39 protein-coding genes, 1 tRNA gene and 1 riboswitch (1 of these 41 running past the window's edge) are annotated in these 57,671 nt (G+C 42.7%); of the genes, 8 read left to right on the top strand and 32 right to left on the bottom strand.

Annotated features, from left to right (window positions below; translation table 11 throughout):
* The 3 genes from K1X84_02300 to K1X84_02290 all read right to left on the bottom strand — a co-directional run.
* Positions 1 to 434 carry the 5' end (the start) of a DNA translocase FtsK gene (locus K1X84_02300; GenBank protein ID MBX7150443.1) on the bottom strand. The gene continues 2,578 nt to the left of window position 1, outside the view, so 434 of the gene's 3,012 nt are visible here — the first part of the coding sequence; the start codon lies at positions 432 to 434; the stop codon falls past the left edge of the window.
* 72 nt (positions 435 to 506) lie between these two features.
* Entirely contained in the window at positions 507 to 1,619 is a 1,113-nt protein-coding gene (gene gcvT, locus K1X84_02295) for a glycine cleavage system aminomethyltransferase GcvT (protein ID MBX7150442.1), read from the bottom strand.
* Between the two features lie 53 nt (positions 1,620 to 1,672).
* Positions 1,673 to 2,851 carry a pyridoxal phosphate-dependent aminotransferase gene (locus K1X84_02290; protein ID MBX7150441.1) on the bottom strand — a complete coding sequence of 393 codons (1,179 nt, stop codon included), beginning with the start codon at positions 2,849 to 2,851 and terminating at the stop codon, positions 1,673 to 1,675.
* A 183-nt stretch (positions 2,852 to 3,034) separates the two neighbouring features.
* Here K1X84_02290 and K1X84_02285 point away from each other — a divergent pair, with 183 nt between their 5' ends.
* Positions 3,035 to 3,439 (top strand): response regulator, encoded by a 405-nt coding sequence (locus K1X84_02285; protein ID MBX7150440.1) that lies wholly within the window; start codon positions 3,035 to 3,037, stop codon positions 3,437 to 3,439.
* 70 nt (positions 3,440 to 3,509) lie between these two features.
* Here K1X84_02285 and thiC read toward each other — a convergent pair whose 3' ends face one another.
* Positions 3,510 to 5,396, bottom strand: a complete 1,887-nt coding sequence (gene thiC, locus K1X84_02280; protein MBX7150439.1) for a phosphomethylpyrimidine synthase ThiC — start codon at positions 5,394 to 5,396, stop codon at positions 3,510 to 3,512.
* An 87-nt stretch (positions 5,397 to 5,483) separates the two neighbouring features.
* A riboswitch (TPP riboswitch) is annotated at positions 5,484 to 5,581 on the bottom strand.
* A gap of 214 nt (positions 5,582 to 5,795) precedes the next feature.
* Here thiC and K1X84_02275 point away from each other — a divergent pair.
* Together K1X84_02275 and K1X84_02270 are read left to right on the top strand one after the other, a co-directional pair.
* The gene (locus K1X84_02275; GenBank protein ID MBX7150438.1) at positions 5,796 to 7,352 is read left to right on the top strand and encodes a DUF4139 domain-containing protein; all 1,557 of its coding nucleotides are present in this window, start codon (positions 5,796 to 5,798) and stop codon (positions 7,350 to 7,352) included.
* A 31-nt stretch (positions 7,353 to 7,383) separates the two neighbouring features.
* Positions 7,384 to 9,429: a hypothetical protein gene (locus K1X84_02270; GenBank protein MBX7150437.1), complete on the top strand. Its 2,046-nt coding sequence runs from the start codon at positions 7,384 to 7,386 to the stop codon at positions 9,427 to 9,429.
* Here the strand turns inward: K1X84_02270 and K1X84_02265 are convergent.
* Positions 9,417 to 10,892 (bottom strand): hypothetical protein, encoded by a 1,476-nt coding sequence (locus tag K1X84_02265; GenBank protein ID MBX7150436.1) that lies wholly within the window; start codon positions 10,890 to 10,892, stop codon positions 9,417 to 9,419. The two genes, K1X84_02270 and K1X84_02265, sit on opposite strands and share 13 nt — an antisense overlap.
* 109 nt (positions 10,893 to 11,001) lie before the next feature.
* Here K1X84_02265 and K1X84_02260 point away from each other — a divergent pair, with 109 nt between their 5' ends.
* A complete protein-coding gene (locus tag K1X84_02260) occupies positions 11,002 to 11,469 on the top strand; it encodes a hypothetical protein (protein ID MBX7150435.1) in 468 nt (155 codons plus the stop codon).
* 34 nt (positions 11,470 to 11,503) lie between these two features.
* Here the strand turns inward: K1X84_02260 and K1X84_02255 are convergent, their stop codons facing one another.
* From K1X84_02255 to rsfS, 17 genes are all read right to left on the bottom strand, one after another.
* Positions 11,504 to 14,908 (bottom strand): hypothetical protein, encoded by a 3,405-nt coding sequence (locus tag K1X84_02255; GenBank protein MBX7150434.1) that lies wholly within the window; start codon positions 14,906 to 14,908, stop codon positions 11,504 to 11,506.
* Between the two features lie 132 nt (positions 14,909 to 15,040).
* A complete protein-coding gene (locus tag K1X84_02250) occupies positions 15,041 to 16,075 on the bottom strand; it encodes a diguanylate cyclase (GenBank protein ID MBX7150433.1) in 1,035 nt (344 codons plus the stop codon).
* Positions 16,076 to 16,099: 24 nt separating this feature from the next.
* Positions 16,100 to 18,517: an IgGFc-binding protein gene (locus K1X84_02245; GenBank protein ID MBX7150432.1), complete on the bottom strand. Its 2,418-nt coding sequence runs from the start codon at positions 18,515 to 18,517 to the stop codon at positions 16,100 to 16,102.
* Positions 18,518 to 18,542: 25 nt separating this feature from the next.
* Positions 18,543 to 23,231, bottom strand: a complete 4,689-nt coding sequence (locus K1X84_02240) for a T9SS type A sorting domain-containing protein (GenBank protein ID MBX7150431.1) — start codon at positions 23,229 to 23,231, stop codon at positions 18,543 to 18,545.
* A gap of 33 nt (positions 23,232 to 23,264) precedes the next feature.
* On the bottom strand, positions 23,265 to 24,029 hold the full coding sequence (locus K1X84_02235) for a transporter (GenBank protein MBX7150430.1): 765 nt from the start codon (positions 24,027 to 24,029) through the stop codon (positions 23,265 to 23,267).
* Positions 24,030 to 24,068: 39 nt separating this feature from the next.
* Entirely contained in the window at positions 24,069 to 25,163 is a 1,095-nt protein-coding gene (locus K1X84_02230) for a chemotaxis response regulator protein-glutamate methylesterase (GenBank protein ID MBX7150429.1), read from the bottom strand.
* 15 nt (positions 25,164 to 25,178) lie between these two features.
* Positions 25,179 to 26,072, bottom strand: coding sequence for a protein-glutamate O-methyltransferase CheR (locus tag K1X84_02225; protein MBX7150428.1), 894 nt, complete (start codon positions 26,070 to 26,072; stop codon positions 25,179 to 25,181).
* A gap of 14 nt (positions 26,073 to 26,086) precedes the next feature.
* A complete protein-coding gene (locus tag K1X84_02220) occupies positions 26,087 to 26,968 on the bottom strand; it encodes a protein-glutamate O-methyltransferase CheR (GenBank protein MBX7150427.1) in 882 nt (293 codons plus the stop codon).
* A 30-nt stretch (positions 26,969 to 26,998) separates the two neighbouring features.
* Positions 26,999 to 29,212 (bottom strand): HAMP domain-containing protein, encoded by a 2,214-nt coding sequence (locus K1X84_02215; protein MBX7150426.1) that lies wholly within the window; start codon positions 29,210 to 29,212, stop codon positions 26,999 to 27,001.
* Between the two features lie 44 nt (positions 29,213 to 29,256).
* Positions 29,257 to 30,525: a chemotaxis protein CheW gene (locus tag K1X84_02210; protein MBX7150425.1), complete on the bottom strand. Its 1,269-nt coding sequence runs from the start codon at positions 30,523 to 30,525 to the stop codon at positions 29,257 to 29,259.
* Positions 30,526 to 30,542: 17 nt separating this feature from the next.
* On the bottom strand, positions 30,543 to 32,291 hold the full coding sequence (locus tag K1X84_02205; GenBank protein ID MBX7150424.1) for a chemotaxis protein CheA: 1,749 nt from the start codon (positions 32,289 to 32,291) through the stop codon (positions 30,543 to 30,545).
* Positions 32,292 to 32,301: 10 nt separating this feature from the next.
* Entirely contained in the window at positions 32,302 to 32,754 is a 453-nt protein-coding gene (locus K1X84_02200; protein ID MBX7150423.1) for a response regulator, read from the bottom strand.
* A 27-nt stretch (positions 32,755 to 32,781) separates the two neighbouring features.
* Entirely contained in the window at positions 32,782 to 34,386 is a 1,605-nt protein-coding gene (locus K1X84_02195) for a PAS domain S-box protein (GenBank protein MBX7150422.1), read from the bottom strand.
* Between the two features lie 271 nt (positions 34,387 to 34,657).
* On the bottom strand, positions 34,658 to 36,013 hold the full coding sequence (locus K1X84_02190; protein MBX7150421.1) for a sigma-54 dependent transcriptional regulator: 1,356 nt from the start codon (positions 36,011 to 36,013) through the stop codon (positions 34,658 to 34,660).
* Complete coding sequence (locus tag K1X84_02185) at positions 36,010 to 39,120, bottom strand: PAS domain S-box protein (protein ID MBX7150420.1); 3,111 nt, start codon at positions 39,118 to 39,120, stop codon at positions 36,010 to 36,012. Before K1X84_02185 ends, K1X84_02190 begins: the two co-directional genes overlap by 4 nt.
* Positions 39,121 to 39,585: 465 nt before the next feature.
* Positions 39,586 to 39,660, bottom strand: a tRNA-Val gene (locus K1X84_02180).
* 48 nt (positions 39,661 to 39,708) lie between these two features.
* Complete coding sequence (gene rsfS / locus K1X84_02175; GenBank protein ID MBX7150419.1) at positions 39,709 to 40,113, bottom strand: ribosome silencing factor; 405 nt, start codon at positions 40,111 to 40,113, stop codon at positions 39,709 to 39,711.
* Between the two features lie 428 nt (positions 40,114 to 40,541).
* Between rsfS and dprA the strand changes: the two genes are divergently transcribed.
* Positions 40,542 to 41,645: a DNA-processing protein DprA gene (gene dprA, locus K1X84_02170; protein ID MBX7150418.1), complete on the top strand. Its 1,104-nt coding sequence runs from the start codon at positions 40,542 to 40,544 to the stop codon at positions 41,643 to 41,645.
* Positions 41,646 to 41,662: 17 nt separating this feature from the next.
* Entirely contained in the window at positions 41,663 to 42,025 is a 363-nt protein-coding gene (locus K1X84_02165; protein MBX7150417.1) for a response regulator, read from the top strand.
* A gap of 74 nt (positions 42,026 to 42,099) precedes the next feature.
* Here the strand turns inward: K1X84_02165 and K1X84_02160 are convergent, their stop codons facing one another.
* The 8 genes from K1X84_02160 to K1X84_02125 form a co-directional block, all read right to left on the bottom strand.
* Entirely contained in the window at positions 42,100 to 43,410 is a 1,311-nt protein-coding gene (locus K1X84_02160) for a hypothetical protein (protein MBX7150416.1), read from the bottom strand.
* Positions 43,411 to 43,477: 67 nt separating this feature from the next.
* On the bottom strand, positions 43,478 to 44,356 hold the full coding sequence (locus tag K1X84_02155; protein MBX7150415.1) for an MBL fold metallo-hydrolase: 879 nt from the start codon (positions 44,354 to 44,356) through the stop codon (positions 43,478 to 43,480).
* Entirely contained in the window at positions 44,353 to 44,730 is a 378-nt protein-coding gene (locus K1X84_02150; GenBank protein ID MBX7150414.1) for a response regulator, read from the bottom strand. The genes K1X84_02155 and K1X84_02150 overlap by 4 nt, the downstream gene beginning before the upstream one ends.
* Before the next feature lie 18 nt (positions 44,731 to 44,748).
* Positions 44,749 to 45,117 carry a response regulator gene (locus K1X84_02145; GenBank protein ID MBX7150413.1) on the bottom strand — a complete coding sequence of 123 codons (369 nt, stop codon included), beginning with the start codon at positions 45,115 to 45,117 and terminating at the stop codon, positions 44,749 to 44,751.
* Between the two features lie 12 nt (positions 45,118 to 45,129).
* Positions 45,130 to 45,663: a gamma carbonic anhydrase family protein gene (locus K1X84_02140; protein ID MBX7150412.1), complete on the bottom strand. Its 534-nt coding sequence runs from the start codon at positions 45,661 to 45,663 to the stop codon at positions 45,130 to 45,132.
* Positions 45,664 to 45,739: 76 nt separating this feature from the next.
* On the bottom strand, positions 45,740 to 46,612 hold the full coding sequence (locus K1X84_02135) for an ABC transporter permease (GenBank protein MBX7150411.1): 873 nt from the start codon (positions 46,610 to 46,612) through the stop codon (positions 45,740 to 45,742).
* Between the two features lie 141 nt (positions 46,613 to 46,753).
* Positions 46,754 to 48,175, bottom strand: a complete 1,422-nt coding sequence (locus K1X84_02130; protein MBX7150410.1) for a sodium:alanine symporter family protein — start codon at positions 48,173 to 48,175, stop codon at positions 46,754 to 46,756.
* Between the two features lie 23 nt (positions 48,176 to 48,198).
* On the bottom strand, positions 48,199 to 49,569 hold the full coding sequence (locus tag K1X84_02125; protein ID MBX7150409.1) for a sodium-dependent transporter: 1,371 nt from the start codon (positions 49,567 to 49,569) through the stop codon (positions 48,199 to 48,201).
* 380 nt (positions 49,570 to 49,949) lie between these two features.
* Here K1X84_02125 and K1X84_02120 point away from each other — a divergent pair, with 380 nt between their 5' ends.
* Positions 49,950 to 51,758 (top strand): peptidase, encoded by a 1,809-nt coding sequence (locus tag K1X84_02120; GenBank protein ID MBX7150408.1) that lies wholly within the window; start codon positions 49,950 to 49,952, stop codon positions 51,756 to 51,758.
* 29 nt (positions 51,759 to 51,787) lie between these two features.
* On the top strand, positions 51,788 to 53,596 hold the full coding sequence (locus K1X84_02115) for a peptidase (protein MBX7150407.1): 1,809 nt from the start codon (positions 51,788 to 51,790) through the stop codon (positions 53,594 to 53,596).
* 25 nt (positions 53,597 to 53,621) lie between these two features.
* On the opposite strand, the gene K1X84_02110 is transcribed toward K1X84_02115, so the two are convergent.
* Positions 53,622 to 53,888 carry a hypothetical protein gene (locus tag K1X84_02110; GenBank protein ID MBX7150406.1) on the bottom strand — a complete coding sequence of 89 codons (267 nt, stop codon included), beginning with the start codon at positions 53,886 to 53,888 and terminating at the stop codon, positions 53,622 to 53,624.
* Positions 53,889 to 54,015: 127 nt separating this feature from the next.
* The gene (locus K1X84_02105; protein MBX7150405.1) at positions 54,016 to 57,651 is read right to left on the bottom strand and encodes a T9SS type A sorting domain-containing protein; all 3,636 of its coding nucleotides are present in this window, start codon (positions 57,649 to 57,651) and stop codon (positions 54,016 to 54,018) included.
* Between the last annotated feature and the right edge of the window lie 20 nt (positions 57,652 to 57,671).

Below are 57,671 nucleotides of genomic sequence, written 5' to 3'. Positions count from 1 at the left end.
CCCACCGCAAACGGCAAAGCCGTCCACACCGATACCAAAACCATCAGCGTCAAAATATAAAAGGCAAACCGATTGGCGTGAAGTATACTTTTGTGAGTTAAGATCAACCAGCCGTAAACAAAAAATAAAATCGGAAAAGCAATAAAAGCATATCCGAAAGAATACGTCACCACATAGTACGAGACGAACGCACCGACCAGTCCCAGCATGTTGGACAATCGATCCGTACGCCACAAGTCCATGATCGTATCCGGCTGCTCCAGCGGGCGATGCGTCACAACGGCCAGCATCATCAATACACACAACGCCATCGTTAAAATCCCAAGAATCTCTTCTTTGAGTTTCGTACTAAGATTCAGGCCTTTAGGCGGCGGCGGTTTTTGCGGTGTTTTAGCCGTAGTTTTTTTGGAAATATTTTTCTTCTTTGAATTCATGTACTTTTATTCAAAAAAATGGATGACAGCAGATTGATCTGCTGTCATCGGATCGTTTCGTTTTTTTGTATGTTAATCTTTGCTTGGATCGCCGTTGTAGAAAGGGGTCGGAATAACTTTGGCGGATAATTCACGGCCGCGCGCATTGACGGTAAGCGTTGTGCCGTTTTCAGCATACGGCGTTTCCACATAAGCCATCGCAATTGCCTTTTGTAACGATGGTGAAAAAGTTCCGCTGGTTACGTGCCCGATTTTCTTTCCGTCTTTCATGACATCATATCCGTGCCGCGCCGGTACTTTGCCTTCGACTTCAATGCCGATCAATTTCCGTTTAAGACCTGCGGCTTTGGCTTTGGCCATCACGTCTTTGCCAAGAAAATCGCCTTTATTTAATTTAGTAATCCAGCCTAATCCGGCTTCCAACGGGTGGGTCGTCTCATCAATGTCATTGCCATATAAACAATATTTCATTTCTAATCGCAAGGTATCGCGTGCGCCAAGCCCTGCAAGTCCGATATTAAATTTTTCACCTGCACGCATCACGGCCTTCCAGATCTGATCGGCATATTTTTCATTGAAATACAATTCGTATCCACGTTCGCCGGTGTAACCGGTTCTGGAAATGGTCATGGATACACCGTCGAGTTCGCCTTCGGCAAACCAATAAAATTTTATTGCCGGAACGTTCACTTTCGTCAAAGACTGAATCACAGCCTGGGCATTCGGGCCTTGAACGGCCAGTAAAGCAATGCGATCGCTGGCATTTTCCAGTTTGACGTCTTTTGGGCAATTTGATTTTAGCCAGTTAAAATCTTTTTCCATATTGGATGCATTCACCACAAGCATGAATTTATCGGGATAACGGTAGACAATCAGATCGTCGACAATTCCGCCATCCGGTTTACACATAGCGGAATATTGAGCCTGATATACGGCTAGTTTTGAAACGTCGTTGACCGTCACTTTTTGAAGGAAATCTAACGCGCCGTCGCCGGTCACATAAAATTCGCCCATATGTGACACGTCAAAAACGCCGACATTCGTACGCACGCGCTGATGTTCGACAATATCACCGTCGTATCGGATCGGCATCCAGTAGCCGGCAAACTCCGCCATCTTAGCTCCCGCCGCGACATGCTTATCATAAAACGGAGTTCTCTTGGTAGTTGTATTTGAGTCTGACACTGTAATCTCTCCTAGAATTTTTAGTACATAAGCTTTTAACGGTTCTGATCCTTTTACAGCTTATTAATAGCTTTATCAATTCGCTCAATTGCTTTCGCAATATTTTCAATCGAATTGGCATATGAGAATCTTAAATAACCTTGCCCGAAATCGCCAAACGCCGTGCCTGACAACGCCGCGACGCCTGCTTCGTTCAGCAAATAATCTCCCAATTTTCGTGAATCCATTCCTGTTTTCGTGATATTGGGAAATACATAAAAAGCGCCTAAAGGTTTTTTGCATGAGAAACCTTTGATCTTATTCAATCCGTCGACCATAAAATCACGCCGGCGTTGGAATTCGGCGAGCATTTTATCGACTGAATCCTGCGGACCTTTCAGGGCCTCAACGCATGCGCGTTGGACAAAACTGTTTGTACACGAATTGCTGTTCGTCATCAGTTTCGTTACCATCGCTGCCAATTCTTTATTCATCACGCCATAGCCTGCGCGCCAGCCCGTCATGGAATACGTTTTTGAAAAACCATCCAAAATGATTGTACGCTCCTTCATTCCCGGCAGTGATGCAATGCTGTGATGCTGATGGCCGTAAAGAATCCGGCTGTAAATTTCATCCGACATCACATAACAGTTATACTGTTTGACCAAATCTGCAATTTCACGAATATCCTGCTCACTCAAAACACCGCCTGTCGGATTAGCCGGGGAATTGATAATTACCATTTTGGTTTTTGAATTGATTTTCGATTTCAGCTCATTGATATCGAAACGAAAATCTTTGTCTTCGCTGATTTTCAACGGCACCGCTTTGGCGCCGACAAAATTGATCATCGATTCGTAAATCGGAAATCCAGGATTGGGATAAATCACTTCATCGCCTTCCTGTGCGAGCGCGAGAATCGGAAAGAAAATAATCGGTTTACCGCCGGGCGTCACCACGACTTCATCCGGCGATACGTCGATATGGCGCATGGAGCCGATATACTGGGCAATGGCTTGCCGAAGTTCCGGTAATCCGGCCGCCGGGCCGTAATGCGTCCATCCTTCACGCAATGCTTTAATCGCCGCTTCAGTAATATTCGACGGTGTATCGAAATCCGGTTCCCCGATTTCCAAATGAATAATTTCTTTACCCTGCGCTTCGAGAGCCTTTGCTTTGACCAAAACTTCAAATGCCGTTTCCGTACCCAACCGGCTCATCGCTTTGGCAGGTGCAACTGAAAATGGTGTCATGAATTTTCTCCCAATCGTGAGTGTTGCCGTATCATTTTAAGCGCCTAAGTTTAAGTTTTTTTTGAAAGACAATCAAGTAAAAAGGCCTTGCGGGCGGTGAAAATACAGCACTTGGCAGCTTGTATTTGGCAAAATTTCGAAGTAAATTTATCCGCCATCTTGGGGCAGAAAGGAGACCCGCCCATGACCCCAAAAATCCTCGTACTTGATGATGACCCTGAAATGTTGTCCTTGATAAACCTATACCTGAAAGGTGGCCGTTTTCAAGTTCTGTTGTCCGGCGATCCGCACGACGCTTTCTCCGTCATACAAAAAGAAAAACCCGAATTAGTCATTTGCGATCTGACCATGCAGGGCATTGACGGATGCACGTTCCATCATGAAGTCAGGCAAATGAAAGACATGCCATTCACTGCATTCCTGTTTATCCCGTCAGTGGATAACGACATGGTTGACCACATGAATTATGAAATCGGCGCAGACGAGTGTTTAGAATTACCTATTGACAAAAACCATTTGCTTGAACGCGTCGAACACATTATTCGCGAAGCAACTGCAATTCGTCAACACGTCATTCGCACGCATTGACAAAAAAATCGGCAGAAATTATTAACTTCTGCCGATTAATTTTTAAAAGTAGATCCCAATGAAAAACCGGTTAAGCTGATTCTTCTTCAGCTACTGGAACGTATATTTTTGCTCCGGCTTTTTTGAATTCCTCCGCTTTTTCCTTCAAGCCAATTTCAATCGCTTTGCTTTCTTCAATTTTCAAAGAATCCGCATAATCCCGCACGTCTTGTGTAATTTTCATCGAACAGAAATGCGGGCCGCACATACTGCAGAAATGGGCGACTTTGGCATTGTCCGAAGGCAGCGTTTCGTCGTGAAATTCCCGCGCCGTGTCGGGATCAAGCGAAAGATTGAACTGATCTTCCCAGCGGAATTCGAACCGCGCCTTGCTGAGCGCGTTATCGCGGATTTGTGCGCCGGGATGGCCTTTGGCCAGATCGGCGGCGTGCGCGGCAATTTTATAAGCAATGACGCCTTCTTTCACATCATCTCTGTCCGGCAAACCAAGATGTTCTTTGGGAGTCACGTAACACAGCATCGCACATCCGTACCATCCGATCATGGCCGCACCGATCGCCGACGTGATGTGATCATATCCGGGCGCAATGTCCGTAGTCAACGGCCCCAACGTATAAAACGGGGCCTCACCGCAAACTTCCAGTTGTTTCGTCATATTCACTTGAATCATGTGCATCGGAATATGTCCCGGTCCTTCAATCATCGTTTGCACATCGTGTTTCCACGCAATATTGGTTAGTTCTCCCAATGTTTCCAGTTCGGCAAATTGCGCTTCATCGTTGGCATCGGCAATCGATCCCGGTCGCAAACCGTCGCCAAGACTGAACGACACGTCGTACGCTTTCATGATTTCACAAATGTCTTCAAAATGCGTATAAAGAAAATTTTCTTTATGATGAGCCAAACACCATTTCGCTAAAATTGAACCGCCTCGGGAAACAATACCCGTTACACGTTTTGCAGTCAGCGGAATGTACGCCAAGCGTACTCCGGCGTGAATGGTAAAATAATCGACGCCTTGTTCTGCCTGTTCGATCAGCGTATCACGGAAGATCTCCCACGTAAGATCTTCCGCTTTGCCATTCACTTTCTCCAATGCCTGATAGATCGGAACCGTTCCGATCGGTACCGGCGAGTTGCGTAAAATCCATTCGCGCGTTTCATGAATATTTTTACCGGTCGATAAATCCATAACCGTATCGGCGCCCCAGCGAATCGCCCAGATCATTTTTTCAACTTCCTCTTCGATGCTCGAAGCCACAGCCGAATTACCGATATTAGCATTGATTTTCACGAGGAAATTCCTCCCGATGATCATCGGCTCGCTTTCCGGGTGATTGATATTGGCCGGAATGATCGCCCGGCCGCGCGCTACCTCATCCCTGACAAATTCCGGAGTAATGGTTGGAGGAATGCTCGCGCCGAAATGTTCGCCGGGATGCTGCGTCGTAAATTCTTTCCACGCCGCCTCGCGTTCTTGATTTTCGCGAATGGCAATGTATTCCATTTCCGGCGTCACAATGCCTTGTTTAGCGTAAAACATCTGCGTAACGTTGGCTCCCTTCTTGGCACGTTGAGCTTTGTGGCGACGTTGAAAACGGATTGAATTCAACGAAGAATCATTTTCACGTAACCGCCCGTATTCCGAAGTAATTTGCGGCAATTCATCAATTTGTCCCCGCGAACGAATCCAATCTAGACGCAAGGGCTGAAGCCCTGCATAAATATCGATCTTCACGTTCGGATCGGTATAGGGCCCGCTCGTATCGTATACAACAACCGATTGTCCGTGACCATTTTTTTCTTCGTGCGAAAAGCCGTCGCTGATGCTGATCTCGCGCATCGCCACTTGAATCGCATGCCGTTGACCGGACACATATATTTTTTTGGACGCAACAAAAGGCGTCGTAGTAATCTTGCTGTCTTTATTCGGAACAGCCGATACTTGTTTTGACATACTTGGCTCCTTATAAAATGACCGCATTAAACGGTTGGAATTTATTCAAATAAAAAAACCGTCTCCTGGAAATGAGGAAACGGTTTAAAATTTACATTTTCGTTTCCCTACGCCGGTATTATCTCGGGTCAGGTTCAAAGGGTATAATCTCAGTCTCCTAAAGGAAACAACCCCTAACGATTCAATCCTATTGTCGAAGAACGCGATCTAATATATTTGAATGGATTTCCACACGCAAGATATATTTTGGAGCTGTGAACTATCAATCATGCTACATCAAGGCATTTACCATCAATGACAAACCTGTATTGCTTATGTCATTCAGTTTTATCACTTTTCAGAAGTTTCAGAATTCAATCCATTTTTTAATTTTTTCATCCTAAAAAAGGAATGTCCGCCATGAAGAAAATAATTTTTTTCATGATTGCGTTATCGCAATTTGTCATTGCCCAATCCGATTTGAAAATCAAAACCGTGGACGTTTTCAAAAACGGTTCCGCTTTTTACGTCGCCGAAGGATCGGTCAAGCTCAGTCAAGGCTCAGGAACCATCGGGCTCTTTCCGCAAGCGATGTTCGGCACGATCTGGTTAGCTTCAACCGAAAAAAATATAACCGTAGACGAAATCAAAGCTGTTAAAGAGAAAACGGCTGATAAACGCGAGGCCGCTAATTTTTTCGAGCTGCTAAAAGCCAACGTTGGAAAAAAAGTTGTCTGGCACACAGGTAACGATAAAGACGCTCCGATTAACGCGATTCTTTTGGCGGTTAACGGTTCCGACGACAAAACCATGATCACACTTAAAATCGGCAACCAAATCCAGGTTCTGCATGCATCGTGGTACACACATCGGGTCGAATTTCCTGAAAATTTTGCAACAACTTTTGATGACTCAACTTACAAAACCGTCTTAAAAATCAAGACCAACACGGTCAAAACGGAAGCTCCTTTTCAAATGATTTATTTCCAGAAAGGATTGGGATGGGTTCCATCGTACCGCGTCGATTTACTCGATGACAAAAATGCTCAACTGGTCCTATCGGCTTCGTTGATCAACGACACAGAAGACCTGGATAAAGTGAACCTTAATTTTGTCGTCGGATATCCTCATTTTTTATTTTCAAATGTCGAAGCTCCTTTGACAGCTAATCAATTTATTTCTAATTTTCTCCAAACGCTATCCCGGAACGAGAATGCACCGGCTCCTTACGGAGGTGCTTTCGCTAATATTGCAGCGCAGGAAATTTCTTATGGCAGTGGCGATAGTCGTGTGGATTTTGGTGATTTTGAAGCTCTGAAAGGCGAAGCCGAAGGCGATTTATTTTTTTACAATTTAAAAAATGTTTCTTTGAAAAAAGGCGAACGCGCGCAATACAATATTTTTTCGGCTACTGTACCCTACCGTCATATTTACGAAGTATCGGTCCCCAACGGGCTTAATCAAAACCAACAATATGATAACGCTAGTAAAGGACCGCATGAAGTGTGGCATTCGATCAAACTTGAGAACAAATCCAATTTTCCATGGACGACCGGCAGCGCTATGACCATGCAAAACGGGCGAGCGCTTGGTCAGGATATTTTGAAATATACGGCCATGAAATCATCTAATAATCTTAAAATCACCGTCGCGCCCGACATCCTGGTCGAAGACGACGAAAAAGAATTGTCACGTAAAGAAGACATCAAACGTAAAGACGGTTATGTATATGATCTCGTTTCGGTCAATGGCGAAATCACGATCAATAATTCTAAGAACGAAGATGTCACCGTCACGGTGTACCGTCCCATTACCGGTAAAATCCTTACCGCAAGCGATCAACCGAAAATCAAACAAATTGTCAAAATCGGCAGTGCGTTGAATCAGGAAAATTCCGTCACATGGGAAATACCGGTCAAAGCCGGTGAAACAAAACAATTGAAATACCAGTATGAAGTCTTTCTAAGGAACTACTAATAAATTTTTATTTCATTGCATGAACCCAACTATGAGCCGATGGCTGTTGATCACAGCCGTTTATGTGTACGCGTGTACACCTGCAAACCCTAAGACTGAACTGCCAAAAAGTTTTCACATTGTTGTACCCGATTCGCTGAATGAATTTAAGCAACGATTCCTCGAATCGGCCGCACGATGGCGTGATCGCAATGAATGGCCGTACCGTTTTTCCGATTCGGCCGAATTTAAAATCTATATTAACGATCTCTCCGTTTATCAGGCATCTTCCGTTCGACTCACAAAAGATTCAATTCATATTCAGAATGAATCGCTTATCCGTGAACCCTACACTCTTATCCATAAACTTCCCGGTTCGATACGAATTTTGACGGCCCGCGTTCGTCCATGGACCATATTGGACGCCATTCGGCAAATGATTGAAAACGATACCGGCTCCGATGAGATCGTCATGGTGCGTTCGCGTGAGCAGATCGTCTTCGCTGAACATCGCAATGGAAATATCTGGACTAATGACGTCAATCTTTTTGAAGAACGCCGCCATTATGAACAGGCGGCTTCCATCACCGGTGATGGAATTCAATTTCACGGCCAATCGATCCCATACGATCCTCATCGAGTTAAAGAAATCATTACAAAATATCCTGGAGTTTCTGTTCCATCCGTTTTTGTTTATGCCGATTATGAAACGAAAGCAAAAATGACCGGTAATATCATGGAATACTCGTACGATTTTGAAAAAAATCGAATCCATGTTGTTAATTCGAAGTTGGTCAAAAACCGATTCCCGGAACTATTATCCATATTTCTTGCTTATCAAACTTATGGTAATCGCTACCCCTGGCTGATTGAAGGTTTGGGCGTTTTTCATGCACAAACTTTTTTTGGTAAACCTTTGTCATGGTGGCAAGAACGCGAATCTTTACTTAATCTTATTACGCCATCCAAATTGCTTCGGGAAAAATCTCCGGACCAAAATCCATTTCTTTACACGTATTTATCTGAGTTGTTTTGGGAAAAGTTTTCGATGCAAGCTAAGAATGTTTTTTTAGATCCTGAGAAGTTTTTCAAAAATTTTAACCCGAGTTTCCCGGAGGTCAATACTCATTTTCCCGCTAAGCCCGATGTACCTTTCTTCAAAGGTCTTTGTTACGCACACACGAACGGAGTTGAATCGGGCTATATGTCTCAACGATCACGGCAATCATTAGAAGAAATCAAATCGCTCGGCGCCAATACCGTCTCCATAACGCCTTTCGGTTATTCGCACACCGAAACTTCTCCCGAAGTTTTTTTTGTACTCGACAATAATTGGGACGAAACTCTCGGAAGCCTGTATAAAGCGACGGAGGACGCACATGAAATAGGATTATCCGTTATGATGAAACCTCATATTTGGCTTGGCAATGGCGTCTGGTGTGGAAAAATCAAAGTCGAGGGTGATGATAATTTGAAAATTTGGGAAAATACGTTTACTCAGTTTGTGGTCTATCATGCGTTGATCGCCGAACTTACCGGCATGGAAAGTTTATGCATGTGTGTGGAATTGCCAAATATGTCGACCCATACAGCGATGTGGTTACGGATCATTCGTTATGCACGTACAGCTTACAAAGGATACTTGACGTACGGCGGCAATTGGTTTGACGAATACGATAAAATTCAATTCTGGGATCAGTTGGATTTTATAGGCGTTCAACATTATTTCCCATTAGCCGATGGACAAAGCTATTCCCAAGAAGACATTGAAAAACGTTTGAATGTACTGTCAGAACAATTTGATGCACTGTCCAAAAAATGGAACCGGAAAATTGTTCTGACCGAAGTCGGATTTCCGAGCATCGAATATGCGCTTCTCAGCCCTCACGAAGAAATTTTTTCTCAAACTGCTTCCGAAGACGTGCAGGCTTTGGGCTACGATCAGACAATGAAAGAATTTATGCAACAGTCGTGGGCGGGCGGATTATTCTGGTGGAAATGGGAAAGCGGGCGTTCGCCGCGGACCGGGGACAAATCTTTTCAATTAAAAGGTAAAAAAGCCGAGACCGTTCTCAAAAAATATTATCAAGCTCCTTGAGTCAAGCGTTGAGTGATTAACTCCTGGATGACGCCATCATCGCCATACGTACATATATAATTTTTCAATTCCTTCAATCCTGAATTCAAATAAGGACTTCCACAACTGATCAACAAATGCCGTTTGCTTGTAAAATTCAAATCGAGAATGTTTTGAACGGCGGCAGGAAAAGAAATGGCATTACGCCAGGCCATCGGCCGAAGATCGCTGATGACAATCAAAGAACGCCCTCGCAATTCAGGCATTTCATGTAATGGATCATCCAATACCGTTTCATAAATTTTAAAATTTAATTTCAACTCTGACCGCAATCGATTCAAACTATTAGGCGCCGATAAAATAAACCAAACATCGGTTGACGAATCAATCCCAAACCATGCGTCTTTCGAAATACTTGCCGAAAAAATTTTTTGCGCTTCTTTTTGATGAGCCTCGCATCCAACAATTGCCTGTGCCGCTTTGATATCAACTTGCCGATTTTTAATTAAATTCATCTTTGTTTTTGCGTTCCAAATTCGGCATACTGACTGATCGATACGATCTTCACTCAAACGGCCATCTAGCACGGCTTTTTCGATAATTTCAAAAGCACGTGTAGTATCTATGGGAATTAGTAACTGATCAATTCCTGCCTGAATAGCTCGAATCGCTGCTTCTTCCTCAGAATAATTTTCTTTGATCGCTCCCATCATTAAAGCGTCGGAAACCAATAATCCCTCATAACGCCATTCATCTCGAATAATCGATACCATTCGTTGCGATAAACTTGCAGGCCAATTTTCCTGATCAAGCGCCGGCGCCTGGATATGTCCGACCATGATCGCATCCACTCCCTGCTGCACCGCATGGTGAAATGGAAGCAATTCAAAATTGCGTAATCGTGATTCGGAATGATCGAGCCGAGGCAATGCAATATGAGAATCCGTAGTCGTATCGCCATGGCCCGGAAAATGTTTGGCCGTACTCAACATTCCATTTTCTTTCAACCCCCGAATATAGTCTGTGGAATATTGAATCACTTGATTGAGGTCGTGACCGAATGAGCGGATATTAATGATCGGATTATCCGGATTGTTATTCACGTCTATTACAGGTGCGTAATTCCAATGAATGCCTATGGCGCGTGATTCGATAGCTGTAATTGCGGCCGCAGTACGAATCGACGAAGCCATCGTCTGTTCAGCGTTGGCCAGACCCATAGCATACGGGAATGTTGTTGCTCCTCTTACTTGCTGTCCCAAACCGCGTTCAAGGTCAGCTGAAAACAGTAACGGATGCCGGCTGATTGATTGTACATGATTGAGTATATCGGCGATCGTATCTGATTCGCCGCCAAAAAGAATAAAACTGCCAATATGAAATTCGCGGATCAATTTCTCGGCATACGATAAATCATTACTGGGAAAATCAAGCCTCGGTACAATCAGTTGGCCGATTTTTTCTCGAAGAGATAAAGGAATCATATATTGTAATTACGTTGATTTTTAAATAAAACTAAAGTACATAATTTTCTTTAAAGCAATGAAGGCATCGTATATTTATACGACGGATCGGAGGGATTTTGTGAGAAATATGAGCCTACGTTTTATTCTTGTTGCGATGTTAATTTTGTCTTGCGAAGACAATAGCGGGTTTTCAGAAAGTTCCTCCCACTCCTACCGAACTCTTATTCGAATTGGTAAATTTGAAGGTCAAAATGGAAGTCACGTATCCGGTCAATTTGAAGTTTGGCGCATCGATAGTACCGGAATAGAATCGTTTGAAACGCTTAATGATTTTACGGTCGTTAATATTTCTGAGACTATTCAATTCTGGCTAACAGATCAAACCGGCTTTTCGCAACTATCAGCATCTTCGAATAAATTGATGATTGACAGCCTTGTCAGTAATACTTCTGGAAGCCATCAGTTCTCGATACCGGAAGGCCATAGTGTTTCTCTATATACCTATGCCGTATTGTTTGGATCAACCAGTCAGGAAAATCTTGGCGGCGCCAAAATTTTGCTACCCCCGCCGCCTTCGGACGTTGGTAAATTCTGACCGCAATTTTGCTAAGGTTTTGAAAATACATATTTCAAATTTTTGCATCTTCAATCAATTCCTGATACCGCTTCTCGTCCATGGCATAAATGGCCGATTCCAATTCCGTTTTCCATTTATTCACATTATCGTTCTGAATATTAATTTGTCGTAACACATTACGAAGTTCTGAGATTTCAGAAATGTCCAGCGTACGGAGTATTTCTAAATCTGTCGCGATCTCTTTCTTATCTTCAATGTTTAACGATATCTCATTGGATTCACCAAATGTTTTAGAGAACTCATCGCCCAATTGAACATGTTTCAATGGTAAAAGTAAAAAGAACTTTGAACCATGACCAACGACCGACTCAACGCCAATAGTCCCTTTATGGGCTTCTACAGCCATTTTGCAAAAAGTGAGTCCGAGACCGGTTGAGCGGACCCCACCTGAAGAAACGGCCTGCACCTGATTATACGGCTCAAAAATACTCCCCAATTTATCAGCCGGTATCCCGGGTCCTTCGTCTTCAATTGTAATATGAACCCGGTCCTCTGATTGTTCGGCTTTGACAATGATTTTTCCTCCGGGTGGCGTAAATTTAATAGCGTTCGTCAAAAGATTCACCACAACACGAAGGATGATTTCCTCGTCCGCTTCCAGTTTAAATTCAAATTGACCCCATTGCATTTCAATTTTGAGTCCTTTGTTCTTTCTCAAAAAATCAACGTCCTCAACCGCTCTTTCCAGCATTCTATTCAAAACGAATTGACTCGTATGCAATACAAACGCCGTTTCTTGAAATTTTTGAACATCCAAAATATTGAGCACCATTCTGAGCATGTGTCCGGCAATTTTTTTCGATGACTCAAGACGATGCATGAGCGATTCACCCGGAGAGTCAGACAAAAGAGCATTGAGCGGATTTTTCAGATCGTGGACGATCATGCTCATCATGCCTTGCTTAAATCTATCAAGTTCACGCAATTGAGCGTTGGCTTGACTCAATTCGGCAGTTCTTAAATTGACTTTCTCTTCAAGTATTCTGTTTTGTCTTAAAGACATCCTCAATCTTAAAAGTGGAACAGCTAAAATGATGAAAATGCCCAAACCGTAAAACGAAGATTGCGCCCACCACGTTTTCCACCATGGCGGTTTAATAACAAGGCGTAGCGAAGTTTCCGTCTTGCTCCATTCGCCTTCTCCGTTAGACGCTTTTATTTTGAATGTATATTCTCCGGGCGACACATTAGTATAGACAGCTTTTCGATGATCCGCGTTAGTATAGATCCACTCACGATCAAATCCCTCAAGCATGTACGCATACTGACTCTTTCCCTGCTGATAATAACTGATGGCTGCAAATTCGAACGCAAACAAATAATCGGTGTAATCGATTTCGGCTTCTTCAGCAAAAATGACTGATTTTTTAAGTACGGAAGTACGGGGTAAAACTGATTTGTTTAAAACAAGAAAATCCGTGATATAAACATGAGGTAAATTTTGATTTTGGCTCATGCTATCCGGATTAAAAACATCAATTCCATTATTACCGCCAAATAGCAAGGTACCATCTTGTCTTTTGCAAATGGCATTATACGTTTCATTAACTAATCCGTCTTTCACACCATAATGAACAAACGATTCGGTCATCGGGTCAAACCGAACTATTCCTTCTGCATTCAGCCACAAATGACCATGTTTATCTTCACGAATACCGATGACCCGTTCTTTCAGAAAGCCTTCTTTGACTCCGTACGATTTAAAACGAACTTTTTTCGGATCAAATGTAGCTAACGAATCACGAATAAATTTACTTAACCCGCTGTTCGTTCCGACCCATATCGTCCCTGATTTATCTTCATAAATGCAGTTAACCGAATTGCTATTGAGTCCGGTGCCGTCCTCCATACGATAAGCCACAAACACCGGATCCTGATACGTGGTCGGCATAAATGTATTTAATCCGGCATTGGAAGTTCCTACCCACATTCTTCCGTTTTTATCTGAATGTACCGCTTGAATGTAGTTATCGCTGAGGCTTTTTGAATTAGCCGGATTATTGTAATAAGCAATAAAATTGCTGCCTATCGAAGGAGAGAATTCGTTCAGGCCTCCGCCCCAGGTACCTATCCACAATGTGTGTTTCAAATCTTCATCAATGGCATACACGTCATTGCTGCTGAGTGTTTCGGTATTACCGGGATCCGATAAATAGGAAGTAAATAATTGGCTGTTGCGATCAAAGCGACATATTCCTGAACCACCTAACCATATTGCGCCATCAGAACTTTCTTGTATCGTTAGAATGCGGCCGGCGCTAAGACTGTACGGATTGGCGATTTCGTGACGATAGTTGATGGGCTTATTGCTTTGATCAATCGCAAGGACGCCGTTACCATCCAAGCCAATCCATAATGTACCTTTGGAATCTTCAAAAAGGGATCGGATAACGTTTGAATTCGATTCGTTCATGTAATTTTGAATCGACCAATTGTCAAAAGGCGTATGACTGTAAAAATAATAAATACCGTTTGGAGTACCCAGCCATACAGTACCTGTGCGATCCTCATAGATGCAATGGACATAATTATTCGAATCTGTTTCCAAATTTGTGGCACTGTTTTTATAGAAGGCGAATTCCGATCGCAATGGATCAAAACGATTGATTCCCTCATACGTACCTATCCAAATTACACCTTTCGAATCTTGCCATAACGAGTGAATTCTATTGTGACTAAGGCTTTTGGGATTTTTTTCATCATGTATGTAGTCAGTAAATTTTCCTGAAGCTTCATCGTATCGGCTCAATCCGCCACTTCTCGTACCGATCCATAGATTATTTTCGGCATCTTTATAAAGCGCAAGAATGGAACTGTCTTTAAATGCAACCGGGTGGAAACTTTTTCTTTCCGGATTAAGTTTCCACAAACCTTTATTGGTCGTTCCAATCCATAAATTTTTATAATGATCTTCTAAAACAGAATAAACATCATCGGATGGAAGGCTGAGTGAATCTGCAGGATTATTTAAATAACGGATAAAGGTGTTTGTTTTTTTGTCGAGTTTATTAAGTCCTCCTCCCTGAGTACCGATCCATATAAAACCCGAAGCGTCCTCGCAAATGCTCCAAACATTTAACGAACTCATCGCATGTATATTTTTTTCATTCGTTAGATAGCGTACAAAATAATCCATTTCGGGATCAAAACGGCAAAGACCGCCGCTCGTGCCGATCCAGAGAATTCCTTCAGAATCCTCAAATAAAGCGCGAATGTCATTGGAACTAATACTTGCCGAGTCGTTTTCATCAAACCGGTAATTGGTAAATCGATATCCATCGAATTTATTAAGGCCGTCTTTCGTCCCAAACCACACAAAACCATACTTATCTTGCACAATGCATTGAATAAAGTCATTAGAAAGTCCATCGGTATGACTAAGATGCTCCAAACGCATGTCCCCCGACTTGGACTTCCACAATCCTGAATTTCCCAACAGAACTTGTAATACAAAAAAAAGATAATAGATGTAATGCACAGGATAGATGTATTTTATTTATGTATGAAGGAACCTCTTTATAGGAGCAAACTAATGAACAATGCGATTTCGTCCACCCTCTTTAGCTTTATACAGCATCTTGTCAGCCCGCTCTCTCAATGTATCCGGTGTGTCGTTACTCTCATATTTCGCTATTCCGAAACTGGCCGTCACTTTGCCGACTAACTCAAACTGGTGACTTTCAAAACTCAATCTTAATTCTTCAGCAAGTCTGATAGTATCCTGCAACAGAGTGTGCCGCAGCAATATGATGAATTCTTCGCCTCCCCAACGGGCAACCAAATCCGATTCGCGAAAAGCATTCTGAGCTATTTTTGCAAATTCTTTGAGCACGATATCTCCTTGATCGTGTCCAAACGTATCATTAATACGTTTGAAGTGATCGATGTCGAACATGATAACACAAAATTCATGACCTGTACGTCGCGTGATTTTAAACTCGTCAGCTAACGATTCATTGAACCTGCGACGATTGGCTACTCCGGTCAAAGCGTCGGTGAGCGCAAGTTCTTTGAGCTTTGTATTGGCAATTTCTAAACTTCGTTCATGTATTTTTATAAGATTAAGCGATTTGACCAAATGCTCGTTAGTAAGTTCAAGATTCATTTCGTGCAGCCTTATCGTCTGGAAAGACTCAATGAGTCTTATCGCCGATCTAACCCGCGCTTCTAGTTCAATCGGATCGATGGGCTTCCGGACATAGTCAATGGCCCCCGCCTCCAAAGCTTCGCGAAGATTGATGGGCGTTGTCATGACGCCGGTACACATAATGACGGCAATATCTTTCGTGATCGGATCGTTTTTCAGTTGTTCGATAAATTCAATTCCGTTCATCACCGGCATTTCCCAATCCGTAATAATCAAATCAGGTTTTTTGATTCTCGCGATGTCAATTCCCTTGGTTCCATCGAGTGATTGAAAAATTTGACAACCGGTTAAACGGTTTTCCAGAATGTTGACAATAGATTTCAAATTCATGGCTTCATCGTCAACTATTAAAATTCTGATCGGCAATGTTTTACTTCTCGATTCGGTTACAATTGGTGTTGATATTAAGTCTATCATAATTTCCTTTATCAAGTTTCCTGTCTATGGATTAGGTGGATCAGAAGGGGGACGTCCGATTCCGGCATCCACTGGCGAGGCTTTTAAAAGTACGGCCGCCGTTGTGGCGCCACCGGCGATCAGCGCTCCGCCGATCAACCACCACGATAAAAAACCTTTCTTTTTTAACAACCCGAAATTTTTATCGGCAAGCTTACCTTCTGTACGTCGCACATCGGCCGGTAATTCAATATCAATATACCGTTCGGCTGATTGAGTTCCGTTCCATCCGTTTTTTGTGAATGGTATCCAATCGCTGGAATCTTTATTATCATCCAGAATTAAACGGTATTTTCCGCTAAACAAAGCAGGCGTAATTAAATACTGGCCGTTTTCTGAATTAACATCTGCAGTTCGAACGATTGTTTTTGCGGTATCATCCAGGCTGATTACTTTTACAAACAACTTCACATTTTTTATTATTTCGTCTTCTGCATTATAAACGCTGTCGGCATTGTTATCTTTGTATACCGTACCGGCCACTTCGCCTCCAAAATAAGCCATTGGCGTCGCCGAAGTTATCATCGAAGAATTAATTTCCTTGTCTACTGAATCAACCTGAACTTTAAAAAAATACTTCTGCCCGTTAATTAAACCGAGAAAAGTAGTATCCTGAATTTCAGAAATCGTACCGGTTTTGATTGGCTGTTGAAAATTTTTTGTTGTGTCGGCAAATAAAGAATAAACCACTGGATATTCGTATCGGTTTGAGTCGGTTACATGCAGCATAATATTTTCATCACCGCTTACGGCTTCAACCAATATGGGAAGTAGAGTTGTGACTTCGAGGCTTATTGTCGTTGAAAAACTGCCTACGGTGGCTACGATCGTATCACGGCCTATTTTAGTTAACGGATAAGTAAATGCAACTTGTCCCGCCGTATCGGTATAGGCGATACCGTCACTTGGATTGGCGCCTTTACAACGAAAATTAACCGTATAACCGGATAAGTTAAATTTTCTTCCAGTACTTGTCGTAATTTTAAAATATTCCGTAACATTTTTTTCAGGTAAAGCAACCTTACGATTCGAGTCGCTCAAAGCCACGATACCCGTCAATTGGGAAAGGTTGACAAACGCACTTCCGCCGGAATAACCGTAAGAATCGGCTTTATCAAAACCATACATAAAAGCTCCAAACGGAAGCGTACTTTTTAATACTTGGGTGCCGGTCAATTTTACGTCATACTGAAGTCCATAAAATGAAGTTTCGCCAACCGAAAGAGGCTTAAATGAGTCGGCCGGTATGGTCAATCCATTGATGACGATTTTACCAACGCCCGATGCCGGCGTGACAATATTAATAAAATTTTTTGAAAAGCCTTTTTCAGGAGTACTCATAATATAGTAGTTCTGATATTGTTCAATCGGAGGTATGACGAGCATGAACGGATCGGATACAACGTTATCAAAACTGGTACTGTTGGAGTATTGCATTACCAGGATTGGTTTATCGGCAACGATTGTTGCCGGATTAGTAAGAATTTGTTCGTGAAATTGCCCGCGCATGACATACACCGTAGTGCTGTTAATTCGGACAGCTGTTTGATCTTCGGAAGCCAGAAACCGGAATGTGTCTCCTTTTTTTCGCGTAGCGAGAGGCATGACAACAAATTTTTTGCCCCATGTATCTACGGAAGGCAATTGTTCAACTAAATGGTCACAATGATCGTAACCAACCGGAATGTTCGCACATTTGTGTCCGCTAAATACGGCAACCGGTTTATTCGACGTAATAAAAGTACCGGAAAGATCGTCACCCGGTTTCTGCGCGAGCAATTGGTACACCTGTCCTTTATCCAGCGCGATGGCGTAGGTCTGACCTTTGAGTCTATTTCCACAGGTAACGCTCGGCGTGATCGATACCATCGTTGTGTCTTCAGTGGCTACCACTGCAAATTCAGTCCCGCGCCTGGAAAGGCTTGATGCGTTCAGTTTGGTTCGTCCGTTATTGACATATCCAGCATTTTTATAGGACTGAACAATGTAATGGGTACCGAGGACATCCGTAGGCAATGCAAGGAAGGCATCCGTACTTTGGCCTAATTGATTGAGACCATAGATCGTAATTTCTTTATCGGATATAACATGGATACCTTTATTCATAGCGAGATCGGAAAATTCTAAATACGCTCCTTTTGGCAATTCGACGGTTTGAATTTCGCCGGGCGTAACGGTGTACTTCGCCGAATACATTGTTCCCGGAATTTCAATCGTCACGAGCGCCAATTCACTGGAAGAAATAAAGAAACTCATTTTGGCATCGTCGCTCCAATTGCTTGGAAATGCCAGCCAAAAATCTTTACCGCGATTATCCGGTAGTTGTATCTGCCCAAATATTGTTTTCAGTAAAAGAACGTTTATGATCAGTATTGAACGAACAAGAATATTGAAAATGCGCATATATAATTCTCCCGTTTCGGAGTTACTATTTTATCAATATCATTTTTTTGCTTTGAACAAATTGATTGGCTTGTAACCGATAAATATAAATTCCCGAAGAAACGACATCGCCTTTATTATTTCTGCCGTCCCATTGAATGGAATATTGACCGGGATCGAGCAATGTATTTTTTACAACAGTATTAATTTCTTGTCCAAGAACGTTATAGATCTTCAGGCTCACCTGACTGCGGATTGGTATTTCATAGCGAATCGTAGTAACCGGATTGAACGGATTGGGATAGTTTTGGCGCAATGAATATTTCTTTGGAAGTTCCGATTCGATTCTTTCCAATTCGTTTTGAATAAACAAAGGCGTGCCCATGATAATTTTAAATCGCACAGGATGTTCTTCATCATCATTAACAAACGAATATGAGTTTTGGTTCAAATCGATCACATGGTTATGCGAAACATCGATGATGACCCACGTTTTCTCATCTGAAAATTGTTCGGCATTCCACGAAAGTATATTTTCTTTGTTACTGACATTTGTTTTTACTTCCATTTCCCAAACATGCCCATCTTTTTGTAAGGATTTGTAACTGGTGGTCAGCTTCGTGTCGTTGCCGTGTATATTTTTCTCTATGAAATAAGCACTCACATAATCTCCCATTACCGGTAATTCGGTAAGATTGACTTTCTTCGAAAACGATCCGTCTACAATTCCGGCAAAATTATAATTGTCCTCATAGACGCCGGCTTTAACTGAAATATTCATCGCCCATTTCGTATTTGTTTTGGGATGATTCCGCTTCGATAATTTTTTGGCAATACATTCACTGCTGAAGCTTAGCATCTTTATGCTGTCGGTTGCATTCCAAACAAAGTATCCTTCAAAAGGCTGAAGATTTTCCAATCCAATCAAATCAGCGCCGGTCTGGCCTTCGCTGATATATTTTACTCCATCCCATCTCAGTGGACCGACTATATCGGCATCCTGCGGTAACGCAACCGGGAATATGAAGGGATTTCCAATGCGGTTCCACCCGGGGTTCAAGGCCACCTGCGTACTGGCTAAATCAGCTGTACTCCCAGCGCCTGGAGTAATCGGAATATTAGAATCGTTCAACTTATGTTTGAGCCAATAAGCCCGGCCAAGCGCGAAAGTCAACGTATCCGTTCCTTCGACGGCACCATCAAACAAACGCCATGTTTTTGTACCGCCGGTTCCGAAGTTAGACAAAACGTTTTTGACATTCGGATTATCCAGAATTAACGGAATCGATATCAACCGCCATGTGTCTTCAGGAAATCCTGATTCATACGGATTTCCAGCGACGGATGACGATCTCAATGCGTTTTGTGAAAGCCGAACACTGACAGAGCCCATAACCGAAGTTTCATTATGCGATTGATCAATAGCCGTAATTCTGAAAATTCCGCCTTGGATAGAAATAATATTCGAATTGATAACCACGGAATAAGGACATTGAGTACCCGTCACGGGAATTTGAGTGAAATCGCAATCGCCGCCGTTTTTATATTCAAAAATTAAAGAGTCGATCGATTGGTTGTCCTCAACGCAAAAAGTGACTGTAACCGGATTGTTGAAATTAACAGGATTGGGAGTAACTATAACGTCGCCGATTGACGGATCTTGTAAATCCAAAGCGAGAAATTGAATTTCATTCGAAGGATCGCTTTCATTGCCGAATGTGTCTGACGCCGTCACATGAAAAAAATATGTTTTACCGGCAATCAATCCTGAAATAACAATCGTTGTATCGTTGATATTAAATGCAGATGTACTGTCAAGTTTTTGCTGCGAATTCGTCACTGTATCGCCGTAAACATAATATTTAAGGAAATCACTTCCGCTTGAAGGCATCCACGCTAAAGCAATACTTTCATTACCGGCAACACCGTGCAATTGAGTTGGAGGATCGGGTGCGATCGTATCGGTCACGCTCACTATAAAAGTGAGATCTTTGAACGCCGATTGAGCGTCGCTTGCCCTGATGACAATCGTTGATCGGCCGGTGCCGTTGAAATCAGTGAAATCTATCGTACTGTCTACCGGATCAATAACGACTGTTACCAAACCCGGGTTGGAATTTTCTTGTATAGTGAAGCTCAGCTGTTCATCTTCAACGTCTGAAAAAGTTTCATTCAGATCAGCATAGTTAAATATCGGCGCTTGCCCTTCTTCAACTTTAAGATCGGGAATCGCTAAAATGACAATGGGTGTATCATTGACGGCCGTAACAGTTACTATAAAAGTATCTTGAACAAAACTATTCAACGCATCTTTGGCTCGAATGATCAGTGAACTCACTCCGTTGGCGTTCTCAATAAAAGTCAGGCTGAGCACGCTGTCTCCAGAACCAATCGACGGGGTTACCAGGCCGGAATTAGAGTTCTGAACGATTGAAAACGCAAGGTTATGTCCGTTTTCCGTATCATCGAAAACATTATTTAAATCAACGTGATTGACTGCTCCATTATCTTCAAATACATTTAAATCAGGAATTGGCGCAATCACGATTGGCGTTTCATTGATTCCGGGGAATACGGTCACCACAAAAGTATCTTGAACGAAACTGCTATTTCCATCGGTAGCCTTCACAATGATTGTACTTACTCCGCTAACGCTTGCGCTAAAAGTAAGCCTTAGTATGCTATCAGCCGCAACAATCGTAGGGGTTACCAGGCTGGGATTCGAATTGTTTGCAATTGAAAAATTAAGATGAGAGCCATCTTCCACATCATTAAAGACGGCGTTTAAATCAATGTGATCGATCGGAATTGAATTTTCCGATACATTTAAATCGGGAATTGATGAAACAACATACGGCAAATCGTTAATTGCAAATATGGTTACCAGAAAAGTATCCTGTACCGCCGCCGATTGAGCATCTTGCGCCCGAATAATAATGCTGGCAGTTCCATTGGCATTACTGCCAAAAGTCAAATCCAAAGTACTGTCGGCCGGGTCCACTACCGCTGTTACTAATGATGAATTACTGTTGCCTGCAACCGTAAAAGTAAGATTGCGCCCGTTTTCTATATCGTTAAAAACATTATTGAGATCGACATAATTCAGCCTGCTCCCCGGATCTTCACCGTCGGTAAGATTCGGAATGGCCGAAATAACAGTCGGGGTGTCGTTCACTGCTGCTACTGCAATAATAAAACTGTCTTCAACATAATAACCCAGGTTGTCCGCGGCGCGAATTGTAATAGTTGCAACGCCCGACGCATTTGACAGGAAAGCTATATCCAATGTACTGTCCGTATTATCAATGCTGGGTGTTAATAGAGAAGTATTCGTATTTCCGGTAATCGAAAATGTCAACGCACTTCCGCTTTCCACATCAGTAAAAACCTTATTCAAGTCGCGATAACTATTTAAAGCAGGGCTATCTTCATAAACGGTCGTGTCCGGTATGGCTGAAACAACCGTTGGAACAAAATCGATAGACACGATCTGAACAGCGGGTTTATTATCCGTAATATCTAACGTCGTATCGATTTGAACTGTCGCTACATGTGCTCGTGCTGAATTTGCGTAACTGCCTGACACCGATGGCAGTAGCAGCTGGAACTTTAATTCACGACTTTGACCGGCTGGGATATTAAATGTTCCATACCATTTAATAGTAGAATCAGTTTGGGCCGGATCATTTATCAAAACGCTATTGTAAGTTGAAGAGCCGGCCACATAGGTCACGGTACCCGGCGTAAAAGCCAACGTATGAAAAATGTCTTCGATGGTGACCGAATTCGTTCCCGTGTTGGTCAACGTAACGGTAAAATTGACATTTCCGCCGGTATCTAATTGTGTCGGCGTCGCCGACATTCGTAAAGTCGTGGTATTCGTAGTTGTATTGACGGGCGTCAACGAACCATAAATCGCCGAATTCGTGTGTTGTATCCCAAATAGGACATTATTGTTCACGAACGAACATGGACTCAATGCGGCCGTGGCGGAAGTAATGCCATTGACACGAAAAGTATATACGACGGAATAATTAGTGCTTAAGCTCACCAAAGGGCCGGGAATTACCAACGAATCCGTATAAACTCGTCCGTCCGAATCGGTGGTTATCTGGGTTGATACCAATTCCAGTTTATCCGCCGGCCAAGCAGCATAGGCGGCAGGAGTAAAGAACATCGATTGCAATGCCTGGATCGTACCGGAATTTCCCGAAACGGTCATTGTAAAAGTTCCGCCGATAATGGGTGACGTTGTATTAAGAACAGCGCTGGTAATGACATTACTGGTGGATTGACTGCGTTGATCGGCCGTCATTGAGAATGAAGCGCTGTCAAGAGCCGTCAGCGATGGCGGCCCTGAAAAAACTTTTATTTTATGGCTTTGCGAACCGGTTACACCCGTGGCTTTTAAATAAAAATACGCAATCTTGGTTTGCCCGTTATCCAATTTGCCCAAACGGAATTCACCGTCTTCATTAGCCGCCAACGTAATATTCGAACCGCTGAAATTACCCGCTTTGATCCAGATGTCAGAATAATTGATCCCGGAAGTATTAGTAATTTCATAAGCCGCGTACATACATGTCAAACGCGGGCTCAGGGTGGTATCTATATATAAAACCGAAGACGAAGTGCGGGTAATAGTAAAACTTTGCGAATGCAATACACCAAAACTTGCAAATAATAAAATCACTGAGCACAGAGCCATTTTTAACTTTACAATTGTACCGTTCATGATCGACCTCAATTTGAATTTTATAATTCAATCCTAAAAGGGATGTTCAAAAGACAGGTAAAAAAATATGCGCTTGATTTTATCGTGTCCGTTGAGTTGCATGGGAAATGCAATACCCGGAACGATTTGCAGACTGCCGGCATTGTAGGCATACACAATACCCGGGTTGATCGTATGGATCGTTTCGTATTCCGTACCATGATCCTCGAATTGAGTAAGAAATTCGATCATCAGGTTTAAATTCCATCTTGGCACAAAAATCAGGCTGGCGCCTACATCATAATTCGTCAGCGTCGTCTTTTTTAAATCGACCTCCGCTTGAGGCGTCAATCGGACTCCTAAATTCAGATGAGTTGACCAGTGTTCGTTCCATTTTCTGCTGATCGGAATTACTAATTCGTAAGAAACCTTACCTTCGCCTAAACCTTTTTCTTCATCGCCGGTCGGTAATTTCAACGCAAAGCGCGGTGCAACCGAATAGGACTCTTCATGTTCGATCAATTGATATCGATAAATGAGGCTGACATCTCCAAATCCATTTTCAGACGAAGCATGGATCCTCGTGTAAGGAATGGTATAACTCAATTGATGTTGTGACCCAAAAAGTGGCCATTCCTGCGTCAGGCCGAAATTCCAATCTTTGTGAGACCGGGTATAAATCGCCGTAAAAAAATGTTGGACAACGTGTGGCTTTTGATTATAAGCTTGTTCAACTAAGAAAGAATTGTCACTCAGCGGTTCCTGACCGTATAGCGAAAACGCGAAAATACACCCCATGGCAACTGAACATGCTTTCATAAGGGCCTCTCCAATTAAAATGACAAGAACGAATGATATTTACGCATCAGACATGACACTCTGAAACTGCAGGAGATTGATCAATGCGCCGGGAATTTTTTCCAGAGCGAGTATATCGTTGGCCAATCCCGCTTCTACGGCACACCGTGGCATCCCATAGATCATCGCCGTCTCCTCCGATTCGGCAATAACCCAGCCGCCATGTTCACGTACTGCATACAAACCTTTAACTCCATCGGATCCCATTCCTGTAAGGATACACGAAATGTTGTTTTCACGGGCAACAAGTCCTGCCGATTCGAATAATACACTGACGGATGGACAATGAAGAGAATCTTTAGGATACTTTGTCATTCTCAAAATGTAGTCACTTCCTTTTTCTTCGAATATCACATGCTCACCAATCGGAGCAATAAGGCACAAACCATTTTTAATGGTATCGCCATCTTTGGCCATTCGAATATTTAAACCGGAACAACTGTTCAATCGCTCGGTCAGCGATTGAATAAAACCGCCCGGCGGCATGTGCTGAACAATCACTATTCCGGCTTCAAACGATTCCGGCAATACCGATAAAAGTTTATTCAAAGCGGCGGGACCGCCGGTGGAACTACCGATAGTGATAAGTCGTTGTTTGCCGTAAGCAATGAAATGCTTCCGTTTTTTCGATTTGTTCGCATCAGAAGGCAATATTGTTTTTTCATATCGGGCTTGTTCCAACTTGTCATCGGGCAAACAAACGGCCGCTTTTAATTTCCTGTGCAGATCGGTCGAAATCTCGCTGATGTTCATGGAGACGTACGATTCCGGTTTACAAACCACATCAAAAGCGCCCGCCTCCAGACAATGAATGGCCATATCGGTCCCGGATTGAGCCAGCGAACTGACGATAATAACCGGAATGGTATATTTTTGACGGATCAGCTTAAGCGCTTCGAGACCATTCATTCCCGGCATCTCAACATCCATCGTAATAACATCAGGTTTGATCGCTGATAACAAATCAAGAGCATCTTGCCCGTTATCGGCGGTCGCAATGACTTCAAAGGCTGAATCCGTCTGAATGATTCGCGTAATAGCTTTCCTCATAAAAGCCGAATCGTCTACTACCATGACTCTAGCCTTGCGTTCCATGTGTTTATATCACTCCTAAACTTTAAAATAAACCGGGTGACCATGATATTGCATCCTGTCAAAAAATTCGTCCATATGAGGCAAATGATCGGACGAACTGAGAAACAGTGCTCCTCCCGGATTGAGTATATCATCGAAATATTGAAGTACCGATCTTTTGCAATCATCATGGAAGTAAATCAAAACATTACGGCAAAAGATGACATGGAAACGGCCCAGTGAATGCATGATTTCGCTGTTCATCAAGTTTCCATGAATAAAGATGATTTCTTTTTTAAAAGCGTTCCGGATACGATACTGGTTCAGGTCTTTGTCATAATCAAAATTCTTTTTGTACATGTCATGTATCGCAAGATCACTGATTCCTCTAAACGCAGAATCAGCATATATCCCTTTGGTCGCAAGACCGATAGCCATCAAATCAATATCCAGTCCTACGACCGATATTTTAAGGCCCGGAAATTCTTTTCGTTTTTCTTCAAATTGTATGGCAATGCTGTACGGCTCTTCTCCGGATGAACAAGCCGCAGATAATATTCTGATTTCACGCTCGCCTTGATCGTAAAATTTCGGAATAACATTTTTCCACAAAGCTTCAAAAGCTGTGGGTTCGCGATGAAAAAAAGTCTCGTTGTTCGCCAACGCTCCAAGAAGACTAACGAATTCAGGATCGGTAAAGGATTGATTGCAATAAAATTTTTGAATCAGGTGTTGATAATAGCCGAAGAATGACGAAATAGTTTCTTTTTCCATAAGCCGTGACAATCGCGACTCCAATAGCCACCGCTTTTCATCGTCATAATAAATTCCAAAATGTTTACTGATAAAATCCCGTAAAAGCTGGAATTCATCATCGGACAAAGCCGCTATTTTATTAGTACGCCCGGATGTTGTTGTTGTATTAGACATATTGTGATTGAGTGTTAATAGGTTTTGGTCTTCGCTTCGTTGAAGCCGTTTTTTTTGTAAATTAATTCGGAAGATTCAGGTACTAAATCGAGCGAGTGAGAGTAAAGATGAAGCGTTTCCGCATCCCCCAGCATCAGGTAACCTCCTAATGCAAGGGCGCGTTCCAGAGAAGAAACCAAGGCCTGCTGATCCGAGTAATCAAAATAGATCAACACATTGCGGCAAAAAATCACATCATAGCGTTCCGCGTAAAAACTAATATCGGTTTTAAGATTTCTGACAGACCAGGAAATAAGCTGCTTGACCTTGGGAATGGTCTGCAACCAAATTTCACACCCATTTTCCTCACGAATGAAAAACCTGTCTTCGTAAGAACTATCCATGTGGTCGATCGATTTTTTAAGCCGGGGCGTTAACAGGTAACGCCCGTTCATTCCCGTAGCGATAGCATCGCCCGAAATATCCCAGGCATCGATATGAATATCCCATCCTTGCAGATAACGTAACCGGCTCGCCAACGACATTGCTATCGAATAGGCTTCTTCACCCGTCGAACATCCAGCCGAAAGAATACGAATGGATGGTTTTTCATGTTGATGATTCCTGGTAAAATTTTTTTCCTTGATCCATTTCGGAATAATTTGATCTTCCAGAAATCTGAATTGACCCGGAGATCTGAAGAAATAGGTTTCTTTCACGCTTAAACGATCGATTAGATTATGCCATTCTTGATTATTGTCGACCAAGACATGAGCCATATAGTCCAAATAATTACTGTAGCCGTTTTTAATGGAACGCGCCTGAACTATTTCCTCAAGGCTATCCATCCTGTGAGCGTTCACACGAAAACCAAATCGGGATGCAATTTCACGACGAATTTCATCTATCACCATCATACCGGTCTCCATTCTTGAAGTTTTTCTGTCTTAATTTTCCATCGAACTCATGGCCTTATCCCGATAATTGCTGTTCCGATGGCCATTTCCATTACCGTTGCCATTGCCGTTACCTAAGCGGAACATCGTTGTAATTTTTCTTAGGTCTTCCGCTTGAGTATTGAGCCCGCGAGTGACGGTGACAATCTGCCCGACAGCAGATAAATTCTGTCTGGAAATTCCGGCAATGTTTTCGACAGCTTTGACTACCATTTCACCGCCGCGTTTTTGTTCACCGGTAGCCGTCGATACTTGCTGCGTCATCATGTTCATCACTTCAACGGCTTTCATGATCTGCTGGCTGCCCACTGACTGTTCCCTTGTTGCGGACGACACTATCTGCGTGGACTTACTCATATTATCGACAGCTTTGACAACTTGTTCGGACGCTTTTGCCTGCTGCTCCGTCACTTTGCTGATCTCACTCATCATCCGGCTGGCCTGCGTTACCGTCTGCAATATTTTAGTCAACGCTTCGTTGCACTGTGCCGAAAGCCGTTCACCGTCTTTGGCAATCATCGCGCCGTTAGCCGTCGTCTTCAATGCTTCAGCGGTGTCCAGTTGAACTCCCTCGATCAGGGTAACGATTTCTTTAGCCGAACCGGCGGATCGTTCAGCCAATTTCCGCACTTCATCGGCGACGACCGCAAAGCCTCGTCCATGTTCACCGGCACGAGCCGCTTCAATAGCCGCATTGAGTGCCAGTAGGTTGGTTTGTTCGGCGATATCGTCGATCACATCAACTATGCTGCCGATTTTCTTGCTGCTGTCATCCAGCTTTTGGATGACTTTGACAATATCATTGATCGAAGAACCGATCTGTGACATGCCTTTCTGAACATTACTGACCGCAACACCGCCTTCTTGAGCTTCGCGAACGGCCGATTCAGAAGCCTTACCGGCTTCTTTCGCGTTAACCGCCACTTGCTCGATGGAGGCCGCCATTTCTTCAATGGTCGACGAAGTCTCTGTTACGGACGCCGCCAGGCTTTCGGTATTTTTTGCAACTGATTGAATTGAAGTAATCATTTGCTGAATGGACGCCGACGTTTCGTTAACATTGGATGACAACGAATCGGCGTTTTTGGCAATTTCCTGTATGGACGCCGCCATTTCTTCCATCGATGAAGAAGTTTCGTCCGTTGCGCTGGATTGTTCTTCAGCGCCTTTTGATATCTGGGTACTGCTAGCCGCCAGTTGTTCAGCCGTCGAAGCAACTTGCGTAGATGAAGTGGCAAGTTGTTCAATAATATCCTGAAGGCTCGTCACCATTTTCTGTAAGGAGTTATTGAGTACGTCTTGTTCTGAACGAGGATTGACGTGTACGCGCAAATCGTTGGCCGATATTTTCTCGGCAATATTAGCCGCTTCTTTTACATAACTGATCATTTGTTTCATAGCTGACAGTAACTTTCCGGTTTCTTCCGTAGTCTCAACTTCAAACTGCATATCAAGATTTCCTTCAGATACTTTTTCGGCTACATCAACGGCCACAGCTATCGGTTTGGTAATACTGCGTGTAATAAAAATGCCTAAAGCCAATCCGATAGCAAGGCTGATGAGCGTAATAACAATTAAACCCGTTTTGGCCGATTGTTCATCGGATTCAGCGGCCTTCGCGGATGAATCTGTAAAGGCTGTCACCTGTTCAATAAGTTTTTTGCCGTTGTCATCAAGATTTTGATCTTCTTTTTCCATCTCGACAATCAACCGCAATAATTTCTCACCGGAGTTGCCCGATTCAACGTTATTAATAATTTCATTCACAATTTGATCTAATCCCACTACCATGCGCGCTTCATCTTCGAGTTGTTGCGTTATGTGTTCATATTCATCCTTTAACTCCGGATAATTCTTAGATATTTGGCGAACGTTGGTTTCCAGCTTCCTTCTTTCATTGGACATGGCTGTCGACAATTCTTTGTACTGCTTTTTAACTTTCTCGAAATCTTCTTTCGCAGTTTGATCATTCCTGGCGCCGGCGAATCGAAGGATGCGCTCAATCAAGAGCGTTTGCTCGAGCCTCAGCCCTTCCAATTCATTAATCTGCCTTACGGTAGGAAAATCAGCCATCGCAACCTGATTTAACTCTTCACCGACAGCAATCAATTTTGCTATTCCATATCCGACACATGCGATCATCAAGACCAAAAAAAGTACTACCAATCCGATGATCTTGTTCCCGATTTTAAGATTTTTTAACATGGCACCCTCCTGCATACTTGTTCTTTTATATACTAAATACTGGACTAATTTCTTGAGCGATTAGAAGCAGATTTTTTCCTGCGTAAAATTTTGACGGCAATTTTCTTTTTCTTGTTCGGTTCAGGCATGACGGGTACGTCAATAACTTCATTCAGTGGGTTTGATGCCTGCAACTCGTCGTTTTTTTCACTTACTGTTTGCTCTTCATGATCTTCTTCTTTTGGCATCTCGTTCGAGATCAATAACTGCTTGATGTTATGAAGATCGGCGGTCTCTTCAAGGCTCAGCACTTTTTCCAGCTTCAGGACAATCAATAATCGATTTCCAACCTGTACAAGACCCTGGATAAAGCCATTGTCGCTGCCAACCGTTTCGGCCGGAGCTTTTTTAATGGATTCGGACGGTACACGGACAACCTCCGAAACGGCATCGACAATTAACCCGATACGCTTATCTTCAAGCAGCGTGATGATCACACGTGTATTTTTATCTTTAGGTGATTTCTCAATTTGAAAACGCTCACGCAGATTGATCACCGGTACAATTTGTCCGCGAAGATTAATTACTCCTTCGACAAATTCCGGAGCTCTGGGGACGTGAGTTACGGCAAACACTTTATTGATCTCTTGAACTTCAGAGATCGGCACGGCAAACTCATCGGAATGAATTTTAAAAGTCACCAGCTGAACGGTTTCACCGATCTGGTTCTGATCTGTAGTTTGTCGTGATTGAAGAGCTACAGTCATAATACTCTCCTGTTGATGTAGAATATGGATATGCGAAGCGACAATTTTTTCAGGTTCAATAATGGAGTACAAACGTTGTTTCGTCTTTATAACGCCTGAAAAATATTCTTGCTGTGATCCTGAAAATTTTTCAGATAATTTTTCAACCTGGTTTGACTGAACATTAAGAATTTCGCTGATCGAGTCTGCGATGAGACCAACCATGCTGCCTTCATATTCAATGACAATAACAACGGAATGCTCTCCATAAGAAACAGGTTCAATCCCAAGACATGATTTAAGATTGAGGACGCCAATGACTTGCCCTCTAAGGCTCATGACTCCGTAAAAATTATTTGTTACGGCCGGAAGCTTTGTAATTTTGAAAGTGTTAACGATCTCTTTCAGTATTTCCAGGTTTATCGCAAAATGTTGATCATTAAGACTTAAAGTAATGACCTGCGACAGCTGCTCATGATATTGAAATGATTTTTCTTCGATGGAGTTCCTTATAGATTCGGAATGTATTCCCGCTACGCTGTTCTGGCTGTGTTTTTCAAGCTGATTGTTAAAAACGTCCACTGACATACATTTCTCCAAAAAAATTACTCTTCCTCGACCACGTATTTATTTTTGTGATTCCATATACTGGCAATATCAACAACAAGGCTGATATCCCCGTTAGCCATTATCGTAGCGCCGGAAAAATCCTTGATATGTTCCAGATATTCTCCAAGCGGTTTAATGACCACATCCTGTTGGTCTGTCAAAGCGCTAACCACCAATCCCATTCGGTTTTCGGCCAGGCCGATCACTACAATGAAAATTTTTTTAGTGAAATGTTCGGATGGCAGGCCTAAAATTTCACTCAATCGAACAATCGGTAAAACGCTGTTTCGTAATTGAATCGTCTCGACGCCGTTAACCAATTCGATACTGGATGGTTCCACACGCAAGGTTTCGATGACGTTGGTAAGAGGCAAAGCATAGTGTTGTCCAATGACTTCCACTAAAAGTGCCTGCATGATGGCTAGCGTAAGGGGTAACTTCAGTATGAACGTAGTTCCGCGATCAACTTCAGTTCGGATATCGATCAACCCGTTCAGCTTAACAATATTTTTCTTTACAACGTCCATGCCGACGCCTCTGCCGGATAATTCCGTTACTTGAGCCGCAGTAGAAAAACCGGGCATAAAAATCAAATTCAGAATCTCCCTCTCCGATAAATTCCGGCCTGCTTCGATTAACCCTTTTTCGACAGCTTTATGATAAATAGTTTCGACGTCCATTCCTCTTCCATCGTCCTTGGCTTCAATCACAATGAGATTATTTTCCTGGTAGGCTTTGAGAGTAATTTTACCTTCGCGCGGTTTTCCTTTGGCGGCCCGTTCGTCGGGATTTTCAATTCCGTGATCAATAGCGTTTCGAATAATATGCAAGAGTGGATCTTCAAGCAGCTCAATAACTGATCGGTCGATTTCTGTTTCTTCCCCAATCAAATTAAGTCTCACGTCTTTTTGACTTTTGTTGGCAATGTCTCGGATCATGCGTTGAAATTTACGTAACGTATATCCGACCGGCACCATGCGAAGCTTCATCGAGGCATCCTGAAGATTCAAGATCAGGCGGGTTGTTTGCTCAACAATTCCGGTTAATTGATTGTGAAGCGAACGTTCAGCTTCGGATTCATGGTTGGCGGCGGCAATGCGTTGCCGTTGTGAATTAAGTTCGGCAATCGATTTGGATATATTCATCAAACGATTCTTGCTAATCATCAATTCGCCGACGGTATTAATAAGATCGTCAAGTCTCTTGGTATCAACCCGAACCGTTGTACCGTGTGCTATTTTAGATGTATCTTCTTTGCCGTCCACCGACGAATTGGGTTTAGCCGGAGCATTTGGTTGAGAAGCTTTATTTCCTTGAGCATCCTCCGAAGAGCGTGAAAAAAATTTGTCAAGCTTGCTGATTTCATCGTCGACCACAATGATGGTAGTGCCATTGGAGAGCACTTCGTGTATCAGCACTTTCATTGTGTCGAGAATCTGAAAACAACCGTCAATGACTTCATTATTTACAACCACCGAGCCGTCACGTACTTTATCCAAAAGCGATTCGGCTTCGTGGGTATAGGATTTTATTTGCTCAAAACCCATCATGCCTGCGAGGCTTTTGATCGTATGCACCGCCCGAAAAATTGCCTGAACCGATTCTTGAATTTCACTGAAATGAAAAGACTTGTGCCGAACGATCGATTCAATCGTCATCAGATTCTCTTCAAATGATTGAAGAAGTTCCTGGCTTTCGATCATGAAGTCTTGGAGAAATTCCCGGAATTCATTTGGTTGTTTCATAGAGAAGTCCCTATTTAATGTGCCAATATCTCATCGCATCGACAATTTTGACCAAGGCGGACGGCTCATAAGGCTTGGTGACGTACACGGTTGCCCCCGATACATATCCGTCTTTGATTTTCGATTCTGAAGATTCGGTAGTCAACATTATGACCGGTGTCGATTTGTAAGACGGTATTCGGCGCAAATTTTTTATGAACTCTATTCCGTTCATATTGGGCATATTGTAGTCCACAAATAACATTTTGATGTCTTCATGCTTTACAATCTCCAATGCTTCCGATCCGTCGCACGCTTCCAGCAAATTAAAATCCTTATAGCCGGATAGAGTATTCACCAAAAGTGCCCGCATGGTTTTTGAATCATCGACAATCAAAACATTTTTCAGATCAATCTTATCGAGCGCAGAGGTTGTCTTTTTTATTTTTTCAACGCTCGAAGATTTAACGGTGTGCGAAGTCATGATTAAATTCCTTTCTGCATAAAATTTTTAATGATGGATAACCGCCGGTAAATAGATGCGGATCGTTGTACCTTGATCTACAAAGCTTTGAATGTCGATGTAGCCTTGGTGTTCTTTTATGAGAGAATAAGCCATTGAAAGACCCAACCCGGTTCCTTTACCAGCCCCCTTTGTCGTAAAAAATGGTTCATAAACTTTTCGCATCGTCTCCTCGGACATGCCAACGCCACTGTCTTTAACTTGAAGGCATGCATAGTGCCCGTCAGGAACAAAACAGGGCACATCATTCAAATGATTTTGAATATCGCCGTTCTTCACATAACACAAATTGCAATGGCCTTGTTGAACTTTGCACCCTTTAACTACAGGACTGGATGGTACATAAACGTTGGATGTGGACAGCCAAAGGTGACCTCCCGTAGGCATTGCATCCCGCGCATTGTAGCAAAGATTAATAACCACTTGTTCCATTTGAGCTTTGTCAACATGCGCAAAATGAGGCGCTGAGGTCAGTTCCGATGTCACCGTGATGGAAGGCGGTAGAGTTGTTTCAAGTAAAGGTTGGATCGATTCAATAAGTTTATTAAACGTCAGCAACTCCAGTTTGAGTTCTTGACGACGGCTGAATGACAAAATTTTTTCACACAATGATGCGGCGCGGTCGGCGGCATCCGAAATTCGATTGATGGATTTTAATAATTTTGTTTGATCATTAATGTCGATCTTAAGAATCGATAGACTTGCTTTAATAATGCTGAGCATGTTGTTAAAGTCATGAACAATACCCCCACTCATTTGCCCAATCAGTTCCATTTTTTCTGCATGACGGATTTTACTTTCCAATCGCCTCTTTTCGGTCACGTCAGAAGCCGTAGCTTCAAAATAAAGAAATTGAGTGGAGGTGTGATGCACTGCGCGCAATGAAATTTCACACTTGAGCGGTTGCCCGTCTTTTGTTTTCCACAATGCTTCGTACAGTATATTCTTTTGATGCGCCAGTGCATTATGATGAATTTGCAATCCTTCATCATGATTGATAAAGATGTCTCTGAAAAGATTATGGGCCATAAGATCCTGTTCATCCTGGTATCCTAAAATCCTTACCAGAGCCGGATTGACTATGATAAAACTTCCGTCAAGCGTTATCTGATAAATCCCGGCCGACATGTTATCAAAAAAGGCTTTGAAATTACTTTCAGTTTCCCTGATGCTTTCTTCGGCTACCTTTAAGCTCGTTATATCCTGAATAAGCCCGACTAACCTGACGATGGTCTGATTCTCATCGAGAAAGAAGTATCCTTCCTGCCGAGCTGTTATATAGGATCGGTCTTTTTTTCTTATCCTGTATTCCAGACTAAATGGATCTTTCTTGATCAATACTTTCTCAATCACGCGGCAAAATTTCACAATATCATCCGGATGAATAAATTCAAGCCAGGTATTTAAGTCGCCATTGAGTTCATCCTTTTCATAACCTAAAATTGACGTGACATTGCCTTCATAGACTATCGTATTCGTCCGGGGATCCCAATCAAAAACAATCTGACCACTCGCATGAATCACAGCTTCATATCGATTAATCAAAGCAATATTGGGATTGTTGGGAGCTGATGAAGGTAGAACTCTCTGCATAACTACAAACTATTTCGATAAATTGATTTTGACTGGAAGAGATGACATGTGAAGTGCAACATCAATGCCGCAATTCGAAACAGGCGCATTTTTTTATTTAAGTTATTGTTAAAGGAAGGAATAAGGTGAGAACCGGAATGCAGAATGAAATTTCAAAAATAGAAAATTTTCTATTTTGACTGATTTTTTTCTATTGCGAAGGGATGGAAAGCGGAATTTTTAGTAAAATAAGCCTAAAAGAAAAAGACCTGTAGGTCTGAATAAATGTGAATCATATCTTATTGATCAAATTAGTATAATGGATACCCAGAAGTTCAGCAGCAGCTTTATTGTCGCCATTAACTTGCTTAACAGCTTCGGCAATAATTATTTTTTCAATTTCGCGCATGCACATTTTCAGTGATCCGTTATGCTTAAGAATCTGGTTCAAAAGTATTCCCGGGTCAATGCCGTCAAGGCACGATGCCTTTTCATCGTCATCAATGACAAGATGCTCAGGAAGAATATCGTTTTCTGAATGTAAAACAGCCGCCCGTACTACGTTTTTAAGCTCGCGAATATTGCCTGGCCAGTAATAGGATTTTACACGTTCAATAGCTTCTTTAGAAAAACTTACTGTTTTGCCCGTTTCGCGATTGGCCATTTGCAAATAATAGTCGACAAGCGGCACAATATCTTCACGCCTCTCTCTCAAGGGTGGCAGTTTAATCTGAAATTCATTGAGTCTATAATATAAATCTTGTCGAATTTGGCCGTTTTCAACAGCTTTTTGCATATCGAGATTGGTTGCAACAATCAGTCGTACATCGACATTTTTATGTTGTTTGGCGCCAATCCTAAAAATTTTTCTTGTTTCAATAACCCGAAGAAGTTTTGCCTGTAACTGATAAGGTAAATTTCCCAATTCGTCCAAGAAAAGAGTTCCCTCGTGCGCTAATTCAAAAAGACCTTCCTTGCGATTATCCGCTCCGGTAAAAGCACCTTTTTCGTGACCAAAAAGTTCACTCTCGGCAAGATTTTCCGGAATAGCTCCGCAATCAACCGGTAAGAAAATTTTATCCGATCGTTTGCTCATAGAATGGATCGCGTTGGCAATAATGTCTTTACCCGTACCGGTTTCTCCTGTTATTAAAATCGTATAATCGGTATTGGCAACTGCTTGCACTTTGGACATTACTTTTTTCATGGCCGGACTGACCGGAGACAATATTGGCGCAATTTCAGTTCGAACTGCGCTCCTCCAATGCAAAACTTCCCTCATCAACTGGCGTTTTTCAAGCGCGCGTTGTATACTGAGAAGGATGCTATCCTTCTCAAGCGGTTTTACTAAGTAGTCATAAGCACCCAAGCGGGTTGTATCAATAGCCGATTGGACTTCTGCATATCCGGTCACAATAATAACAGGCATATGAATATCAATCTCGCGAATTTTTTGCAACGTCTGAACGCCGCTGATTTCCGGCATCATCAGGTCAAGTATGACGAGACTAAAATCACGACTCAGTAATTCTTGAAAGCCTGCATCACCATTGGCGGCCTCAAATACTTGATAGCCCTCCGTTTCAAGAATATTTCTCAAAACCCAACGCGTCGGCGCATCATCATCAATAATCAAAATGGTTTTCATGAATCAAGCTTTTTTTTAATGGAAGTAAATAATTGTTCCGCCGAATATGGTTTATAAAGAATTTCTTCGATGCCTAAACTTTTTAATGCTTCAACTTGTCTGGACAATAAATGACCCGATGTAAAAAGAAATTTTACATCGGGATTAACTTCTCGGATAACCTGCAAAGTCTCAATGCCGTCCATACCGGGCAAATGAACATCAATCAACACACAGTCGATGTCTTTAGATTGTTTATAAACTTTGATAGCCTCAGCGCCATTGGATACTATTGAGACTTGATATCCAAAATGAGTCAAGGTCATCTGCGCCATCTTTCTCATATAGTATTCATCGTCGACAACGAGAACATGTCCTGATGTCCGTGAAATTTTTGGAGACGCAAAAAGCTCATTGGGAGGTTGTTTTTTGGAAATAGGAAAATAAATGTGCATGGACGTTCCCTCACCAATTTCAGATTCAACTTGAATAAAGCCTTTGTGGTTTTGGACAATCGAACGAACAATCGCCAGACCTAAACCCGTCCCGCGTCCCGTTTCTTTAGTCGTAAAAAATGCATCAAAAATCGTTGGAAAAAATTCTTTTGGAATTCCCTCTCCTTTATCGACAATCGTAAGTCTTATGAATACGCCGCTCCGAACTTCATTAGCGGAAGCAAGCACATCGCCCACGTCAACGGTTTGCGTTATAATTCGGATTTTCCCATGATCATGCATGGCATCTCTCGCATTCAGACAAAGGTTGACGAGTACTTGCTGAAGTTGAGTAGCATCGCCTTCCAAAAATGGCAGACTGGGTTGCAGTTCTGTCACAATTTCCATCTGTATACCTAATAATCGGTCTAACATTTTTTTGGTGCTGAGGATAAGCGAATTAAAATCCAGAGCCATGACGGTTACCGGCGATTTCCTTGCATATTGCATGAGCTGTTTAACGATTTCTCCTGCCTTGCTGGAAGTCGCAACAATCATCTCTATCATTTCCTGACGATTTTCTTCTGGTAAATTTTGATTGCGCAACATTTCAGCCGTTGGCAATATGACACCGAGCATATTATTCATATCATGCGCAATACCCGCAGCGACCCGGCCGAGACTTTCTCTTTTTTGAGATTGAATGAGTTGATCTTCAAGGTTTTTTCGCTCCGTCAAATCAACCATTGAGCCCACGACCCGCACCGGTTTCCCTACGGACGAGCGTAATATATAGGATCGACTCAGAACAAACCGATAACTATTGTCCCTTCCCAGTATTCGATATTCGTGCCGCAATTGATGAGCGCCTTGATCAATTGCTCGTTGATAGTTGCCGCGTATCCGTTCGATATCATCGGGATGAATCCGTTGCTCCCATTGATCGCTGTCATCCGGACCTTCTTCCGGCCTTTTGCCAACCAGATCATAAAACGATTGGCTCCACCATCGTATGTTATGAACGAGGTCAACATCCCAGAGGGCATCATTAGAAGCTCGGGCAACCATTTCAAATCGCTCCATACTTTGCCGAAGCGCTTCCTCCACTCGTTTTCTCTCTTCGATTTCTATTTGAGCTTCTTCATAGTGATGCGCATTGGAAAAAGCCAGAACCAAAGATTCAGCGATAGACTCGGCCAGCGTTACGTCCGCTTCGTCAAAATCAGCAATACATTCGCTGTCAATATTCAGCGCACCTATTGGATTAGTTCCACCGATAGGAACGGCCAATTCACTTAAAACGGCCGGATCGCCTTCAAAGTAATCGGGATCCATACTGACGTCTTTTATATTTTGTGTGGTTCCGGTTCGAATCGCCCGCCCGATGACTCCTTCATTGATAGAATAAGACGGCTTCGGATTTATGATCGGCGGACCTACTTCAGCGAGCAATTTCCATTGTTGGATTTCCGGCTCGTAGATACAGACTGAAACCCGCTTCCAGCGTTTGTGCTCCAAAAAATGCTGCGCAACAGTTTTCGAAGTTGCTTCAAGGCTAAGACTCGTATGCGCAGCTTTCACAACTTCATAGAGCAGATGCTGACGGTTAGTTTGAGTTTGAATAGCTATTTCTGCTTTTTTGCGACCCGTTATATCACGAAAACTCAATACTCGTCCTACTACTTCGCCCCCAATAACTTGAGGTTTGGATACACGCTCATAAACACGTCCATCGCGAAAAACTAACGTATCTACGGTTTCTGATTCAGGTATTTGAAATAAGTATTGTCGATTTTTGTTTATAAACGCCTCCGGATCAACAAGCTGGTCGAGAATAAATCGGCGCGCTTTTTCGGGCTCAGCTGCGAATAATACTCCTTCTGGGATTCGCCACAATTCTATAAACTTTTTATTAAATTGTATTATTTTCCCATCCTTATCGACAACTACAATGCCGTCACCCGTCGACTCGAAAGTAGCCTGCAAAAGCGAAACCGATCGCTCAGCTTCATATTGGGCCTTTTTAAACGTTGAGACATCCTGGAAAGTAAAAACAATCTCTAGAATATTGCCTCGATCATCCATTTCGGGAAAGGTATTCACTAAAAGCCAGATACGATTATTATCCGAATGATGGTCAATACTGATAAGAATATCAGTTAAGGGTTCTTCGAAACCAAGATTGTTGTTCGGAAATTTAGAATCATCATCCTTTTGGGCATTCCATTCCTGGTCAAATATTTTTTTACCTCTGAGTTGGCTTTCTGAATGACCAAATATTTCGGATGCTTGCTTGTTGCACACTTGTATGATTAATGAAGCATCTGTCACAACCACACCAACTGGAAGCGTCTGCATGAGTATCCGGAATCTTTCTTCGCTACGTCTTAAAGCGGCTTCAGCTTTCCTATGTTCCGTAATATTTTTTGCTACAATAGAAATCCCATTCATCCGGTTGCGACCATCCCGGATGGGAGAAACGGTCAACGCAACATTTATAACCCGGCAATCTTTTGTCAGCCTCGTGGTTTCGAACTGAACGCTTGAATTCATTTTCACTTGTTTGATAATGAACTCAAAATCGTCATAGCCTTCAGACATAAGTATAGTGCCTGATTGCCCGATTATTTCTTCTGAGGAATATCCGAACATTGCTGCAGCCGCCGGATTCCAACTTGTAATAATCCTGTCCATTGTTTCGCTATAAACAGCGTCGGAGGAGAATTCAATAGGAGGGCTTTGCAGATTTGTTTTAAATCTGCTGTTGTGGATGTCTTTTACGGGTGTTTTATCTTGGGCCTTAGAGAGCTGGCTATCTGCCAAGCTCACCCCATCACGGCTTGGGCGCTGATATCTTCCTCGCTTCCCGGAAGATTTTGATTTCCCCATAGAGCCCCCATTGATTTAAAATGCAATTTATTGACTTATGCTTGAACGAGAAACTTTGTTGCTCGCTGACAAAACAAATCAGACAATAAAAGATTCATTATTGAAAACACTACTTCTATGCCCCCTATGTGTTCGCAAGGTAAGATAACAGATTAGGTAAAGATACTGTCCTCAGGTAAGTGTTTTTTAATTTACCTTAAAATAGTCTCAATTGCAAATCATTTTGAGTCTGAAATTATAACAGAATGTTGAATATGGTGGGAGATAGTGTGGGCAATACTGGATTCGAACCAGTGACCTCTCGCGTGTGAAGCGAACGCTCTGAACCAGCTGAGCTAATTGCCCTCTTACTTACAGAACAAATTAAAAAAACTTCACAATATTTTTAAAACATCAATTCTTCACCAACGCTTCGTCGCGCATCCGCATAAATTTTGCATCGCCCCACAAACGTTCCAAATCGTAATATTCACGTGCTTCTTTTTGAAAAACATGAACAATGACATCGACGAAATCGATCAGAATCCATTTCATCGAGTTGTAACCTTCTTTATGGTGCGGATAGATGCCTGTTTTTGCCAATTCATCCACTACATGATCGGCAACAGCACGTGAATGTAAATCTGAGGTGCACGTACAAATAACAAAATAGTCGGTTACACTGGTCAAACCGTCGAGATTGGCCAGAACAACGTCCTCCGCTTTTTTCTCAAATAGAAACTGACTGATTTGTTTCGCCAATTTCAATGTCGGCGTTTCTTCGACTCTCGGCTTGGAAGCTTTCGGCGTCGCTTTCATCTTTTGACGCTCGTACGCCGCTAATTCTTCATCAATTTCGGCGGCTGTCAATGTATCAACGTCATCCGATTCATCATCCCCCGTAATCCGATCGCGATCATCAAAGCCCGATGATAACGTTTTCTTCTTTTTTCCGGAAATTTTTGCTACAGCCGATTTAACCGGTTTATTTTTTTTTCCGGTGCTTTTAGGTTTTTTTTTCGAAACAGATTTCTTAACCGGTTTAACCGATTTTTTTGACGTTTTAGATTTTTTCGCCGGTTTTTTTACTGAAGACACTTTCAAACTCCGTTTTTTTAAACGCCGCTAATATAAAAGTGCATCATCACAAAATCAAGTTCAATAGTTCTTCGAAAATCAACACTATTGTTACCTTGCATATCGAATGAGTTTTTTGTATTATAAGCCCGTTCAAATTTAACACATCTATGACATCGGATACGCTTTATCACCTCTTATTATTGTCGTCCATACCGGGAATTGGCCACAGCAAATTGCGCACATTGGTGCAGAAATTTGGCACTCCCGAAGAAGTTTTTGCAGCAAAGCTACATCAACTAACGGCCACGGACGGCTTTGACCAAAAAACAGCCGAAAAGATACTTAACCCGGCTTTACGGGATAACAAGTTTGTAGAAGAACAGCTTAAGTTGATCGAACACTATAAGGTTCAAGTATTATCGTTTTGGGACAATGACTATCCTGTTAATTTGAAAAATATCCACGAACCGCCCGCATTTCTTTTTACAAGAGGCGACCTCGCCGAAATCGACCGTTATGCTATTGCGATCGTCGGAACCCGTCAACCTACATCGTACGGAAAAATAATGACGGAAACGTTAGCGCGTGAACTGGCAGTACGCGGTATTACTATTGTCAGCGGATTGGCCCGCGGTATTGATACCATTGCTCACCACAGCGCGTTGCAACATGGCGGCCGGACCATAGCCGTCTTAGGTTCAGGCGTCGATCGGATTTACCCGGCAGAAAATTTTAAATTGGCTATGGATCTAATGCAACATGGTGCTTTAATATCCGATTATCCAATGAAAACGGCGCCCGATGCCGTTAACTTTCCCGGCCGCAATCGTATCATTAGCGGACTTTCATTAGGAACTCTTATCATTGAAGCCGGAGAAAAGAGCGGAGCATTAATTACGACCGAATATGCCATGGAACAAAATCGCGAAGTTTTTGCTGTCCCAGGTAACATTACAACGCTGCAAGCTCGCGGACCTAACCAGTTAATCAAACAAGGTGCAAAACTCGTTGAAACTGTCGACGATATTCTGACAGAATTAGAGAGCAAATTGGTTGCACTCAAACAACCTTCTCAGAAGCTGATTCTCAATCTTTCCCAAACCGAAGAAACTATCATTGGTCACATCTTAAATGAGCCGATCCACGTCGACGCCATTGCCAAACAGAGTAATATATCTGTTGCGGAAGCGCTGACTCATTTATTAAATTTAGAATTGATGGGCGTTGTCCGGCAAACGGCCGGGAAACATTTTATTCGAATGCACTCGTAATTCTGAAGGAGCCTACCGTGCCAAAAAAAGTCTTGGTCGTCGATGATGAAAATACCGTTCGCAGCTTGTTGAAAATTTTTCTCGGCAAAGCGGGCTTTGAATTGGACTTTGCAGAAGATGGAATCCAGGCGATGGACAAAATCAAATCGTTTGATCCTGATGTAATTGTGCTCGATACCAACATGCCGGGTAAAAATGGCATCGAAGTGTGCTCTGAAACCAAAGCCATCAACCCCAATCGCCCCAGAATTATATTCCATACAGGCTCACTGGAAGAATATAAAGCTCAGGCGGAAGCAGCAGGCGCTGATGCTACATTTGCTAAAACAGGCATGGGCGGTCTTGGAAAACTAGTCGATCTGATTAATTCCCTCTCATGAACCAATGAAAATCGCTGAAAATAAAAAACCCAACTGAAAACAGTTGGGTTTTTTTATTTTTGTATGGTATTAAATCAGTTTTTAGTAGGAAAATACCGCGTATAAACGGCATCAGTAAATGCAATAGCTTCTTTCTGATAAGGATTAATTTCATGATTGTAAAATGTGTCTTCGATCAGAACGTTTGCATCTTTCCAGTTATTAACCTGATTGAGCTGATTCAATAAATCAAAAAACTCTTTATCTTTTTTCTTGAAAAGTTTTTTGATATATATTTTTTTGTCTTTGTCTTCAATGACTTTGTATAAATCTTCGAGCACGTCGGCCTGTCCCATTTGTTTGGCCATAATCGCCGCCAATTGATCTGCAGCCGATCCAGCTGCGGTTTGAGCGGGTTTCGGCTCTTCTTTCGGTTTCACTTCCGGAGGGGGCGGCGGAAGAACAATATCTTCTTCTTCTTCTTCCGTTAGGAAAGAATCCATTGATGCCTCTTCAACAGCTTCTTCCTTAATATCTTCGATCTGCGAAACAATGTTGGAAAGATTTTTGGTAGAAATAACTTCGGTCTTTTCAGTGTAATCCGTTTTAACGGCCTGTTCTTTGATCGGCTTAGCTTCGACATCACCGCTTTCGAGGAATGATTTAAACATACCTTCGAGTTTGGCCACGCTGATAGCATTCATGTTTTTTGCGATAGCATTCTTAATCGCGTTAACATAGTCAGGAAGGTTGCGGTCCTGATAAGCATTGACTAATATATCAGCGTCGAGACTGTCGGATTGCTGTTCCCGTCCTAAATTTAAAAATCCCACTATCACCGTCGCCAAGTTCACAGCAGCCGGCGTTGTGTTTTGGGACAGGGCTTTTTCATCTAATTGTTGGATAAAATTTTTGAATTTGGTTCTTGAAATAGTATCCATCTGATTGCTTTGAAAATAATGTTCCAAAGCCTTGTAGTAATATTCATATTCTAAGAAATATTTCATCGAATCCATGACTTCAGCAGGCGTAATAACGTCATCATCACGGAAAATGAATTGCACCATGGTACGTTCAGGTTGAACCAAAAAGTTGGATTGCAATTTAACGGCTTGTTCGAGAACGCGGTGAAGTTTTGCCTGATTAAAAATGGCGGTATTTTTTAAGACTTCATATAATTCTTCAAATTTTTTCCTTACTTCGGGAAGATCGTAATTGAATCGTCCGGAAGAAAGGAACATGGAGGATTCCTCACGAATCCATTTTTCAGCCTCACGGTCAAAATAATTCTTAATGAATCCCGGTATATCTCTTTTTTTCAAATCCTGCAAGGCAATGGCTTTGTCTTTACCAATGATGCGTTTGTGCAAATTTGCAACAATCCCATCAATCTCGTTGATGACCATACGATGCTCCTAACGTTTTTTATTAAAGTGAATTACGTAATACAGCTTTTCAATACATTCAAAATCATTAAATATCGACTTCCAGTCCTTCATATGCGCCAAAACACTCTACATCGGCACCTTTTTCTTTCAGCAATTTCCTGACTTCCTCAACCATCGTATCGACAAACGCGTCATTATGCCCCGGATCATGATGATAAATGGCCAGCCGTTTCACTTTGGCTTTCCATGCGATTTCAGCAACATAATCGTATGGGGAATGTCCCCATCCAATCTTGGTTTTATATTCTTCCGGAGTATATTGACAATCGTGTACCAACAGGTCGGTATTTTTTGAAAATTCAATTATCCGATAATTGTTATTACCTTTATATTTCATGTCGGCAAAATCAGGATGATCGCCTTCCTGAATGGGATAGGGTTCATTGTCACTTACATAAACGACAGATTTACCTTCATGTTCCACTCTGTAGCCTAATGCAAACCCCGGATGATTTAAATATAAGGTATCAACGCGGGCGCCAGCGATTTTAAAACGACCTTCATAGAGTCTTTTGAACCCAATAGCGGCCGGCATATCACTGAGTTCGACCGGAAAATACGCGCTCTTCATCTGATCGGTGATGATTTGATCCAGTTTGACATCCGCTTCTTCACAACCACAGATGACAAATTTATTGCCCGGTATAAAAGCCGGCACAAAAAACGGAAAGCCTTGAATATGGTCCCAGTGAGTATGACTAAGCAGGATAATGGCTTCGATCGGTTTTTTACCACGTTTCATCAGATCGTTGCCAAGCGGACGAATGCCTGACCCGGCATCAAAAATGATCATATTACTATCATCGATCGTCAGTTCACCGCACGAAGTATTGCCGCCGTACCGCACTGTCTCTGGTCCCGGAGTCGGAATCGAGCCGCGAACGCCCCAGAATTTGTACTTCATTGTTTGGAATGCTCCAGCACTTGATGAATGGTTTCGATCAATTTGTCCGATTCGATCACTTTGGAAATATAGGCATCAGCGCCTAATTTCAAAGCTTTTTTACGATCCACGTCAAAAATCTTCGCCGAATGAACGATGATTTTGATGGAATGGAGATCGTCGGATTCTTTGACCGTTTTGCAGATGGTAAATCCGTCAACTTTGGGCATCATAATGTCCAAAAGTATCAGGTCGGGTCTTTCACGCCGGATAACGTCCAGCGCTTGGGTACTATCATTGCAGATGACAACTTCAAACTTGCCTAAAGCGCGTAAACTTTTCGACGCAATCGCCAACGTACTTTCGTCGTCATCGATCACCAGAATTTTGTGCATATTTCCACGCAAAAAAAATCAGCCCAATATCTTGTTTATCGTATCTATCAGTTTCCCGGATTCGATCACTTTTGAAATATAAGCGTCCGCGCCAACTTTCATAGCATTTTTCCGGTCCACTTCAAAAATTTTCGCCGAATAAACTATCACTTTGATATAATTTAAGTCCGGCGACTCTTTGACTTGTTTACAAATCGATAAGCCATCAACTTTGGGCATCATAATGTCAAGCAAAATCAGATCGGGCTTTTCGCGCCGAATGATTTCCATAGCCGCGGTGCTGTCAGTCGATGCGACGACAGCAAATTTACCAATGTGACGCAGTAAATTGGACGTTACAGCTAAATGATCGTCATCATCGTCTATAATGAGGATTTTTTTAGACATGGTGTTTTCAATTTAGCCGACGCGAACAGGATGCGCATTCAGCGCGCGATAATCCGCGGCGTATTGAATGTAATTTCTAATCGATTGTTTGATCTGATCTATTTCTTCATGGGTCACTTTTCGAACAGGCTTAGCCGGCACGCCCGCCATCATCGTACCTTCCGGAACTTCATACCCTTCAAGGATCAATGCGCCTGCGGCAATAATACAATGTTTATTTACAATCGCGCGATCCAGTACTTTAGCCCCCATTCCGATGAGCACATGTTCGTGGATCGTACATCCATGCAAAATTGCTCCGTGACCTATTGTAACTTCATCGGCAATGATCGTTGGATATTTATTTAACGTAACGTGAATGATTGCGCCATCCTGAATATTAGTGCGGCGGCCGATACGAATGAAATTCACGTCACCACGGATTACAGCATTAAACCACACACTGCATTCTTCTCCCAATTCTACGTCGCCAACAATTTTAGCGCCCTCAGCAATAAAAACACTAGCGGGAATCACCGGTTTTTTTGACAAATATTGGGTGATCATATTGGAAGAAAATGAAGTATAAAGTGACGCAATATACCCACATGCCTACCGAATTTCAAGGAAAAAACCGCACAGGCTACATATCACTGATCTTTTCTTTAAGAAAAAACCGAATGGAAATAAAGCTGCCGGTTAATCCGAGTAAAACACCTATGCCGACTAAAATACCATAAATTAATGGGTCCATCGTAACACCGGGTAGAAGGAATTTTTTGGCACCATAAACCATTCCGTAGGCCACACTACAGGCCAGCCCGCTTCCGATTAATCCTTGCAAGATGCCTTCCAGCAGAAAAGGGCTGGCAATAAAAGTATTGGTGGCCCCGACGAGCTTCATGCTTTTGATTAAATCGCGTTTAGAATAAATGCTGAGTTTGATGGTGTTCGATACAAGAAAAATTGCAGCGATGGCGGCCAAAGCTCCGACGGCCAGGTTGATATTGTTGTAAACATCGATCCGTTCATCCAATGCACGCAAAAGTTCTTTTTGATAATTGACTTCTTCGACCCCACGGATATTTTCTATTGCTTGCGCCACCTCTTCGACGCCCTGCAACGTGCGAAAAGACTCTTCCAACCGAATTTTAAATGATGCCGGAAGCGGATTCGTTTCTACTAAATCAAAAAGGTCGTCTTCCCCCATCACTGATTTCAGAATGCGTGCCGCTTCGGCCTTCGAAATAAAATAAACCGAATCCACACCATCTAAATCCCGAATGATTTTTCCGATTTCCTGAGAATTTTCCGAATCCAGAGATTTATCCAAAAACGCTTCCAACTCAACCCTGCTTCGAATATCACTGATAAGATTTGAAATGTTGAAAGTTACAATTAGAAAAAAACCCAACAAACTTAAGGCAATGCAAATAATTGTTATCGACACAACACTCGACAGCGTGGTACGACGTAAGCCGCTAAAACCTTCGGCAATGAGATAACCCGGTTTCACTCATCCTCCTGCTTTGCTATTGTAGGAATATAAAAATACTCTCACCGTCTCTCAAGCATTTTATTTTTAAAACAAATAAAAAAGCTGTTCAAAAAAGTATTGAGAATCATTTTGAACAGCTTTTTATGAAAATGACAGATACTAATCGCCAAACGGATTTTTCAGAGCACCACGATCCCATTTTTCAAGATAAGCGTCGGTTTCTTTTTTAACGAGACTTCCCAGAAATACTAAACCGATCAGATTCGGAATGGCCATCAGTGCGTTACCAATATCACCAAGATTCCATACGATATTTAAATACTTGCCTTGCAACACCGCTCCAAAAAAAACAAAAAGACAAAAAACTAATCGATAGGTTTTCACGCTTTTTTGCCCGAACAAGTACCGTGCGCCTTGCTCACCGTAATACGACCACCCAATAAGCGTTGTGAATCCAAAAAGAAAGCTGCAAATACTGACCATGTAACCGCCCCAGTCCGAACCGAGGCCGACGGCAAAAGCTGATTTGGTCAATTGTGTGCTGGTCAATCCAACCGGATTTGGATGTAAATCGGATGATAAAATCACGAAAGCCGTCATGCTGCAAACAATGATCGTATCGATAAAGGTTCCCATCATGGCAACTAATCCTTGAGCTGCCGATTCATTGCCTTTGGCAGCCGCAGCAGGAATTGAACATGAACCAATCCCTGATTCATTGGATAAAGTGCCTCGTGAGATACCGTAACGCATGGCGTCTTTAACCGTATGGCCTATAATACCGCCGGCCATGGCCTCCGGTGCAAATGCCGATTGCAAAACAACGATAAATACATCCGGAATTTGAGCGAAATTTATAATAATAACGTATAGCGAAGCTACAATGTATAGGACGATCATTAGCGGAACCAATTTATCCGACACTTCGGCAATTCTAGTCACACCACCAATCAATACAACACCGCACAGTAATGCGAGCACAATCCCGGTTACAAAAAAATTCAGGTTAAAGTCGCTATTCAACGACAAAGCAATTGAGTTGGATTGGGCCATATTCCCGCTGCCGAAAGTTGCCATCAATATCACGGCAATAGCAAACCACAACGCAAGTCCTTTGCCTAGCGACTTATTTTTAAGTCCGTCTCGTAAATAGTACATCGCACCGCCACTAAACGTACCGTCAACCATCTTTTGTCGATATTTTAAACCTAAAAGTGCTTCAGCATATTTGGTAGCCATACCGAAAAGAGCCGTCATCCACATCCAAAAAGGAGCTCCCGGACCGCCACTCGCGATAGCCGTCGCTACGCCGGCAATATTACCGTTACCTACCGTTGCCGCTAAAGCCGTCATTAAAGCCTGAAACGGTGTTATATCACCTTCACGACCCGCTGATTCTTCTTTAGAACGCCCGCGTACCATGAATTTAATCGCTAATCCAAGACGACGAAACTGAATGAATTTAGTTTGAAAGCTCATATACACGCCGGTCGCACCCAGCATGATAATGACTACCGGCCACCAGATGTGATCGGCAATCAACGTCGTAACCGCCAGTAAAAGATCTAAAAATTCCGTCATTTCGTTTTACCTTATATGAGTAATTAAAAAATTTGAATTCCAATAAATTTTTGTAGAATCGTAATAACAAACACTATACCGATGATCAAAGGACAAACGAACATAACCATCATATTCAGAAATTTTTCTACTATCGAACCTTTATAATTCGGATTACCTTGGGCTAATTCCTCTGACAAGTTTTCTGTCTTCCATTTATACGCTGCAAACGTTGAAATCAAAAAACCTCCCAGCGGTAAAAACGTATCGTTGAAAATATCGGATACAACGGAAAGAAAATCATGCGTCGATCCGCCATAACTAATGAATTCTGTACACCATTTAACCGCACCGGTTGAGAACATGCTCGGAAGGCCGATAATAAAAATTATAGTTGCCAGTATCCAAACTGCACGTTTGCGCGGCCATTTTTTTTCATCGACCATGTAAGCTACCGGAACTTCCAGCAGTGAAATCGTTGATGTCAATGCGGCAAAACAAAGCAACAAGAAAAATGAGGCTCCGACGAAACGTCCCCAAAAAGCACCCATGTGTTCAAAGACTCCCGGTAAAGTGACAAACACGAGGCCGGGGCCTGCCGATGGTTGTAGTCCTTGAAAGTAAACAAACGGAAAGATCATTAATCCGGCTAAAAAAGCAACCGTCGTATCCGACAAAGTCACGATTGCTGCTGAACTGACGACATTTTCCGATTTGTTCATGTAAGAACCGTATGTGATCAACGCTCCCATCCCAAGCGATAATGAAAAGAAAGCCTGTGACAATGCCGTGTAGACGGTCTTGCCGGTAACCAAACTGAAATTGGGTACCAAATAAAACTCTACACCTTTCATCGCGTTATCAAGCGTAAAAGCATAACCAATCAAAAAAAGTAATATCAGAACGAGCGCTGGCATCATGATCTTTGACCATTTCTCAATGCCTTTCTGAACACCGCCCGCAACAATCAACGCCGTTACAAACATGAATGTCATCGAAAAAAACAAATTATCCCAAAAATCAGTGGTATAGCCGATAAAATCTTTGGCCACATCAAAATCGCCTCCGATCATGTGCAAAAAATATCCAAATGCCCAGCCGGCAACCACATTATAAAACGACAATATCATGAATCCGCACAGAACACCCATCACACCGACGAAGCCCCAACTTTTACTCCCTGATAACATCACAAACGCGCCATAGGGATTAAGCTGAGTGCGGCGGCCAATGGCAATTTCACTAACCATGATCGGGAAACATAAAACGAACGCACAGATGACGTAGATCACTAAGAAAGCCGCCCCACCGTTGGAACCGGCTTCGTATGGAAATTTCCAAATGTTTCCTAGCCCGATCGCCGACCCTGCTGCCGCAGCAATAAAGCCAATCCGATTCGAAAATGAACCTCGCATACGTACCTCATGTTTATGTTAAAATCTAACGGAAAAAATCCGGTTCAACTCGGGATAAACTCCTGATCAGTAGTCAGGATTTTAGATTTGAATCTTCTATCGTGGGATAGCTGATCGTAAAGATGTGCATTGCTGGAAAAACGGATTAAGTATACGCATCCTCATTCCAAAAGTCAAACGAATCATGGAATTCTTGAAAATTTTCCGCAACGTTTTCGCCAGTTTTACGTATTGCTTTCGAAAAGTTTCCCTAATTTACCATTCTCAAGAAAATTGACCCGAATTCACCCCATCAGAAGTGAAACAATATTTTCGCATTTATAGTTAATGATCTGTCGCTGATTCGCACCATTTTTAACCACTTAAAAAGGAAAGATGCTATGGCTCGTTTGATTGGACTTATGGCCACGTGGCTATTGACCATGTCCGCATTCGCCGGCAACAACGGATTATCAATTCACTACCACATCAACATGACGAGGACCGAGACCGACTCGTTTTATGTGACGCTCGACGTCAGTGGTTTTAAAAGCGACACGACGGTTTTTCAATTTGCTTCTACGGCGCCCGGCACTTACCAAATTATGGATGTTGGCCGTTTCGTGGGTAGTTTTCGTGCATTCGATGCGGCCAACAAACCGCTGAAAGTCGAACGACGCGGAACGAATCAATATGCGATTTATAATGCCCGTTCATTAGCTAAGCTCACGTACCAGGTCGAAGACACTTATGATACCATGATTAAGGAATTTCCTATTTACGTTATGGCCGGTTCTAATCTTGAGAAAGACAATGCCGTCGTCAATGGGCAAATGGTGTGTGGGTACTTTCACGGACATCAGTCTAATCCTATCCGCATCAGTTTCGAATATCCAAAAGACTGGACTGTCGGCAGCGCGCTGGATATGAACAAAAACGAATACGTAGCCGATACGTTTGATCGTTTAGTCGATTCACCGACGCTGCTCGGTAAACTAACCCATGCCGAGATGAAAGTTGGAGGCACAAAAGTCGACATCTACAGCTACTCGGAAAATGATAAAATCAAAGCGGACGATCTGGTTCCTGAGATGAAGAAAATGATCATGGCCGCCGATCAATTCCTCAAAGGCTTGCCCGTCAAGCGTTATACTTTCCTTTTCCATTTTCGGGCTAATCCTGGTCCTGTTTTTGGAGCATGGGAACACAGCTATGCTTCTTTGTACGTAATTCCCGAAGGCGACCCGCAAAAAACAGCCCCGGGCGTCGTGAGCATTGCGGCTCACGAGTTTTTCCATATCGTAACACCGCTCAATATCCATAGTGAAATCATTGAAGAATTCAATTACATCAAGCCCGTCGCTTCCCAACATTTATGGCTGTACGAAGGCACGACGGAATGGGCGAGCGACTTTATGCAAGTGCGTAGCGGACAAATGTCCGACACGGAGCTCATGAATCAAATTTCACTGAAACTTCAAAATAACGATCAGTACGATCCTGATTTAAGTCTCGTTGAACTCAGTCTTGGAAGTTTTGAAAAGTATGTCGATCAATATCAGAATATTTACGACAAAGGCGCACTCACGGCAATGTTTCTTGATATGCGGTTACTGGAATTGTCCAAAGGAAAAAAAGGATTACGCGATATAGTCAATACGCTCGCCAAAAAATACGGACCTAAAAAGGCTTTTCCCGAAAGCCAATTTTTTGATATTTTTGTTGAAATGACTTACCCGGAAATTCGCGATTATATCGATCAATACATTAAAGGTTCGAAACCTTTGCCCGTAAAAGAATATTTGGCCAAAGCAGGGTACGAATACATCCCGTCGCAGAAATCGGGTGTTTTTGTAACTTCACGCGGTAAATTTGATTTCGGCGCTTATAATAATCAGATCGTCGTACGCAACGTTGATCCAACCGATAGCGTCAACATGCAGTCCGGTCTGAAGGACGGCGATGTCATGTTAAGAATCGCGTACAACGGCACTGAAGTTAGTATCCTCGACGCGCGATTCTCGACCTTAATGTCATCGATGCATATCGGTGATCCTTTTGCCTGGATCGTTAAACGAGACAATAAAGAAGTGAAACTCGAAGCGAACGTCGGACGGCGTGAAATCATCGAGACGCATAAAATTATTCCAATGGTTACTCTGACTAAGGAACAAGAACAATTCAGAAAATGGTGGTTGACCAATCAATAATTTTTTTCATCCGTAACAAGGCAAAAACTATGAAACCACTTTTCGCACTTTTAATGTTGTGTTTGGCAGTAACGGCCAATGCAGGCAATTCCAAATTGGAATTGAAGTATGAAATTGACGTTACGAAGATCGAATCCGATTCTTTTAATGTCACGATGACTGTCAACGGCGTCACATCCGATTCGATCGTGTATCAGTTCATCGCCACGTCACCCGGTATGTATGCGGTCGCCGATGCAGGAAGATTTGTCGGAAGCTTCAAAGCTTACACGGCCTCCGGTAGTGAACTGCCGGTATCCCGTGCATCGACCAACCAATACCTTATTCGTAATTCCAAACAACTGGCCAAAGTTTCATATCGTGTTGAAGACACGTATGACACGGCTATTCAGGAACATCTGATCGGTCCGATGGGCGGAACCAATATCGAACGCGACAATGCCGTGATTAACTCACAAATGGTAGTCGGATATTTTAAGGGCTACCAAATCAATCCGATGCAGATAACTTTCCGTTATCCCAAAGAATGGAAAATCGCTACGGCGTTACCGGAAAAAAAAGGTGTCTACTACGCCGATTCATTTGATCATTTAGTCGATTCTCCGGTTTTGCTCGGCAAACTCACAGAGGCCAGCCTCAAAATCCGGGGCGCGCGCATCGATGTATATTGCTATTCCGAGCATGATATTATTCAAGCCGATAGTGTTTTAACCTATATCAAGGGGATCATCGAATCGGCCGACAAATTCCTGAACGGACTTCCAGTCAATCGGTTTGTCTTTTTATTCCATTTCCGAAAAAACACCGGACCGGTTGTCGGCGCATTGGAACATAATTATTCCAGCTATTTTTATATGCAGGAAAACCCGATATCCCAAGTAGCACCGCTGATGACCGCTTTTGCTGCGCATGAATTTTTCCACATTGTCACGCCGCTCAATATTCACAGCGAAGTGATTGAACCATACAATTTTGAGACCCCCGTACCATCGCAGCATCTCTGGCTGTATGAAGGCGCTACCGAATGGGCACAAATGATGATGCGCGTGTGTGGTGGATTGATCAATGAACAACAGTTCCTTGGAGTGATTACTCAAAAACTCAAAATCAGTGACGGATTTCGCAAGGACGTCAGCCTTCAGGAATTGAGCCTCGGATCTTTCGGAGAACTAAACAGCCAATATCAGAATATCTATTATAAAGGCGCTTTGACGGCTATGATTCTCGACATGAAACTGCTTGAACTGTCCAAAGGCAAAACAGGGCTGCGAGAAATTATCAAGCAATTGTCGAAAAAATACGGACCGAAAAAGACTTTCTCGGAAAAAAATTTCTTTGACGAATTTGTTGCTATGACGTATCCTGAAATCACCGATTTTTTTGAACGTTATGTAAAAAAAGCTGAACCCTTGCCGCTTAAAGAATATTTGGCAAAAGGCGGCTTCAACTACAATGCAGAAATCCGTACAGGACAATACAAAGCCGATACCGGAAAGTATGCGCTGACCGTTAATGGCGACAATCAGGTTGTTTTTATTCAAGTCGACACGACGCATGCCATCAATCGGGAACTGGGAGTTCATGATGGCGATGTTATGCTTAAGGTCAAATATCAAGATCAGGAAGCAGTGCCATTAGTACAAAACGTCATCCAGTTAGTCAACAGTATTCAAATCGACAGTACGTTTTCGATTTTCATTAAACGCGGCGATCAGGAAAAAGTGCTCACAGCCAAAGCCGGTAAGAAAGAGATCATCGTAACGCATAAACTCGAGTCGATGGAAAATCCATCTAAGGAGCAGCTTGAATTTCGTAAACTGTGGTTATCCAATCGCTAAGTGCGGACTACAATGCTGTTACAAATTAAGCCTTGGCTTGAAGCTTGGATTTATACAATAAATCATAATAAACTTTTGCGGCAGCTTCCGTTTGCTTATGGGCTTCATCAGCCGCAATCTTTGCTTGCTTTTCTTTGGCTTGCGATTTTTTCATTGCGTCAAACGAAGCCTGCACTTCGGCAAGTACGGGTTTAAATTTCGGATGAATTTTTGCAAGCTTTTTAAGGCCTTCAAAAATATTAATGCTTTCTTGTAATTCTTCTGGAGTTAACCGACGCTTTTTTTTGCTCATAGATTTCTAAATTTGTACAAGGAAAAATGTAAATTACATTTATCAATATAAACTTTTTTGAACACAATAAAAAACCCTGCTGGAATTATCCAACAGGGTTTTAATTTCTGTTCTATTACGTCAGAATTTACTTCACGAACAGCATCTTACGTGTGCTGGTGAATTCTTTGGTTTGAATTCGGTACAAATAAATTCCTGAGCTTACAGCCTGTCCGGCATTATTCTTACCGTCCCACAACACACTCTTCACGCCACCGGCCTGAATTTCGTTGACCAGCGTTTTTACTTCCTGGCCAAGGATGTTGTAAACCGTGACAACCACTTTCGTTTCCCGTGGTAAAGCATATCGGATCGTTGTCGTCGGGTTAAACGGATTTGGATAGTTTTGGAATAACGCAAATTCCTTCGGTAATGCTCCTTCGAATTCCGACACAACGTCCCCATTGTAGAACAATTGGTATTTGCCCATTTTCATGGTCGTAGTCGTAGCTGTTTTGCTGACTTTGTTCACAATGGTTTTCATCATTTCAAGACCGTTTTCCGTACGGCGATAAATCGTCAAATGATTTTCGTCCACGCCGCTCAATTTGCTATAATCAAACGTGATCGTGGCTGACGCATTCAAATCCATACCCAGCGGTCCAAACGTATACGCCTCAGATAAGGAATAAATTCCTTCGGATGAATAAAGATCTGCGCCTTCAGCGGCAATGGTCAGATAGGCATCCGATTTCATCGTATTATCGGCAATTTTCATAATCGCCACGCCGTCTGTGCTCGCCAGAGAAGCATTGCTGCCGACCTTGGCCAGAACTGCCGACAGAGTACGGACACTGTCTTTAGAATTGCTGGCCGTATCCGTCGATGTTACGGTAAAAGAATAATTGCCAGACGCATCGAATTTAAAGTGGCCGTAGTAGACTCGTTTAGCGGCATCGACCGTAACCGTCGTTAGGGTTTCCTGCGACGCATTAGGTTTCGTGACTTTGATGACGGGTGACCCGCTCAAAGGTTCATTGCCGGTTGCGATTACATCGATATATTGCGAAAGATATTTATCCTGGAAGAAACTGATGCCCGTTACAGGACCTGAAACGTCGGCACGAACCTGCATGGTCACCGGAATTGTAATCAACGGCTCGTCGGCATCGTTGCTCGTAATGAAAATATTCGCCGTATAATCGCCAATATCCAGCGTATCCGGCATAAAATTCAGCGTTACATTGCCCGAACTATTACCGTTGATTGTTCCTGAATATGCACTGGCGGTCAGCCAGCCCATACCGGCAGTTGTATTATAACGAACGAAACCATAACCGGCTTCGCCTTCGATAAGATACAATCCTCGATAATCACCGCTCGGCACGTACGCCATGCCCATATCATCGATATAGCTGAAAGGCAGGCCTCCGATAACGCTCCATTGTTCAGTATTCAAATTAAATGCAAAAAGACTTGAGTCGCCTGCATCTTCATAATTGCCGACCGCATAGAACGTGTGATTGACTGGATCGATCGCAGTTCCAAGTACGGTTCCGCGCGGCGGCGCAGGCAACTGCGTCCATTCTTCCGTTGCAAGATCAAATTTGGCAAAGGATGTATCGCCATTACCAGCAAGGTCATACAAATAGCCATTATAATATCTCAATCCACCCCAAGTGTTTTCGTCATAAAATAATGGGTCCAATTCTCCGGGATGTGGTAAAGTATCCCATTGAAGTGTCATCGGATCATAGCTCACAAAAAGATATGTGTCAGCCAGATAAATCTTACCGCCGAAAGTTTCGATCAGCCCTGAATACGTCGGTGAGTCCATCGTCGTCCATGTATCGGAATCGATATCGTAAATTCCTATGCCCGAAGCGGGTGGAGGACCTTCACCAAAAGCATCAAAAGCTTTTTCACGGAATGCTTTACTGCCACCACTACCACTTGTATAAGTTGTATAAACTTTGCCATTCAAGACGACAGCACCGCCGTTGTTGCCACTGTAAATAGGACAATCTTCTAGCTGAGTCCATTCATTGGTCGACGGATCGTACTGAAAAAACGCATAGCCGCCATTTTCTTGCGCATAAATCAGTCCGGTTGCAGGATCGACCGTCATACATGTCAGATACGTTTCTGATAACATGAGTGAATCAAATGTACCCGGAATAAAATCGAAAGCTTGCGAGGATGACAACTGTGAGAACGATGACGATTTGTGCGATGCTTTACTTAATAAGGATTGTTTACCATTGTTCCCTTTTTTCAAACTGCGATTTACCTGGATCGTTGGTTCTTCCGGTACATCGCTTTGAATGGACATATTCCAAAATAGCTTGCCGGCATTCGTATTACTGATCGTCAACGTGCTCGAACCGGTTTTATTCTTTTCAACTTTCTTAACTATCGATTCGCTAGTAACATTGACATCCGGCGGCAAAACTGTAGCTTGAATCAGAATCTCTTCATTCGGATTTGCCGGATCGTTGCCACTCACTTTAATAGTAATGTCGTATGTACCAGCTACGAACGTTGGCATCAGGCGAATTAATACCGGCTCGGTTCCGTTTTGAACGAGATTACCTGACGCTGGGATAAATTTAACTGGAATGCCGGACGAACTCACTACTGACGCGCTCCACAACAGACGACCTTGTCCGCCTATGTTGCCAACTGTCAGCGTCACGGTCGTCGAATCGCCCAAGCCATACTGAATATTGGCAAATGTATCGGGCGATGCCGACATATTCGGCGGAAGCACGGTGAGCGTCACGGGAACGACAAAAACCGTATCTTCCGGATCGACATCATTGTTGACGATTTCAACCGCCGCTTCATAATCGCCAGGATAAAGCCTCGATGCGTCGATCGTAATGGTCGTTTGTTGATTGCCACTGGCCGCAATCGATCCACTGATCGGATTGGCACGCAGCCACGCACCGCCGAGCGTCAATGAATATTCTAAAGCCAGACCCATCATCGGGCCTGAATTGTAACCATTGATATACAAGTATTCCCATGTCATGCCAGTCGCTACGACTGAGCCGGCGCCGAAAGAATATTCCACAAGTGTAGGCAATCGGCTATCGGCCGTTTCAACTATTACTTTGGCATTTCCCGGAAGGTTTGTTAAGTAACAATGGTTGGCACTGTTGCCATTTAATAATGAATCCAGTCCGGAAACAATCGGATGTTCAGGTATTAAAACCCGATTCACATTTTCAGCGTAGCTATGAATGACTTGAACACCTCCGACAATAGTAACATTATCACCTTGTGTAGCCAATTGATACTGAACAACACCTCCGGCAATAACGTAAGCTTCAAATTTTGAAACATTATTCGAAAGTTCAGTGTAATACGTATTATCTTCATCGCCGGCCGTTACGATCAAATCGTATTGAAAGAAATCAGTTTCGGCTATTTGGCTCGAATTAATCACCGTTGGCGTGATTCCAAGATTATTAATAATGAAATCGCCTATATTAACTCCCCACGCATCGGTTTCCTGGATGACAAGAATTCGCTCATTGCCATTGGCTGCGGCTGAATTTGCACGCGCCAGAGCAAGTTTGGTCGGACCTGATGTTGGTGTAATTGCTTTTTGGAAAGCTCTCGGAGCCGTTGACGAGACGCGCACGCCACTGTAAAATGTCGATGAACGATATTGATGTAGCGGTTTGGCGGCTCTTGTTTGGCCGTATTGAAAATTCATCCGGATATTCCAATCCAGATTACTGGTTCCATTATTCGTAATTTGCAGGTTTCTTTTCACGGAATCTCCGGCGCCGACGA

It is taken from the genome of bacterium (assembly GCA_019695335.1).
GTDB lineage: Bacteria > CLD3 > CLD3 > SB21 > SB21 > JABWBZ01.
The sequence above is the reverse complement of the archived record's forward strand: the minus strand, read 5'-3'. Positions and strand labels throughout refer to the sequence as shown.

What these genes read in the sequence shown, in the direction of transcription:
- K1X84_02290 (MBX7150441.1), bottom strand. Translation starts at nt 2,851, where the DNA reads ATGACACCATTTTCAGTTGCACCTGCCAAAGCGATGAGCCGGTTGGGT.
- K1X84_02285 (MBX7150440.1), top strand. Translation starts at nt 3,035, where the DNA reads ATGACCCCAAAAATCCTCGTACTTGATGATGACCCTGAAATGTTGTCC.
- thiC (MBX7150439.1), bottom strand. Translation starts at nt 5,396, where the DNA reads ATGTCAAAACAAGTATCGGCTGTTCCGAATAAAGACAGCAAGATTACT.
- K1X84_02275 (MBX7150438.1), top strand. Translation starts at nt 5,796, where the DNA reads ATGAAGAAAATAATTTTTTTCATGATTGCGTTATCGCAATTTGTCATT.
- K1X84_02270 (MBX7150437.1), top strand. Translation starts at nt 7,384, where the DNA reads ATGAGCCGATGGCTGTTGATCACAGCCGTTTATGTGTACGCGTGTACA.
- K1X84_02265 (MBX7150436.1), bottom strand. Translation starts at nt 10,892, where the DNA reads ATGATTCCTTTATCTCTTCGAGAAAAAATCGGCCAACTGATTGTACCG.
- K1X84_02260 (MBX7150435.1), top strand. Translation starts at nt 11,002, where the DNA reads ATGAGCCTACGTTTTATTCTTGTTGCGATGTTAATTTTGTCTTGCGAA.
- K1X84_02255 (MBX7150434.1), bottom strand. Translation starts at nt 14,908, where the DNA reads ATGCGTTTGGAGCATCTTAGTCATACCGATGGACTTTCTAATGACTTT.
- K1X84_02250 (MBX7150433.1), bottom strand. Translation starts at nt 16,075, where the DNA reads ATGATAGACTTAATATCAACACCAATTGTAACCGAATCGAGAAGTAAA.
- K1X84_02245 (MBX7150432.1), bottom strand. Translation starts at nt 18,517, where the DNA reads ATGCGCATTTTCAATATTCTTGTTCGTTCAATACTGATCATAAACGTT.
- K1X84_02240 (MBX7150431.1), bottom strand. Translation starts at nt 23,231, where the DNA reads ATGAACGGTACAATTGTAAAGTTAAAAATGGCTCTGTGCTCAGTGATT.
- K1X84_02235 (MBX7150430.1), bottom strand. Translation starts at nt 24,029, where the DNA reads ATGAAAGCATGTTCAGTTGCCATGGGGTGTATTTTCGCGTTTTCGCTA.
- K1X84_02230 (MBX7150429.1), bottom strand. Translation starts at nt 25,163, where the DNA reads ATGGAACGCAAGGCTAGAGTCATGGTAGTAGACGATTCGGCTTTTATG.
- K1X84_02225 (MBX7150428.1), bottom strand. Translation starts at nt 26,072, where the DNA reads ATGTCTAATACAACAACAACATCCGGGCGTACTAATAAAATAGCGGCT.
- K1X84_02220 (MBX7150427.1), bottom strand. Translation starts at nt 26,968, where the DNA reads ATGATGGTGATAGATGAAATTCGTCGTGAAATTGCATCCCGATTTGGT.
- K1X84_02215 (MBX7150426.1), bottom strand. Translation starts at nt 29,212, where the DNA reads ATGTTAAAAAATCTTAAAATCGGGAACAAGATCATCGGATTGGTAGTA.
- K1X84_02210 (MBX7150425.1), bottom strand. Translation starts at nt 30,525, where the DNA reads ATGTCAGTGGACGTTTTTAACAATCAGCTTGAAAAACACAGCCAGAAC.
- K1X84_02205 (MBX7150424.1), bottom strand. Translation starts at nt 32,291, where the DNA reads ATGAAACAACCAAATGAATTCCGGGAATTTCTCCAAGACTTCATGATC.
- K1X84_02200 (MBX7150423.1), bottom strand. Translation starts at nt 32,754, where the DNA reads ATGACTTCGCACACCGTTAAATCTTCGAGCGTTGAAAAAATAAAAAAG.
- K1X84_02195 (MBX7150422.1), bottom strand. Translation starts at nt 34,386, where the DNA reads ATGCAGAGAGTTCTACCTTCATCAGCTCCCAACAATCCCAATATTGCT.
- K1X84_02190 (MBX7150421.1), bottom strand. Translation starts at nt 36,013, where the DNA reads ATGAAAACCATTTTGATTATTGATGATGATGCGCCGACGCGTTGGGTT.
- K1X84_02185 (MBX7150420.1), bottom strand. Translation starts at nt 39,120, where the DNA reads ATGGACAGGATTATTACAAGTTGGAATCCGGCGGCTGCAGCAATGTTC.
- rsfS (MBX7150419.1), bottom strand. Translation starts at nt 40,113, where the DNA reads ATGAAAGCGACGCCGAAAGCTTCCAAGCCGAGAGTCGAAGAAACGCCG.
- dprA (MBX7150418.1), top strand. Translation starts at nt 40,542, where the DNA reads ATGACATCGGATACGCTTTATCACCTCTTATTATTGTCGTCCATACCG.
- K1X84_02160 (MBX7150416.1), bottom strand. Translation starts at nt 43,410, where the DNA reads ATGGTCATCAACGAGATTGATGGGATTGTTGCAAATTTGCACAAACGC.
- K1X84_02155 (MBX7150415.1), bottom strand. Translation starts at nt 44,356, where the DNA reads ATGAAGTACAAATTCTGGGGCGTTCGCGGCTCGATTCCGACTCCGGGA.
- K1X84_02150 (MBX7150414.1), bottom strand. Translation starts at nt 44,730, where the DNA reads ATGCACAAAATTCTGGTGATCGATGACGACGAAAGTACGTTGGCGATT.
- K1X84_02145 (MBX7150413.1), bottom strand. Translation starts at nt 45,117, where the DNA reads ATGTCTAAAAAAATCCTCATTATAGACGATGATGACGATCATTTAGCT.
- K1X84_02140 (MBX7150412.1), bottom strand. Translation starts at nt 45,663, where the DNA reads ATGATCACCCAATATTTGTCAAAAAAACCGGTGATTCCCGCTAGTGTT.
- K1X84_02130 (MBX7150410.1), bottom strand. Translation starts at nt 48,175, where the DNA reads ATGACGGAATTTTTAGATCTTTTACTGGCGGTTACGACGTTGATTGCC.
- K1X84_02125 (MBX7150409.1), bottom strand. Translation starts at nt 49,569, where the DNA reads ATGCGAGGTTCATTTTCGAATCGGATTGGCTTTATTGCTGCGGCAGCA.
- K1X84_02120 (MBX7150408.1), top strand. Translation starts at nt 49,950, where the DNA reads ATGGCTCGTTTGATTGGACTTATGGCCACGTGGCTATTGACCATGTCC.
- K1X84_02115 (MBX7150407.1), top strand. Translation starts at nt 51,788, where the DNA reads ATGAAACCACTTTTCGCACTTTTAATGTTGTGTTTGGCAGTAACGGCC.
- K1X84_02110 (MBX7150406.1), bottom strand. Translation starts at nt 53,888, where the DNA reads ATGAGCAAAAAAAAGCGTCGGTTAACTCCAGAAGAATTACAAGAAAGC.